Source organism: Nostoc linckia z4, from assembly GCF_002608075.1.
Taxonomy (GTDB): Bacteria; Cyanobacteriota; Cyanobacteriia; order Cyanobacteriales; family Nostocaceae; genus Nostoc; species Nostoc linckia.
Map to the genome: position 1 here is coordinate 1 of NZ_LAHA01000049.1, position 57,671 is coordinate 57,671.

The window sequence follows — 57,671 nt, forward strand, 5'->3', positions numbered from 1 at the left end:
TCCTAATAATACTTGTTGAGCGACTTTCGCTGGTATTGCAAGATATGGTTCTGTAGATTTTAATTGTTTAGCTAAACAATTGTAATCGAGATATTTTTGCTCCCAAATAAAGCTTTGACGGATGTGGAAGTTAGCGTAATTGTAGAGGTTTTTGGCTGCAAAACATAACTGATCTATCTCCTGATAGTGGGGATGATTTTGTTGAATGATATGCCGTTCGACCAACTGCATAGACTAGCTGACCAAAATTACATGATATCTGCTCATATATACTAACTCACATTTCTCCAGACTCCAGTCAATAAATTTATGCTAATTCTCTGAAGTTAGGTGTGCTAATTTCCTATTTATTAGCTGCCTAACAGCTGATGAATGACAATTTATGACTAGATTTGTCTACATATTGGGCGAAGTTTTACAATACCAGATTTTGGACTGGTTGTTTGGTTGAGGTTGAGGTGATGGTCAGAATCGCTGGTGCGCTGGATTGACGCAAGTGAGGTAAAGCATACTTCACCAAGCGGACTGCACTCAGCAAAGTCAAGTTCAGGGAAGTTTCCCAGGTTGCTAAATCGATATCATCAAAAGTACCGGCGGGCGGCCCTCCAGCGTTGGTAACTAGGATATCCAAGCCGCCAAATTTTTCCACTGTGGTATTAATTACCCGTTCAATATCGGCTTGACTGGTAACATCTGCACGTATAGATAGCACTTCGGCATCTGTTTCGCTAGTAATGTCCGCAGCAACTTTGTCAATTAATTCACTACGAGCGCAGATAGCGACCTTTGCACCCTCACGGGCAAATTGCCTTGCTGTAGCTTTACCCAAACCTTTACTAGCAGCTGTTACTAAGGCGACTTTGCCACAAAGTTGCAAATCCATAATTTTGGTGTTTATTGAATAGAACTCAGAAGCCAGAATTCAGAACTCAGAATGAATAATGTACAGATAGCAGATGAATTGGGGTTTAGAATCAGAAAAACTTTCGCTTTCAGCGTCTTCTAGAGAAACAACTTTGTCAAAAAATACATATTCATCTAGAGACTTATTCTAAACTCCTGAATTCTCAATTCTGACTCCTTCTCATAGTAACTTGAAGCCCAGGTTATTGAGAACTTGCCGCAAGCGATCGCGTCCTCTCAATGATTCAACAGTGGCAATGCGTTGGGCTGAATGTTCTGACCAATCACCAGCAACATTCATTTGTTGTTCAGTATAGAACTCTTTGATGATGTTGTTGTAATGGGCGATCGCTTCATCTTGTTCAGCCAATTTATAGGTTTCCCGGTGCAACACCGCCGATTGTGGTAACCGTGGCTTAATTGCAGCATTCACTTCTGGATTCGGATAGCCCACACACAACCCGAACACAGCATACACAGAAGCAGGTAAATTTAGGATTGCTGCTACTTCTTCTGGACGGTTGCGGATTCCACCGATATATACTGTTCCCAAACCCAGAGACTCAGCTGCTATTGTGGCATTTTGCGCCGCCAATGTGGCATCAACCGTTGCCATAACAAACATTTCCAAATATTCCAAACCATCATGGGATATACCGCGACTGTCAGCAACGTAAGCCAGACGCGCTAAATCTGCTAACCACACCAAGAATAAAGGCGCTTGGCGGATGTGTGCTTGACTTCCCGCCAGCTTTGATAACTCATCTTTGCGTTCTTGGCTTTCCACTGCTACCACACTCCAGGTTTGCAGATTTGAGGAAGTAGATGCAGATTGAGCAGCTGCAACTAGCAACTCCAGAGTTCCGGGTGGTAAAGGATCGGATAAATAAGCACGAATCGAACGGTGAGATAGTAGTGATGTCAGAGAATCATTCCATTCAATTTCGGGATTGAAAGGAATTTCACCGTAACGCGATCGCAATAGTTCTGTAGGATTGGTCATAATTAATTTCCGGTTCAAGATTTTAAAAGGCAACAGGTAACAGGCAATAGGCAATGGGCTTGAAAGTCTTTTGGTCTCAGGCTTTTACCATCAGTTTATGTCCTAGCCCAGCCCGCAACTGCTAATAGAAGTTAGATTTTTTCAAAATTCAGAATTCTGACTCCTGACTCCTGAATTCTGACTCCTGAATTCTGACTCCTGAATTCTGACTCCTGAATTCTGAATTCTGACTCCTGAATTCTGACTCCTGACTCCTGAATTCTGACTCCTGAATTCTAGATTATACTTTTGGTGAAAACGCAGCGTATTGTTCTTTTGTTAATACTGCATCTCTAACATTCACCTGTTTGGGAATCAATTTTAGCTGATAATATGTATCAGCTACTTGTTGTTGCAAATTTACCAACTCATCATTAATTGGTACAATCCCAAACGTCCGTCTATTAGTAGCTTTTCTCATGGTTTCTATGTTAATTCCTAACACAGATGACAGAGTTTGTGCTACTTCTTCTCGATTCTGTTTAGCCCATTCTTCTAGTTGTTGAATTTCCTCTAGAACTGCCTTGACAATTTGAGAATTTTCTGTTACAAATTTTCGAGTTGTTAAATAATATCCCCCCTGTTTATTAATTCCTGTGCCATCAATTAGGACTCTAGCTTTAGTTGCTTCTTGGGCAGCTGCATAGAAGGGATCCCAAATTACCCAAGCATCTACACTACCTTTAACAAATGCAGCGCGGGCATCAGCTGGCGGCAAATATTTAGGCTCAATTTCACTATATTTGACTCCATATTTTTCTAAAGCTTGGACTAACAACAAGTGAGCGCTAGAGCCTTTTTGAAAAGCAATTTTTTTGCCTTTGAGGTCAGTGACTTTTTGAATTGCAGAATTCTGGGGAACAAGAATTGCTGAGCCAGCAGGGCTAGCAGCAATACCAGCTATATAAGTTAATGATGCTCCTGCTGCTTGAGCAAATATTGGTGGTGATTCTCCGACATGTCCAAAGTCAATACTACCCACATTCATCGCTTCTAGCATTTGCGGCCCGGCAGGAAATTCAATCCATTCCACAGATATACCATCTGGTGATAACCGCTTTTCTAAGACACCCTTATTTTTCAACAAAATATTCGATTTTTGATATCCAAATCGCACTAATGTTGCTTTGCTAGAAGCAGAATTGGCCACAGATGTAGCACTAGGATTAGGAGAATTAACAGTCGATGTTGACGAACAAGCAGCAAATAGCAAGCTCAAACAAACACCAGTAACAAAAGCCCCCGCTATTGGTAAAAAAGAGAATAATTTATTTTGGTTGCTAAATAAATTCCTGATTGCGATCGAGGACATCCACTTGGCAAATAAGCGGCGAAAGATATGGCTAACCATTAAAATCATTCCTTGGAACTATATTTATACTATATATCTATAGGTTTGCCGTAGTATAAGTCAATGGGTATGGGCAATGGGCAATGGGCATTAGCCATTGGTAATTAGTTTTGTATCAATGACTAATGACTAATGACTAATAACTAATGACTAATGACTAATCCAGGAAATCAGGTTCGTCACGGACAATCCTTTCGTAAAGTGGCTGGAAGCTGAACCACCCACTTTTAGGCGCTCCCACTTGACTATGTGTTAAACGGGCTGTTTCGTGTTTGATGGTGTTAGGTCTACCTGCGGCTTCTGCCAATAGTTGCGCTTGGCACGATCGCTCCAGACTAATGTACCAAAAAGCAGCTTCATCCACTGTATGTCCCACAGTTAAAATGCCGTGGTTACGGAGAATTATCGCTTTAGTTTCACCCAAAGCCTCCGCCAGTCGTTTGCCTTCAGATGTATCTAATACGACACCTGTATAATCTTCAAACAATGCATGGTCTTCGTAAAAAGCACAAGAATCTTGAGTCAAGGGGTCAAGCAGACGACCTAAACTCGACCAAGCTTTGCCATAAATTGAATGGGCGTGTGCAGCTGCAACTATGTCAGGTCGAGCTTCATGGATTTGAGAATGGATGGCGAAAGCAGCTTGATTTACTTGAGCATCTCCTTTGACCACCTCACCGTTTTTATTCACCAAAATCAGGTCAGAAACTCGGATATGACCAAAGTATACTCCTAGTGGATTCACCCAAAAATGGTCTGGAAACTCAGGATCGCGGGCTGTAATATGCCCTGCTATACCTTCGCTGAAGCCAAAGCGACCAAATAGGCGAAAAGCAGCAGCTAGGCGTTGTTTGCGGTGCAGGCGTTCATCTTCTACTCGCTCGAATACAGGGGGTTGCGGTCTTTCAAACTTGGGCATGTTGTTTTTCCTCCTCCTCTTTGCAGGGAGCATTAGAATATCCAGAGCGAAAAGATTTAACGCTGTGAGATTCGGGAATGAATTGGTGACGCCAGATGCAACCAGTATCATTACCTAAAAGATGGATGGATACAGATTCGCTCTCGGATGTGGTTTTGACGGCGTGGATATCACCATCTGGAGGTAGGAGGCGGTAAATATCCCCCCTTTGGAGCGATCGCACTTCAGTTATTTCTAAGTGTGCGTGTTCTGCGGCATTGCCGCTATCTACACGCCGATAGACTGTTTCTTCTTGATTACCTTTATATAAACCAATCAATCCCCAAGCTAAATGGTCGTGGACTGGAGTGGTGGAACCAGGGGGAATCACCAAGCTAAACACTGATAAAGAACGGTCTTTAGCCCGATAAAGTAGCCATTGGCCAATACCACCGCCCATTTTGCTTTCAGGGTTAACTTGGGCAAACTTTTCGGGTAACCATTGCTGTTGGGCAAGTAGCTCTTGAAAATAAGGTTCTAATTTAGCTAGCTGTTGTGTGCGATTTTCACTAGCACTATCAGTTATTTCACGTACTGTTGCTACAAAAGCTCGCAACTCTTGGCTTTCTATAAACCATTGGTCTTCAGGTAATGGTTCTAAAATAGTATCATTCGTCATTTATATTCCTCATTAATCTAAGTAAGTCGGCGTAAATATTCCTCGTAACTTAGTTAATCTTTATTTAAATACTTTCGTTTTATTGTGCCAACCTACTGGCTAAGTTTTTTATCTTTGGCGATCGCACTACTGTAAAACTCCTATTTGATTCAGCAAAAAACCCCATACAATTTAAAAAGGCAGATTCCCTAGTTCCCAGTTTCTATTTCCTTTTTAATTTTGACATCGGGGTGAATTTTGAACCCCAGTTGCTCAAGTTTTAAATGAGAAAACGACTCCTTGAGAATGATAGTAAACGGATATCGCTGGAATACAGTAGCCTTACCTTGTGATAATAGTAACCTAGCACGGCTGATACGTACTGGGTATAACGGTTGTTGATTGGCATCGAGAATTAAAACTTTGCTCATGTATTAAATTCCTGACAAAATTAAACTTGAATCATCTGATTGTGCCAATGGAAATCACAAGGAACTTCAAGAAATAAATTACTGCTTAAAGGGTTGACTGTGAACTGTCAACAGCAAACAACACCAATAGCATATTTTTTACTTGGAAGTTACCAACTGTTGTATGACTCCTTTGATGAAACACAGAATAATCATGAGAGTGTAGAATCAAACCCCAGTACTCTCACGTTTATTGCCCATTCAGCTGTAGTATTACTTTTAAAGTACGGTAATTCGGTCGATTAAGTGTATAATTACTAAAAACAGAAATTATCACATACAAATTCAAAAAGCAAGTCCTCTTTGGATTGGCTAACATAGCGATCGATTATTTTTGTATTTGGAAGTCCCTACTGGGTTGACAAACATCAAGACAAGCTTGCACAAAATTATCAACTACACTGTTTGCAGAATCTCGCCGCCAAGCCACAGCTAACACACTGGGGGTGATATCCCGAACAGGACGAAAAGTTTGTCCAGACAACGCATAAATTTGTGTAGTGGTTTCCGAGACTAGTGCTATTCCTTGACCATTAATCACCGCTTCCATTGCTTCATTGGTGTTGTTTACTTCCGTACCATACACAATTGGATGGCCGTCACGTTCGTTTTTTGCTAGCCAATGATCTCGCCAGATTCCGGCTTCGGTAGGTACTGTAATAAACGGTTCATTAACCAAATCTGCTATCTGCAAAACTTCCTCCTGCGCGAGGGGATGGTCGGATGATAAAGCAACCCATCTTGGTTCAACTAATAGAATTTCAGTGAATAATTTTTCTTGTTTGGGAACCGGTAGACGTAATAAAGCAACATCAGTATTGCCAGAGAGTAGTCCAGCTGTAGGATCTGAGAACTCAAAAAAGCGAATTGCTACCCTCCATCCTGGTTGTAGCTCTTGAAACCGTGAAAGAATGGATTTCGTTAATTCGCTACCAATCCTGCAAATAAAACCAACGCGTAATGTCTGCGTTTCCCTTGCTGCTGCTTCTCGCAGGGTTAACAAAGTAAACTGCCAATCCTCAATCAGTCCTTGAGCCAGAGGCAAAAGTGTTTCACCGGCAGCAGTTAGCTTCACCTCTCGACTATTACGGCGTAGTAATTCAATGCCCAATTCTCGCTCTAGTTGGCGAATTTGTTTAGATAATGCTGGTTGTGAAATATATAACTGCTCAGCAGCACGGGTGAAGTTCAACTCTTGTGCCACCGCAACAAAGTAACGAAGCAAGCGTAAGTCTGCATCCATGCTGTATTAGTAGTTTTTATCTATTCTTTTTGGTTATAGCAGTATATCTTGGACTTTTGAGGCAGTATGCGATAAAAATTTCTAATGGGCATTAAAGATTGGGCATAGGGCATTAGGAGATATGGGGAAGGGAAGGTAGACAAGGGGGACAAGGCAGACAAGGGAGAAAAATTCCTACCTTGTCTCCCCCCTCTCCCTTGTCTCCCTCTCTCCCTTGTCTCTCCCCTCTCCCAATCCCCCATGGCCCATGCCCCATGCCCAACCCTAGCTTATGTTTGTCAATACTTTCATCAGGCGTCCAGTTCTGACGACCGTCTGTACATTCATCATTTTGTTGCTGGGAAGCATTTGTATTCCGATCTTGCCGATTTCTCAGCTACCAGATCTCGCCCCGGTGCAAATCACTGTTAGCTCTAACAACATTGGTGCGGATGCTCAAACAACAGAAAGCACTGTTACTAATATTATTGAGCGCCAAATTAATGGCGTTAAAAATGTATCTTACATCTCTTCTAATACAGGTAATGACGGTTCGAGCAATATAACTGTTTCCTTCCCAACTAGTGTTAATAGCGATATTGCTCAAGTCAACGTTCAAAATAAAGAAGCCCTCTCTGAACCTCAATTGCCGGATACTGTTCAACGAACTGGTGTCACCATTGAAACAGCATCAAGTAGTTTGCTTCTCGTCTATGGATTCTTTGCAGATAATAATGAATATGACAACATTTTTATTAGTAACTATGTTGATTTATTCATTCTCGATCAAATTAAGCGAATCCCTGGTGTAGGAAAAGCTACGATTTTTGGAGAACGCAAATATGCAATGCGTCTGTGGCTCGATCCCAACAAGCTTGCTCAACATCAGCTAACTCCTCAAGATGTGACAACTGCCCTACAAGAACAAAATATTCAGGTGGGTGCAGGGGCAATTGGTAAGGAACCAGCACCAGATAATCAAAGTTTTGAATTTGCTTTACGGGCAACCAGTCGGTTCAAAGATGCGGCTGAATTTGGAGAGATGGTGTTAAAGGTGGCTCAACCTGGCGCTACTAACACCAACACCTTAGTTAAAGTCAAAGATGTCGGCCGAGTCGAACTAGGAGCAGAGAGCTATCTTGCTGATGCCAAATTTACCCTCCCAGGAGATACTCCCAAGCCGGCTGTGGGTTTAGGGATATATCAACTTCCAGGTAGTAATGCCTTACAAGTTGCCCATGCAGTGGAAGACCAAATCGCCACCTTAACCAAGAAATTTCCACCAGGACTCAGAGCGGAGTTAGCATTTGATACCACTCCATTTGTGGAAATTTCCTTAGAAGAGGTGCTACATACTTTGGTTGAGGCGATTGTGCTAGTGGTGTTAGTAATTTTTGTTTTCTTACAAGACTGGCGCACCACAATCATTCCCACCATTGCGATCCCCGTGTCTTTGATTGGGACATGTGCGGCTCTTTTGATTTTGGGATTTCAAATTAATACACTCACCTTATTTGGTTTTGTGCTGGCCATCGGGATTGTGGTGGATGATGCCATCATTGTGGTGGAAGCCGTTGCAGTGAAACTAGAACAGGGCATGAAGCCGCTACAGGCAGCAGTGGAAGCCATGAGGGAGTTGACAGGGGCAATTATCGCCACTTCTCTTGTATTAATGGCGGTATTTATTCCCGTTGCATTTATTCCGGGTACTACTGGTATTGTCTACAAACAATTTGCCTTAACCATTGCTTGCTCCATCGCCATTTCCACTTTTAATGCTTTAAGCTTCTCTCCGAGTATGGCAGCGATCCTTATGCGCCCAGCCCAGACTCCACGCGGGCCTTTGGGGTGGTTTTTTACGCAGTTTAATCGGGGATTTAGCTGGTTCACGCGCCGATACGTCAGATTTGTTAGCTTCCTTACCCATATTAAAGTGGTTGTAATTGGAGTTTTCATTGCTGGTTTATTGGCAACGGGTTTCATGTACACAACAGTGCCTACCGGATTTATTCCAGAGGAAGACCAAGGCTACTTTTTTGTAATTGTCCAGGGGCCTGACGGAGTTTCTTTGAAATACACAGAATCGGTGATGGAAAAGGTTGCCAAGGAAGTTACGGCACTTCCAGAAGTCAGAGCTAGTTTTATGATTAGTGGCTTTGGTTTCGATGGCAATGCTTCTAATTTAGGCATCGCCTTTGCGAACCTGAAACCTTGGAAAGAAAGAACCGAACAATCTCAATCTGTTTATGGCATACTTCAGAGACTGAACAAAAAGCTGGGTGCTATTACCGAAGCTAGAGCGATCGCTGTGAATGCTCCACCTGTGAGAGGCTTAAGTACTACAGGTGGCTTTGAGTTTATCATTCAAGACCGCACAGGCAGTGCGCCGATTGAAAGTCTGGTTGAAACCACTCAAAAGTTCATTGCCGCAGCAAATAAAAAACCAGTTCTGCAACGAGTCTTCACTCAGTTCACCGCAAACACTCCGCAATTTGACATCCAGGTAAACCGCAATCAAGCCAAAGCTCTCAATGTCGAGATTAATGATGTCTTTGGCGCTTTGCAATCTTACTTGGGATCGCAATATGTGAATAACTTCGTCCAGGGACAGCGACAGTACCGAGTATATGTCCAAGCAGATGGGGTTTACCGTGCAAATCCCGATGATATTAACAAGTTGTATGTTCGCTCAACAACTGGGGCGATGATTCCTTTGGGCAGTTTGGTGAAAATTACTCCCTTTGTGGGGCCAAAAACAATCTCCCATTACAACTTATATCGCTCAATCAAAGTTCAAGGCGCTCCCGCTCCTGGTGCGAGTTCCGGACAGGCGATTAAAGCCATGGAAGAAGTCGCAGCAGAGGTGTTACCCCAAGGATTTGGTTACGAGTGGACAGGGACTTATCTGCAAGAGAAGACATCTGGAGGAGCCACTGGGCTGATTTTTGCTTTAGCGATCGTGATTGTCTTTTTGGTGCTGGCGGCTCAATATGAAAGCTACATCGACCCAATTATTATTTTGCTGACAGTTCCTCTAGCGGTTTTGGGAGCAATGACAGCGATTTGGTTGCGATCGAATATTTTTATGGCAGGTAGCCTCTTTCCCAAAGTCGTAGATGATATTTATTGCCAAGTAGGTCTAGTAACTTTGATTGGTCTAGCCGCTAAAAACGCGATTTTAGTCGTGGAATTTGCCAACCAACTGCATGAGCAGGGCATGAGCTACACGCGGGCGGCGGTGAAAGCCGGACAAGAACGTTTGCGACCGATTTTAATGACTTCCTTTGCAGCACTGTTAGGATTTTTGCCCTTGGTGATTTCTGAAGGAGCCGGAGCAAGTAGCCGTTGGTCTTTAGGTACAGCCTTATTCGGAGGGCTGCTGCTTTCAACCTTCTTGAGTTTGTTCTTAGTGCCAATTCTCTACATTCTTGTTAAAACCTTGGCTCAATCTCTATTTTCTCGTCAGCGAGGGGGAGGCTCAAATCCACCTGATTTTCCAAATGAAACCTCAGATGGACACAGAGCATTGTCCATAGGCTCAAGTCAACAGCAAGATGGCAGAGCTGTTTAATGAGTATGTGGGTTATGGGGTAATAGGGTTCGGGGAAAGGGGAAAGGGAAAAGGGGAAAGGGGAAAGGGAAAAGGGAAAAGGGAAAGGGAAAAGGGGAAAGAAAAAACCTTTACCCTTTACCCGGTTGGTGAGCTTGTCGAACCATTAACCTTTTCCCAAAACCAAATTCCGAGTTGAAAATGCACAAAGCGAGCAGTATTGTCTCCCACCTCTTTTTTAAATTTGATAAGTCTGCCTGATTACTTTTTCTATCGAGCCTACACGATGATACTTTTCTATTAGTTCATGGGATTTTGTTTTTCGGTTGGCGAGCTGCTTTTTTAATGGTGTTAAAAAATCAACATCTGGGTCATCTTTTAGTGCGATTTCAGCAGCTTGTAATACTTGTGTTGCGTTGTCGAAGATCTCTTCGTTGTCAAAGCCTTTTTTAGCAGACATTTGGTGCAAAGTTGCATCCGGAATTGTTGCTCTACCCAGTAAGGTTTTATCTAACACCAATCCTTTCAATAAGGCTAGTAAAGCTGCATAAATCGAGAAATCATCACAACTATCACAAGCCTTAAATTCAATACGACCTACTTCTGCGGGGATGCGGGCGATTTTTGTTAAGGAAGGTTTGCTACTAATTAGCTGTTCCTGTTTCTCAACAAAAACTAAGGCTGCGGATCTTTTTCCTGTTCGGATAAATGTTCTGACTGATAGCCCATCCCATAAAGCTCCATTATAAAAAGGCGAGCTATAACTAAAAGGTACTATGTAGGGACTGTAATAAGTTAATTTTCTGCCAATATCAATTAAATCTACAACAGATAAATCTACTAATGAAATATTTAAATCTGGGCCGTATGTCACCATGTGAATATTAGCAGTTTGTTCGTCAGGTTGAACCTCTAAATTTTTGATTTCGTAATCATTTAATGGCGGTTGGGGAACAAAAACGGAATTGTATGGATTAAAACTGACTAAAACTGGCGAAAAACCAAAATTAGCAGCAACCTCACGTAATAACTGAAAACTTTCTGATAATTCAGTGATGGCACCATGAATACTAGGATGTATAGTTGTTCTAATTTCGATACCTTTAGAATGACAGTCTATTACTTCCTCAGAATCGGCAAATCTTTCAAATCCCTCAATATACCATCTCTTTTGTTTAATACCCGCATCACCGACACGCAGCTGAGGATAATCGTTGGGGTATATGGGTAGCTTTTCAATAATTTGATTGAAATCAGCAAATTTGGTATGGGAAAAATCAGCAAACTTTCCTTGTTTGTTCAAGAAAGCGACTTCATGTTCAATGCCAAAAAGAAACATTATGTATACCTTAATTAATAAAAATTAGCCTCGATAAGAAACGCGATTAATTGATGCTGTTCGGTTTGAGGAAAAAACAGTCTTTCGAGAATCAGGTCTGGTAAGTCAATGGCAAATCTTGAATTACACGCGAGTTAACTTTGGTTTGACTCATAGATACTCCATTACACGCATTAACTTGTGCTTGTGAAAATAATTAGAAAATTTTCTCAAGAGGATTCTGAGATAGATTTTATATCAAGTCTGGTGGTTATGTGGCAAAAGAGTGGGGAGTGGGGATATTTTGTTGGAGAGCAACTTAGTATGAGGGCGATCGCTCTGTAATAAATGCCTATTGCAGTAAAATCTAGTGGTTCACCACGCAAATATTGACAGGTTTAGATTGGGGAAAGGGAAAAGGAAAAAGGGGAAGGGTTTAAAGCTTTTACCCTTGACCCCGCCTGTCAAAAAGACTTTGGCAGACTACTAGTAGTTCGCCAAGGCAGCTTGGCGGGGTCAAGGGTAAAGGGAAAAGGGGAAAGGTTTTAAATCCCTTACCCTTTTCCCCTTACCCTTTCCCCCGCCTGTCAAAAAGACTTTGGCAGACTACTAGCCTATTTAGATCCTAAAGTTAAGTTGATTTACAAGCTGCTACTGCACCCACTATCCTCACAGCCACCAGGTAGGGTAGCTTAGTAGTGACTAAGGAAAGCGTGAAAAATGAGTTTATGACAAGTACTGTTCAATCTCCCTACAGCAGCGAACAAGTAGCCGCTTGGTTGCGTGGACTGCTGACTATTGCTTGGGCTGATGGTAATTATGACGAACAAGAACAAGAAATAATTGCCACCATTACTAAAGATGAATTAGCTCCTAAGATTGAATGGCAGGACTCGCCGGAGATTATTTCTCCTGAAGAATTAGCCGCAGTGTTGGGCAAAGGTACGCTGGCGGCGGAAAATTTCTTAAGGACAGCGGTGATGGTGGCGATCGCAGATGGTACTTATTCTCCCAGTGAAGATGACGTTCTGCAACAGTTCTGCCAAGCCTTAGAACAACCACAAAATATACTCGAAGCTCTCCGCCACACCCTAGAACACCCAGAGCAAATTACCCCCGCTATTTCTGCAACTGGATTGACAAAACGTCAAATTGATGCATTACGCCCCCTACGCGAGTGGCTTGATGGATTGGATATCGAAGACCCAAGAGTAGCCCGCTTTTTGTGTAAAATGATTCCCTCACAGTGTCCCTTTGAGCGGGATGTCACCTTATTTGGACACAAAATCGTGCATATTCCACCGATGTGTAAAATTAATCCATTATACGAACAACTAGTGGGCTTACGTTTCCGTGCCCTTTCTTATTTGGCAGATAAATGCGGTGAAGATGTTTCGCCATATATTTAGTCTTGGACATTGAGCATTGGGCATTGGGCATTGGCTAAGATGAGCATATAGCCGTAACCTATTAACAGATCAACAAGTAGACGCACTCAAAGTTATCATTAATGACCTTGCACCCCAACTAAACGCATATCTAAAGTCAATTGGTAATGTTCCAAATGACCAATGACTGATGACTAATGACTAATGACCAATGACTAATGACTAATTATGCAATTTATTGACCAAGCAGAAATTGAAGTTGCGGCTGGCAAAGGTGGCGACGGTATTGTGGCCTTCCGAAGAGAGAAATATGTGCCGGCTGGTGGCCCCTCTGGTGGAAACGGAGGCCGGGGTGGTTCGGTGATTTTCGTTGCCGATTCAAACCTACAAACCTTGCTGGATTTTAGATATAATCATCGCTTTCAAGCCGAAAACGGTGGTCGTGGAGGCCCGAATAATTGCACTGGGGCAAATGGCAAAGATTTGATAATTGAAGTTCCCTGCGGTACAGCTGTTTATGATGCCGAAACTGGGGAATTGTTGGGGGATTTAATTGAGCCTCAGCAGACTTTAGATGTTGCCAAAGGTGGGAAAGGTGGACTGGGAAATCAGCATTTTTTGAGCAACCGTAACCGCGCCCCAGAATACGCTCTCCCAGGATTACCGGGGGAAATCAAGCAGTTGCGCTTGGAGTTGAAACTTTTGGCGGAAGTCGGGATTATTGGCTTACCAAATGCTGGTAAATCCACTTTAATTTCATCTTTATCAGCTGCCCGCCCAAAAATCGCAGACTACCCCTTTACAACTTTGATTCCTAATTTGGGTGTAGTACGGAAACCCACTGGTGATGGTACTGTTTTCGCCGACATTCCTGGATTAATTGAAGGTGCTGCCCAAGGTGCTGGACTAGGACATGATTTTTTGCGTCATATTGAGCGCACACGGGTGCTACTCCACTTAATTGACGCCACTAGTGATGATGTGATTAGAGATTATCAAACGATTCAGCAAGAATTGAAAGCTTATGGCAGAGGTTTAACAGAGCGATCGCAAATTTTGGCGTTAAATAAAATTGATGCAGTGGATAGCGAAACTGTAGATTTGGAAGCATTAGCTACCCAACTAAATCATCTCTCCTACGCCCCAGTTTTTTTGATTTCAGCAGTTACTCGCACTGGCATAGAGCCAATGTTACAGCAAATCTGGGAAATTCTCGACCAAATTAAGCCGGCTGAAGAATTATTTCGATAATTATTAGTCATTAGTCATTAGATTTCTTGTAGAAGTGGGGAAAAGGGTAAGGGGTAATGGTTCGACAAGCTCACCAACCGGGGAAAGGGCAAATAAAAACCCTTTTCCCGGTTGGTGAGCTTGCCTGTCCTGAGCTTTGTCGTTGGCGTTGGCGTTGGCGAAGCCTCTCGTAGAGAAGCCTCTCGTAGAGAAGCCTCTCGTAGAGAAGGGTCGAACCATTAACCTTTTCCCCTTCCCCCCTATGAGCAAAAGTTACTTTTGCAAGAGGTCTATTGCCCTATATTGTGGAGACGATATAGGCTAGCGATCGCATCTATTAATTCCGCTGGCTCTACTGGTTTAGCTATATGCTTGTTGTATCCTGCTGCTAGTACTTGCTTGGCGTTCACTTCTCCAGCGTAGGCGGTAAGTGCGATGGCTGGAATTTGTCCTCCCTGTTGTGGGGTTAGTTTTCTCAACTCTCGCATAAACATACATCCATCTACGTCTGGCATTCCAATGTCGCTTAATAGCACATCTGGTAGAGATTGCTTGAGGGCGGCTAGTGCTTCATTTGCTGATGGCACAGCTGTGACGCTGGCCCCATATTCCTCTAGCAAAAAAACAATGAATTCTCGCGTATCGGCATCATCGTCTACTACTAAAATTGTGACATCATTTAAATTTGAGGATGGCTCGGAGAGGTTAATGTCTTGTTTGCTCTCTGGAGGTTGTTGAATTAGTGGTAGCCTGACAGTAAAAGTTGCACCACAATTCTCACCCGCACTTTGCACCTGCACTGTGCCGCCATGCAATTCTACTAAATGACGCACGATGGCTAATCCTAATCCCAATCCGCCAAATTTTCTAGTGGTGGTGCTGTTTTCTTGGCGAAAATATTCAAAAACATAGGGAAGAAAACTAGGCGCGATGCCTTTCCCTGTGTCGGTGACGGTGATTTGGGCATGGGGCATTGGGCATTGGGCATTGGGGATGGGAAGAGGACAAGGTAGACAAGGTAGCAATCTTTCTCCCCGAAGTTCTGATGGTCGGAAACCTCCGCTCAGACTTCTCTCCTTGTCTCCCTTGTCTCCCCCATCTCCCCCATCTCCCCATCTCCCCATCTCCCCATCTCCCCATCTCCCCATCTCCCCATCTCCCCATCCCCCCATCTCCCCATCTCCCCATCTCTCCACCTTTTCCAGTCGAATATCAACTCGTCCACCCTCTGGTGTAAATTTCACGGCGTTTGAAAGCAGATTCCAAATTACTTGCTGTAATCGACTGGAGTCGCCTAACACTGGTTCTAGATTTGGTTCTAGGTTGATGTGGATTTTAATGGATTTAGCTTCTGCTGACAGGCGTACTGTCTCCATTGCTGCGGAAATTACACCTACTAAATCAACTGGGAGGATATTTAAGCTGAGTTTACCTTGTAAAATTCGGGAAATATCCAACAAGTCTTCGATTAATTGAGCTTGTAATTGAGCGTTGCGTTCGATGGTTTTCAGGGCTTGAGGAATTGTTTTTTCATCTAGTTTTCTGGTTTGGAGTAACTTTGACCATCCGAGAATTGGGTTGAGTGGCGATCGCAATTCATGGGAAAGAACTGCTAAAAATTCGTCTTTGATGCGGTTGGCGTTTTCTGCTGCTTCCCGCGCAGTCTGTTCTATTTCGTATAAACGGGCACGTTCCATTGCTTGAGCGCATTGCTGTGCTAGTGCCAGCATGAAGGCGCGGTCATCTTGGCTCAATTGCTTATTTTCGGCAAAAGCTACGGTCATTCCGCCGATGGCACGTCCTTCAATGGTTAATGGAATGGATATCCAAGCTCCGTAATTATACTGGCTATATTCTTTGGCTAGATGTGAATAACGAGCTGCTCTTTCTGGTGTTGACTCTTGCCAAATAGGTTGTTTTGTGCGTACTGCTTCTGCCAGTGGCGCGGCTGTATTAATTGAGAATCGACGCCATGAGTTGACTAATTCTTCTTTATAACCAACTGCACGGATAATTTCTAGTTCTGTGCCGTTGTTAGTCACTAGTGCTACTAAAGCAGAACTGGCTCCTAAAGCTGCTATACCTTGCTCGACAATTACTTCAGCCACTTGTGCTGATGTTAAAGATTCAGAAAGGGCGGCGGTAATGGCTAACAAACGAGCAGTGCGAGATGCAGCTTGTTCGGCAACTTGTTGAGCTTGCTGTGTTTCTGTGTAAAGTCGGGCGTTATCAACTGCGATCGCTGCCCGCCGAGCTAATTCTTCAGCTAACATTAAGCTCTGACTATCGTAGCGGTGATTGGTACTAGATACTAAACTCAAAGCCCCTAATACTCGTCCCCTGACTACAAGCAACACGCACATTCCAGACTGGGGATTTAGCTGTTGCAAGATTTGGAAATGATTGGCATTTGAAGTTAGTGCTTGTATCTGTTCTGAGGCAATAAAATGAATAATTTGTGATTTGCCAGAGCGAATTACTTCCGCAACACCTTTTGCCTGTGCCAAATTAGGCGGATAATTTTGTAACTCTTCTACTAATTCTTGTTTTGCTGGGTCGGCATGGAAAGCTGCAACCCGACGCATTGATTTGTTTTCACAAATCATATCAATTACGCACCAATCAGCTATTTCAGGTACTACTAAACGCGCTAAGCTTGCTAAGGTTGTCTCATAATCCAATGATGCAGCCAAAATTTCGCTAGCTTCAGCTAAAAAGCGTTGTTTATCTTGCGCTTGTTTGCGTTCGGTGATTTCTTGACAAATTGCACCCACCCAAGTGATTTTGCTTGGTAGTGGAATTGGATAGTAATTTACTGACCAGTAGCGCTGCTTTCCTGGGGCTGCGGGTGTTTCTCCGCTAGTTTCTTGGGAAATAGATTCTCCAGTCTTCACCACATGACGAAAAGCTTCCGTAACTTCCTGGTGGACTCCTGGTAGCAATTCGGCAATTGTCTTACCAATATGCATGTCTTCGGGCAGACCGTTGATTTCAGCTAAAGCATGATTCAAGCGCACAAATCGCAATTTTTCATCCCATACGCCAATACCGATGGGGGCGTTAGTGAACAGCGTATCAAGCAGCACGTTAGCTTCCAGTAACCGATTTTGTTCTATTTCTAGCAGCGCCAGCAGTCGTTCCCGTTCTGTTTGTGCTTGCTTGCCTTCGGTAATGTCTACACACATGCCCACCCATTCAGTGATTTTCCCTGTTTCATTGACTATGGGCACACCACGTATAGCCATGTAACGGTATTCGCCGTCATGGCGTCGGAGGCGATATTCTGCAACAGCAACGCTGCATCCATAAAATGCTTGTCTCCACATTGCAGCCACCGATTTTCGGTCTTCTGGGTGCAATGCATCTACCCAACCCCAACCTTTGTATTGTTCGAGACTTTGACCAGTGAATGCTTGCCAGGTGGGAATTTCGTCAATTACATTACCCCAAGGTGCGGCACTCCAAATAATGGATGCGCTTGCTTGTGCAAGGGAACGATAGCGTGCTTCACTGCGACGCAGATTTTCTTCTACTTGTTGGCGATGGCGCAGTGCGGTTTGTTGTTCGGTCAAACACTGCTCTAAAGTTCCAAGTTGCTCCTCTGTGAAATTACTAGTTAAATTTTTTGTCTGTATAGAATTTGGCTGTGAAATTGCAACATTGGCAGTTTCCACAATTGGGTGATATTTTTCCTCTACTGCTTGCAATAATGATTTAGTTCGCTGCTGTTCCATGAATTGACCGATTTGCAGGGCGATGGCACTCATGGTCTGGAGTAAATCTGAGTCTGGCTGTAAAATTTGGTTGGTGAAGAATTTCATCGCCCCTAAAAGTTTATTACCCAGTACAATGGGCAATTCCATAGCGGCTGCAAACAAATTTTCATCTGAAGTTAGTTCGCAAATCCAAGCTGGTTGACTGGTTAACTTTTCTCCCAATGCCAGATTTGCAGGCTGGTTAAATACTTGGGTAACTTCTATGCTCAAATCAGATGAATGCCAACTACCGATGGGATGCAGAGTATTAATTTCTTCATCGACACTCCAAAAAATTCCCAGTTGCCATCCTAAAGTTTCGCACAGCGATCGCAAAAGCAAAGGAACAGCATTAGCAAGTACAGTAGCCTCAGCTAAAATCTGAGTGATTGTTTGGTGTGCAGACAAGAGCTGTTTGTGACGTTTTTGTTCGGTAATATCTGTAATTAATATTGATACGCCATTTTCCCCTGGATAAACGCAATATTCTAACCAACGATGCCATATCGGGTCTAAATACTCAAAATTTACTGTAATTTGTTGAGCAACAGCCCGATGCATCTCGGTGTAAAGTATGCTATTTACTGCCTGGGGATATAAATCCCAAATACTTTTACCCAAAAAATCTTCTTGATTGATTTGAGCTAGTTGAGCTAACTTATGATTCACATAGGTGTAGCGCCATTCACAATCTAATATGACAAAAGCATCACCGATCCTAGCTAAGATTTCTTCAACATTTTCAGGGATAGTTGCCCGAATTTCAGCAGTCACAGTTTCTGCTCCTCATTTTTGAATGTATTTGGCTAAAAGCACCTCATCAGTTCCTCTCCATCGGTTTATACTGTGAAACGAAACTCATAGCATCGTTATCAGCTTTACCAGTGAAAGTATAACGTTAAATAGATTGTTATATTTATATCAGACATAGGCGACGGGGAACGGGGAACAGGGTTAAGGGAATGGCAAATTAGACAATAAAGAATAAAAAACAGAGAAAGTATTAATAGCTCGCCTGTTGTCTATTCTCTGTTTCCTGTTCCCTAAAAATTATTTTTCCAAATTAAAATTTATTTTTGTATAATTTTGAGTGCCTCTATCTGGGGTTGTAGAGATTATCGAATAATCATAGTCTAATACATCCAGTATAGTCCAAACTATTTGGGCTAATAATAGAGTTATTTGAATGCAAAACATTAAAATATGAGAGTTTGGCTTGCTTGCTTTTTTGTACTGTTTGCGTTAGCGGAGTTTTTTGACTGGCTGCAAAAATTTAACTTGCCATTGCCTATTTATATTTTAGGCGGGGCTTTTTTAGCCGTTGCTTCTAACTATGACAAGATTGTTGGCTCCTATTTCACCGATGCCAGTATGGAAGCATCACTGGAACACCCGCAGTTAGATGCAACCACTTCATCTACTGAGCCTGTTTCCTTTGCTATTCCTAGTGTTGTGGAAAATACTCAATCAACAAAGGTGGATGAATAATTTAATGGGCATTGGGCATGGGGCATGGGGCATTGGGCATGGGGCATTGCAAATAAAAAATAATCAACTATTTATTTGGGGTGGGGGTCTTGCTGTTGGTGTCAAGGTCAGGACAAACAAGATGTCCAACCCACAATATTGGGTATTAGGTCTGGGTAGTGGCTTTTATTTGAGTTGCAATTGAGTTGTCAGGCGATGCAATTGAGTTGTCAGGCGATGCAATTGAGTTGTCAGGCGATGCAATTGAGTTGTCAGGCGATGCAATTGAGTTGTCAGGCGATGCAATTGAGTTGTCAGGCGATGCAATTGAGTTGTCAGGCGATGCAATTGAGTTGCAGCTAATCTGTTCCCTGCACCGCAAGTGGGGAAGGTAACTCCAAAAAATAAATGATTCTGCTTGGGGTCGTTGACCCTTTAACTTTGCTCAGGGTCAAGGCTTCGACTCTGCTCAGCCTTTACTGCTGACACTCAACAGTCAACAGTCTTCTGTGGAATATTTTTTTACTTGGAAGTCCCTAAAAATTTGACAAGCCAATGCCTCGAATTAGCAGGTAAATTGCTAGATTAAATTAGAGGAATCTACCTATTGAGGCTAGCGCCGCAACATTGTGATTAGTGGATTTTTAGAAAAACTCCGTGTACCGTTTGTCAAAGATCGAAATTCGCGTCAAACTTCCTTGGGCAATAGCTGGCTGCAAGTTATTTTGGTTAGCAGTGTAGCAGTCACCGGCTCGATTTGGGGAATTCGTGAACTCAACTGGTTGCAGCCTTGGGAATTAAGAGTGTACGATCAGATGTTGCGATCGCGTCCTCTAGAACCACCAGATGAACGAATTTTACTGGTAACCATCACTGATGCAGATCTCCAACCAGAAAAATGGAATCTGTCAGATACTAAAATTAATCAACTGTTACAAAAAATCAATTCTTATCAACCGCGTATTGTTGGTTTATATCTTTTTCCTCCACTAAATAAAAGTTTAGGCGCAAACAAACAAAATCAAAACAATATTATTAGTACTTGCTTGTTTAGCAGCGTTGGTAGAAATGAAATTCCACCACCGTTGAATTTTCCCATAGATTTTGTTGGCTTTAGCGATGTAGTTCCTGATAATGAAAATGACCAAATTCTGCGCCGGAGTTTGTTATTCGCCCATTCTACAGATGAAAAATGTACGACATCGTTTGCATTTGGGTCGCTACTTGCCATTAAGTATTTGGAACAACAAGGAATTGAATACGAATTCACAGAACAAGGAAATTTTCAGCTAGGTGAAGTTATCTTTCCGCGTCTCCAACCTAATTCTGGTAGTTATCAACATTTAGACGCCAATGGTTATCAAATACTATTAAATTATCGTCACCCAAATTACCTTGCCAAACAGGTGACATTAACAGAAGTTCTTAACAACAGCGTTAATCCCAGTTTATTTAAAAATCGTTTAGTAATTATTGGGACTACCTCAGTTAGCCAAAATTCAAGTAGCTTTTATACACCTTACAGCAGTTTACCAGATCAACCAGCGAGAATGCCTGCTGTATTTATTCACGCACAAATAGCGAGTCAATTAATTAGTACAGTATTGGATGGGCGGCCTTTAATTTGGTATTGGCCTGACTGGATAGAATTAATTTGGCTGTGGGGCTGGGCAGTTTTAGGTAGTACTTTAGCATGGTGGTTGCGAAATCCCTTACTTTTGTTAACAATGGGCGGGATAACCTTAGTTGTATTAGTGGGAATCTGCGTTATTTTGTTTCTTGAAGCCGGATGGATACCGTTAATTCCTTCTGCTTTGGCTTTAACGTTTAGTATTATCTGCGTTATGGCTTATACTAATTATGAAAATCAACGGCAGACTCAAATAATTATTCTGCAAGTTGAAAAACAACAAGAAGCCATCGCCCAATTAAATCTGATTTTAGAAGATAAAACAGCAATTCCAGATTCGCAACTTGATTTTCCTGAGGCCATTGATTCAACACAAAAAAAATCTGGTGATTTGCTGTTGGGTGGACGTTACCAAATTTCCAAAGTCTTGGGTGCAGGTGGATTTGGTCGTACTTATTTAGCCCAAGATACTCAACGACCGGGGAATCCCACTTGTGTTGTGAAAAAATTAATGCCAGCGCGCCAAGATAGCAGATTTTTACAAGTTGCTCGCAGATTATTTAATAGTGAAGCAGAAATTTTAGAAACTTTGGGCAAACATCATCAAATACCAGAATTACTTGCATATTTTGAAGATGACCAAGAATTTTATTTAATTCAAGAATATATTGAAGGACATACTTTAAGTGAAGAATTGCCACCTGCACATCACTTACAAAGCGAATCATTTGTGATTGCCATGCTCAAAGAAATCTTAGAAATTCTGACATTTGTTCATCAACATCGAGTGATTCATCGCGATATTAAACCGACTAATATTATTAGACGGGCTAAAGATAATCAATTAGTCTTAATTGACTTTGGGGCTGTGAAATTAATGCAGCCGCCTAGTAGCGAACAAACAGAATTAGCCACAGTGGCCATCGGAACGCGGGGTTATGCACCTCCAGAACAATTTGCAGGTCATCCCCGCTTGTGCAGTGATATTTATGCTTTGGGAATGATTGCCATTCAAGCCTTAACTGGCATACCACCACAGGAACTACATCCAGATCTAGAAACGGGTAATGTGATGTGGCGACAAACAGCACGAGTCAGCGAAGAATTAGCAGTAATTTTAGATAAAATGGTTTGCTATCATTTTAGCGATCGCTATCAATCAGCCGCCGCAGTTTTACAAGATTTAAAACGAATTTCAATTAATTGAATTGAGATATAGCGATTTACAGTTAAGTGAGGTGAAGATAATATTTTGAAACGCATACCGCCGTTAGGCGTTCCCGCAGGGTAGGGACGCAAAGTAAAGCGCTCCAGGTACGCAGAGATTTGTGCCTCAGTAGACTAGAAAACGCTATATTATTGAAGGTAAACATTATGAATCCAAATGCTACAGCCACGCAATACGATAAAATTGCTCAATGGTGGCAAATTGAGCATCAAGATTCGTTATATGGTATCGCGCAATTGGAGCGGGCTATCAAATTTACTTCTGGGCGACACTCAGCTATTGACATAGGATGTGGAAGCAGTGGACGTTTCATTAACGTCTTCACTAAATATGGATTTCAGGCTGAAGGACTTGATATTTCCACCGAAATGATCGATTTAGCCAAGTCTTTACATCCAGAAATTACATTTTACAATGAAGACATCTGCTATTGGATTCCTGCAAAACTTTACAGCTTCATTTCAGCTTGGGACAGCACTTTTCATTTACCGCTAAATATGCAAGAGCCTGTGATGAAAAAGCTGTGCGATGCTCTAGAACCCAATGGAGTACTTTTGTTCACCTGTGGCGGCGGACATACAAAAAGTGAGATTTCAGGTTCATTTCAAGATTTAAACTTTGACTATAGCACTTTAGGAGTAGATGCTTTCCTACAAATTTTGACCGAGCATCACTGCACATGTCGCCATCTGGAATATGACCAATATCCGGAAAATCATGTTTATATAATTGCTCAAAAGACTTAACATTGTTGCTAATTGAAAGTATGAATTAGTTTTTAGGACTTACGCACAAGTAATGAAATAAGAAACCGCAGAGAAAATTAGTTATGATTCCCACAGTCATTGCACCCCACCCCGAAGTTCGGGGAGGGGAGACAAAGCGTAGCTTTGGCTCTTTGGGGTTTTTTGCGTTTAATAAGTAATCAAGTGGACATGATATCAGGTCAATCTTCGACAGTTGTCTGAAAAATTTTCTACACTTAGAGTAGAAACACATCGTATCCTATTGTTAATCTACTTGTAAGCTATTGAGGAAACAAAGCGATGTTAAAAGTTTTTGCAGACAGGGGTGGTACATTTACAGATATTGTTGCTGTTACCAATAACCAAGCAATTATCGACAGACTTTCAAAACATTCCGGACGTTTTTTAATTGTTCCTCTGCCTCATCAACAATGGATTATAGTTTATAAATTACTTTCAGAAAATCCCGAACAATATCAAGATGCAGCTATTCAAGGCATTCGGGATATTATGGGTCTTTCTAGTAATGAAGCAATTCCTGGCGAAGCAATAGAAGTGATAAAAATGGGGACAACGGTAGCCACAAATGCACTGTTAGAAAGAAAAGGCGATAGAGTTGTGCTGCTAATTACTAAAGGTTTTAAAGATGCCCTGCGAATTGGCTACCAAAATCGTCCTCATATTTTTGCTCGTCATATTGTTTTACCAACCATGCTTTATGAGCAAGTAATAGAAATAGATGAACGCTATGATGCCAAAGGTAATGAATTAATTGCTGTAAATATCGAGCAAGTCAAAGGGGATTTGCAAGCAGTTTATCATACAGGAATTCGTAGTTGTGCCATTGTTTTGATGCATAGCGATCGCTATCCCCAACACGAACAACAAATAGCGACCATTGCCCAAGAAATTGGCTTTACTCAAATCTCTGTATCTCATCAAGTTAGTCCGTTAATGAAATTAGTTAGCAGAGGAGATACAACAGTAGTCGATGCTTATTTAACTCCTATTTTACGTCGCTACGTCAATCAAGTGGCGAGTGAATTGAAAATGGGGCATGGGGCATTGTGCATTGGGGATGGGGCACAAGGTAGCACCTCATCTTTCATCAAACTAATGTTTATGAAATCCGATGGCGGTTTAGTTGCAGCTGAACAATTTCAAGGAAAAGATAGTATTTTAAGCGGCCCAGCCGGGGGTATTGTTGGTGCAGTTCAAACTAGTAAAAGGGCAGGTTTTGAGTTAGTAATTACCTTTGATATGGGAGGAACCAGTACAGATGTTGCTCATTTTAAAGGAGAGTATGAACGAGAATTAGAATCAGAAATTGCTGGCGCACGAATGCGAGTTCCGGTATTAGCAATTAATACTATTGCGGCTGGTGGCGGTTCGATTTTGTTTTTTGATGGTTCTAGTTATCGTGTCGGCCCTAAATCTGCTGGTTCAATTCCCGGCCCTGCTTGTTATCGTCGTGGCGGGCCATTGGCGGTGACTGATGCTAATGTAATGTTAGGTAAAATTCACCCGCAATATTTTCCTTCAGTTTTTGGAATTGATGGGAATTTACCTTTAGATAAAGATATTGTGATTGAGAAATTTACACAATTAACCCAAGAGATTGCAACTACTACAGGAAATCATTGTACACCAGAACAAGTAGCGGCTGGATTTATGGCGATCGCTGTGGAAAATATGGCGAACGCAATTAAAAAAATCAGCCTACAACGTGGTTATGATGTTACGCAATATGTGTTGTGTTGTTTTGGTGGTGCAGGCGGGCAAGTTGCTTGTTTAATTGCCGATACCTTGGGCATGAAAAAGATATTTCTTCACCCTTACGCTGGAGTTCTCTCGGCTTATGGCATGGGATTAGCTGATGTGCGGGCAATTAGAGAAGCAGGAGTCGAACAACCTTTAACTCCAGCATTAATTCCTCAATTACAACACTTAATAGAATATTTAGAAACCCAAGCTAGAAGTGAAATCAATGAAGCACGCACTCAAGTAGAATTAGTGCGAAAAGTTAACTTAAAATATGAAGGCACTAACTCAATTTTAATAGTTAATTTTGCCGATGAAGTGGCAGCAATGCGACAAGAATTTGAAACAGAACATAAATCGCGCTATGGTTTCATTCAATTAGAGAAAACCTTAATTGTCGAATCTGTTTCTGTAGAAGTAATTCAGAAGATGGATACACCAGAAGAACCTTTAATTAATCGTACTCGTTCTTTAGATGAAGCCCCCAAACCTGTTGAAACAGTCCGGATGTTTACTGCTAATAAATGGCACAATACACCGATTTATCGACGAGAAGATTTACAACCAAAAGATAGAATTACTGGAACTGCAATTATTGTCGAAAAAATTAGCACAATTGTAGTTGAACCCAATTGGCAAGCAATCTTAACTGAACGTAATCATTTAATATTGCAACGTGTTGCATAGAAATTTTAATTCAATTTCATCAACCAAACATGGAATTAATAGAAACACACCGATTGAAAGGTGAAAGAATATGCGAATTTCATTGGAACTTAATTACTCAAAATTTTTTGTACTGAAGTAGTCATAGCTATTCGCGTCAGTTAGCATCACAGCATTAATATTTTAGCTGACATCAGGTTGTGAGGGGAAAATAAGACTTAGAATCAGCTTATGTTAGTATTGGTAACAATGAAGTTGATGTCTGCGGTAAAGTTTCCGCAATATCTCATGCTAATTCAAGTTTTGTATGTAGAGAGCCAAGTAGCTCTGCTGAAGGAGGATGGCTGGTGTTAATATTTCCAGCCAGGAACGGTTAGACGTTGAGGCTACGCTAACTGAAATTAAAAGGCTCCAATTTGACCGCGCACATCGTGACGCCTCTGGATTGTTTTACATCGAGGGTGTGCGTAACTTTGTAAAGGTGATTGACAACGGTTTTGATATTGCGGCGATCGCATTTAGTGAGAAACTGCTAACAGCACCTCTAGCAAGGAAGTTAGTTAGGCAATCTCGGCGTTCTGGTATTCCTTGCATTAACCTGACACCCGAACAATTTCGACGTGTTTCCCAAAGCGAACGTGCTTCTGGTGTCGGTGCAATAGTTCGTCAGCGTTGGTTCAAGTTGCGTGATATCTCACCACAACCTGATTTATGCTGGGTGGCTGTTGAAACTGTCCGCTCGCCAGGAAACCTCGGAACCTTGATTCGTACATCAGAAGCTGTTGGTGGTGCTGGGTTTATTTTTATCAAAGAGAGTGTAGATCCCTTTGCTCCTGATGTTGTCCGCGCATCTATGGGTTCGCTTTTTAACCAGAAGTTTGTACGCACAAGCTTCTCTGCACTCGGTCATTGGGTACGCAAACACTCTTGTCCTGTCATTGGTGCTTCACCAGATGGAATGGCTGAATTTCATCAGTTTAACTATCCTAATTCTACTCTTCTTTTCCTCGGCGAAGAGCGCCAAGGCCTAACGCCAGAACAGCGAAACTTATGCCAGCATCTCGTTCGCATTCCGATGGTAGGTGCAGTTGACTCCCTAAATCTTGCTGTAGCAGGTAGCCTCTTAATGTATGAGGTTTATAGGTCAAGAACATAATGTGTTGAGTAAAACCCAACATTAATTCATTTTTTTGTTGGGTTGCACTTTCCTTAATGCAACTTACATCAGCAAATGTTAACTAATTCATTGAATTTAAACAAACAGGAGTCGAAAATGTACGCAACAACTCAACCCGACCCAGTTCGTCTAGAAATATTCAAAAATCTTTATCAATTTATTGCCGAACAAATGGGAATTGTTCTGCAAAACACAGCAACATCTGTGAATATCAAAGAAAGATTAGATTTCTCCTGCGCTATCTTTGACTCTTCTGGATTATTAGTAGCAAATGCCCCCCATATTCCCGTACATTTAGGGTCAATGAGTGAAAGTGTCCGCAGTTTAATTAACGATAAAGGCGACACTATAAAACCAGGAAATGTCTATTTATCTAATAACCCATATAACGGCGGTACACATCTTCCTGATGTAACTGCAATTACCCCTGTATTTTTGGGGAGTGAGGGAGACAAGGGAGAGGAGGGAGCTTTTGAGGCAGGGGTAACCAATGCCCAATGCCCCATGCCCAATGCCCCATGCCCAATGCCCATTTTTTTTGTTGCTTCTCGCGGACACCAAGCTGATATTGGCGGAATTACTCCCGGTTCTATGCCTCCCCATAGTACTACAGTGGAAGAAGAAGGAATTCTTTTTGATAATTTTCTTTTAGTTGAAGAGGGAAATTTTCAAGAAATTGCTCTGAGACATCACCTTTTAAATCATACTTATCCGGCTCGTAACCCCGACCAAAATTTAGCTGATTTTAAAGCCCAAATTGCAGCAAATGAAAGGGGAGTTCAAGAACTACGGAAAATGGTTTGGCAATATGGACTTGATATTGTTCAAGCTTATATGAAATTTGTGCAAGCTAATGCAGAGGAGGCGGTGAGAAGGGCGATCGCTGTTCTCAAGGATGGTTCCTTTGTTTATAAAATGGACAATGGCGCACAAATTCAAGTGCAAGTGACAATTCACCCAGAAAGCCGCAGGGCTACTATTGATTTTACTGGAACTTCTCGGCAATTAAATAGTAATTTCAATGCTCCAAAAGCTGTAACTCAAGCAGCAGTTTTATATGTTTTTCGGACTTTAGTTGATGATAATATTCCCCTCAATGCTGGGTGTCTGAATCCTCTAGAAATTATTATTCCAGAGGGCTGTATGCTCAACCCCACTTATCCAGCTGCGGTGGTTGCAGGTAATGTAGAAACTTCTCAAACCATTGTTGATGCTTTATATGGTGCTTTGGGTGTAATGGCAGCTTCTCAAGGAACGATGAATAATTTTACTTTTGGTAACGAAAAATATCAATATTATGAAACTATTTGCGGTGGTTCTGGTGCAGGAATTAATTTTGATGGAACTGATGGCGTTCATTCCCACATGACTAACTCACGCTTGACCGATCCAGAAGTTTTAGAAACGCGTTATCCTGTACTTTTAGAAAGTTTTAGTATTCGTGCTGATAGTGGTGGAAAAGGCCAATATTCTGGGGGAAATGGAGTTGTTCGTCGCATCAGATTTTTAGAACCAATGACGGCGAATATTCTCTCTGGACATCGACTGGTTGCAACCTTTGGATTAAATGGCGCAGAAGCAGGAAAAGTTGGACACAATTGGATACAACGTCAAGATGGAAGTGAAGAAACTTTAGATAGTACTGCAACGGTGGAAATGAATGTCGGAGATGTTTTTGTAATAGAAACTCCTGGGGGAGGTGGATTTGGTCACCCACAGGCGCAGAAAGGAATATGAGTTGGGCAGTTGCGAGTATGAACTTCCCTTGTGCCCTGGGAAAAGGTTAAGGTATAAAGAGTAAAGGATGTATTTAAAACCTTTCCCCCTTCCCCCTTCCCCTTTCCCCCTTCCCCCTTCCCCTTTCCCCCTTCCCCTTATTACATTAAGGGCTGGGGTGCAAGCTTATCAATCAAGCAGCTGCACTCAAAACTGCGTTGTCGGTTAATTTACCGTCTTCCATTTTGACAATGCGATCGGCAACGTCTAAAATTCGATTGTCGTGGGTGACGAGTAGAATTGTGCAACCTTGTTCTTTGGCTAATGTCTGCATTAGGTTGACTACATCTCGCCCAGATTTGCTATCTAAGGCTGCGGTTGGTTCGTCGGCTAAAACGATTTTAGGACGGTTCACTAGGGCACGAGCGATCGCCACTCTTTGTTTCTGTCCACCTGACAAGTCATCGGGATAATAGTTAAGACGATGCCCTAAACCAACGTGTTCTAACATTTGGGCAGAACGTTCTTGCATTTCTTTTAATGATAAATGCTTGTGTAGTTCTAAACCCATCTTAACGTTTTGTAAAGCAGTTAAACTGTTATGTAAATTGTGTGCTTGAAAAATATAACCATTGTTGCGTCGTGCTATGGTTAATTCTTCTGCACTTGCACCACAAAGTTCTCTTTCTAAGACTTTCAAACTACCAGATTGAGCAGAACGCAGTCCACCAATCAAAGTCAATAACGTGGTTTTACCAGAACCAGAAGGCCCGGTCATAATGACAATTTCACCAGAATTTATTTCTAGGTTAATGTCAAATAAAACTTGTTTTTTTAATTGCCCCTGACCAAAATAGTGGTTGAGATTATTGATACAAATTACTGGTTTATGATTCATAAAATTCCCCTTTACAATGTGCTATTTACTAATGCCCAATGCCCAAATTTCAAAACATATCAGCAGGGTCAGCAGATTGCAGCTTGCGAGTGGCGATCGCTCCCGAAATTCCACACATAATAATCGTTAAAATTAGAACGAGTGTTGCTCTTGATGCTGTCATTAAAATAGGTAGCGCAGTGGCTTTTGCTGCTAAATTATAAAGTCCAATTGGTAAAATGAAACCAGGAATAAAACCAAAAAGCGCCAAAATGATTGCTTCTTCAAACACTACCGCCAGTAGGTATTGATTCCGGTATCCCATTGCTTTAAAAGTTGCATATTCTTTGAGGTGAGTGTTGACATCAGTTGAAAGTACCTGATAAACAATGACAACACCCACTACAAATGCCATCGCTGTTCCTAATCCAAAAATGAATCCAATGGGGCTTTCTTTTTGCCAGTAGCTCTGCTCAAATTCGATGTATTCTTGTTTAGTAAGTACTCTGACATCATTGGGCAGATGAGAATCTAAGGCAGTAGCAACTTGCTTAGGATCGTAACCTGGTTGGAGAGTAATTAATCCCAAGTTGATGCTAGCAGCTTCTCGTCGAGGAAAGAAATGTAAGAAAGTTTGGTCGCTACCAATCAAAATTCCATCCGCACCAAAGGATGCTCCCAATGTAAATAATCCACTTATAGTAACGGTACGGCGCTCAATTTCAGTGCTAACAATTTTTCCTTGTTCAACTTGAGCAATGGCATCTTTATAACTTCCTCTAGAATTGCGATCGAATAATACCCGATCTGGCAATTTGATTTTGTTTAATTGCTGATTGACTTCTGGTAAATTTAAAGCTGGTTGTTCCGGCTCAAATCCAATCACTTGCATAGATGTATCTTTGCGAGTTTCGGGATGCTTCCAAGTAATAGTATTGGAATAAAACGCTTGTGCTGATTTAACTCCCGAAATATCCTTGGCTTGATACAAACGTCGCCGTGAAAACGTGCCTAAATTTTGTGTGTTCCGCGCTTGGGGACTAACTAATACAATATCTGCATTGAGAGTGCGGCTCAGTTTGGTGTTGCTATCATACAATGCACTTTGGAAACCAAGCTGCATAAACATCAAGACATCAGCAAAGGCAATGCCTGATAATGCTACTAAAAGGCGGCCTTTTTCTTTACTTAGTTGCAGCCATCCAAGGGATGTTCGGCGTTGGAGTTGATGTATAAATCCAATCATAATAATTCGTAATGGGCTAATGCCCCGCTCCGCTAACGTAATTCGTAATTAAGATAGATTTTGGGAGTTGCTGAATCGGAGTCTAGATTTTGTATTTTTTTAAGGAACCGCAGAGGCGCAGAGAACACAGAGAGAAGAGAGAAATGCTTAACTCAACTGTATTGGATAAAAAATATTATTTTTCAATTTCTGCTGTAATTTGCAAATTGGTAAACTTAGCAGCTTTTTGACTTGATGCCGCATCTAAAGCCACATGCACCTCAATTACTCTGGCATCAATATTGGTACTAGGATCGGTATTAACAATGGTTTGGCGTTTCACCTGAGAACCAATACGTTCAACTTTTCCCAGCAATTCCCCAGGAATCGAATCGCTAGTTACTCGCACCTTTTGTCCAATTTTTACGTCACTAATGTCGCTTTGATAAACCTCGGCAACTGCATACATGCGTTGAGTCTGACCAATTTCCACAATCCCATCATTACCAACGACTTCTCCGGCGCGGGTATGAATTTCTAGAATTTCACCATTAATGGGCGATCGCACTGAGGCTTGATTAAGTTCCGCCTCGGCTTGTTTCATGGCTGCAATGGCGCGATCGATTTCTACTTGGTTCTGTTTTACATCCACTGGGCGCACCTCTGCAATCCGGTCTAGATTGGCTTTGGCTTGATTGAGTTGCGCTGGACTGGTGGATTGAATCCGCGCTAATACTGCTTTGGCTTCTTGCAAATTCTTTTGGGCAGTTTCTAGAGTTAACTGTCTGGTATCTCTATCGGCTGCGGAGATTGCACCCTCTTGATACAACGATTGATAGCGGTTGTATTGTGTCTGTGCATTTGTCAATTCTGATGTTAACCGAGCTACTGTTGCCACTTGAGCATCAATGTCTCCTTGTCGTTGTGCTTCTAAACGCTCAATTTCGGCACGTTGAGCGTTGATTTCTCCGGTTTTAGCTCCAGCTTTGGTAATCGCAAGTTTCCCTTGGGCAACTTTTACATCTTCCTGCGCTTGCTGATATGCTGCTAAAAGACGATCGCGGTTATCTAAAATTGCAATTACTTGCCCTGCCTTGACGCGATCGCCTTCCTTGACTAACAATTTTTCCACTCTATTACCGTTGTTAGCTGTAGGTGCTGATAAGTTAATTGTTTCTCCTTGAGGTTCCAATCGCCCTAATGCTGTTACTGTGGTGATTTCCGGTGAAGCAATGGCTGGACTGGGATTTTGTACCTGTTGATTTGATGGCGATCGCGACAGTACGTAAGCAGAAGTTCCACCCACAATAATTAACGCAGCAGCAATTCCAAACCATTGACGAGATTTTGCAGAGGTGACGCTACCCGGTAAGTTTTGCAGCATGAGCAAGCTCCTAGTTAGATTTGATAGCTAGACAAAACCGTTTCGTTTCGTGTACATTCTCAAACTAAACGAAACTGTTTCGTCTTGTCAAGTGTATGCTGGAAATATATGTGAATGAGTTCGCTAGTTTATTTATAAAATCAAGATATGAGCAAATCTAAGAGTATTGAGCGGGATTTATCTCCCGAAAAGACTGAAATGATTCTGGATGGGGCAATGCAAGAGTTCCTAGAAAACGGCTATGCAGCTGCCAGAATAGATAAAATTGCAGTAGCGGCGGGTGTTTCCAAAGCAACTATATACAGGCGTTATCCCGATAAAGAAAGCTTGTTTACAGCATTAATGCAGCAATTAGCTTGCAAAAAAGAACTTTTTAATTCAGCACAAATCCAATCTGCCCAAGGCGATCCCGCTTCTTTGCTGAGATCCTTTGCCAATAGGATGTTGGAGCATATTGCAGACGATCCACAAGCTTTGACATTTTTTAGGATTATTATTGGTGAGTCAGGGAGATTTCCAGAATTAGCGCGAGCATTTGTCAAGAACATTGAAAAACCGATGCTAGAATCACTTACGCAATATCTAGCTTCTTACCCAGAACTAGGGCTTCCCGATGCTGAAGTTACAGCGCGGGCTTTTGTTGGCACACTCGTTCATTTTGTGCTTTTGCGAGATATTATGCAAAGTGGCGATATCGTGCCGATGGAACGCGATCGCCTGTTGGATAATTTGGTTAAATTAATTATTAGATGAGGAATCAGAATTGAGAATTCAGAATTCAGAATTCAGAATTCAGAATTTAGAAGACTTTGATACGAAACCGATATTCCCAGCAGCCCCTTCTACTGGCTTAAATGAGTAATTTAATTATGTAGACAACATGCCTGGATTTTGGAATCCGTAATGTCTTCAAACATAATTGTCCTACTCCCTGCTTTGCCTAAGTTCCTATTCCTGAATTCTAAATTCTGATTCCTGAATTCTAAATTCTGATTCCTGAATTCTGAATTCTGATTCCTGAATTCTGAATTCTGAATTCTGATTCCTAAATTCTGATTCCTGAATTCTTTGAATTTGCTTCGGAGCTTTAATTTCAGTAAATAACTGAATTGCTTGATGAAAACTCATGTAACTTTCATCAGGCTTTGTCATTTTTTGATAAGTTAAACCCAATTGAAAATAAGCTTCAGCCAAGTCACATTTAGCACCGATTTTTTCCAAAAGTTCGATTGCTTCTGTATGATTAGCAAGAGCTAAATCAAAATCTGCTTGGTGTCGGTGGATTTCTGCTAAACCATTAAGTGTTTTGGCTTTTACCTGCATATAGTGGCTTTCTTCAGCAAAAGTCAAAGCTTGGTTAAACATTTGATTTGCTTGGTCAAATTCTCCTAAATTAACGTAGGTTTGACCTAAAATTTGGATGAAATAAGCAAACCTTCCAGTCTGTTCTACTAATTTGGTATTTGTGAGATTTTGATAAGCTACATCTGCTAACTGATATGAACCATCGCGCAAACCTAAATAAGAATATACCAAAGCTAAGCACACCGAAGCTTTTTCTGCCCAGCGATGATGCTTGGTATTTTGGGCGAGGTAAATTACTTGTTGAAATAACTTTGTTGCTGCTTCTAATTCCCACAAATCTATTTGATAAAGACCAATACTTAACAAAGAATCTACCTCCAGCATCCTGAGATAGTAAACTGTGTGTTTATTTTCTACTTGAGGCACTAGTGATTTGAGTGCTTGAGTTGCCAAAGTAATGGTCTTTTCTTGACAGGCGATCGCTTGACTAATTTTACCTGTTATCCAGTAGAAATCGCCTAATATATTATAAAGTTCGCTGAGATTTTGGTGATTTTCCAAATTGTTAACAACTTGATTGATGGCCGTTAGTATAGGTTGAATTAAACCCATCCGATACAGGGTACTACCAAGAGGTAAAAACTGCTGCCATTGATTATTTCGGCTTTTGAGAATTATTTTCCCTGCCAACTCAAATTCTTGAATTTCGATGTAGTGATAATATGCTTCTAAAGCTTGCAGAGCATCTTTAAAACTTTCAATTTTTTTAACGCTAGCCGTCCAAAATTCAGCAGCTTTGTGATTAGCGATTTCCCATTCATCGCTGGGGCGCAAACGAGCGATCGCTTCTTGGCGAATCACTGGATGCAGCCAATATTTACCTTTATCGCACTCTATTAAAGACCGATTTCTTAAGGAAGTAATAATTTGACGATGTTGTTCTGGTGGAACATCCCAAAGTAAACAAAATAAACCTGGAGATGGAATACTGGGTATATCTTGATAGCGATAACAGCCCAAACGACAAAGCAAGTGATAAGCTTGGGGATCGAGATTTTGTAAACGATTAATTTGACTAACTGCTAAATTTTTTAAATCGGTGGCAGCGAGGGGATCGGCGTGATTTTCTTGCCAATAAACAGCCATATCGCCATCAAAATCCTCTTGAATTGAACCACAGAGAATTCCCATTGCTTTGGCGTTTCCGCCATAGGTACGATGCATGATTTCTAAAGTTGGCGAGTCGCTGACTAATCCACGGCTGCTAAAAAATTGTTGCCATGTGCTTTTATCCAAACCGGGAAGCCTGTAGTGATTTACATTTAGTCCAGGTTCGCAAAAGCGATCGCGGCTAGTAATTAGAGTTACAGATTGCACCCTAACATCCGCCAAAACCCGCAATAACTCTACATAGTTACGGTGGGAAGCAATCAAGCCTCCTTGTCGATCTAATGCAGGTTCGAGATTGTCAATTAACACCCCAATCCGCCGATTATGAAGTTGGCGCTTGAGTCGTGTTAAAGTTACCCCAAATTCTACCCCAGGTTCTTCAGCAAAATCTTGTTTGAGCCATTCCTCCACAACTCGTTCGGCGGGAGTGATGTTTTGCGTTTCCTTAGCCATCAGCAATTCTAAAACCAACTCAAAATTCTGAGTTTGGAGATATTGCTGCGCCAGAGTAGTTTTGCCTAAACCGCCTTCACCTTGAATGACAATAACTTTAGCGCCTTGATTTACCAAAGCATTCAGGTGAGCGATCGCTTCTGTTCGTCCAATAAAATTGCTATTCTCTATTATTTTTGGGGCGGCATGTGGCACTCTAGTACTCTGCAAACCCGAAAATGGTGGGTGAGGGCTGGGGAAAGGGCAAGGGGTAAAGGGTAAGGGATTTAAAACCTTTTCCCTTTCCCCTTTCCCCTTTCCCCCGCTCAGTCCATTTGGCGGACTACTAGTACTCTGCAAACCCGAAAATACTGGGTGAGGGCTGGGGAAAGGGCAAGGGGAAAAGGGTAAGGGATTTAAAACCTTTTCCCTTTCCCCTTTCCCCTTTCCCCCGCTCAGTCCATTTGGCGGACTACCAGAGCAATCAATTAAATTGGATATTGTATTACTTTTTCTCAGAACCCGTTCTAAAGCAGCACGACAATTACTTTTAGTAATTTTCTGGCACAGTACCAAAGATAGCAACTTCCATAACTTAGAACCAGCATCCTTAGCATGTCCTTCCGTACAACCGTAAGAACGAGCGATATCTAAGTATTTCCTACCCAACCAAACTTGCCCAAGAATTACTTTTTGCAAATCACTCAACTGTTCCCCGGTTTGAGCAGGAACTATGGTGTCTAACCATGCTAATGCTGCTTGGGCGTCCATTTGTAACAACTAGGATAGTTCAGACTTTGTATAGACAACTATAAATTACTCTACAGTTATGCTTTTCAAATTTCGGATAAGATTTGGTAAATCCGACTTTTTTCCCGACTTGCTACTCCCTACTCCCTTGGTAAATCAAAAACACACTCAATAAACTCACAACTGCACTGATGATAAACGTGATGGTGTACCCGGTTTGTTGAGCAATAATTCCACTAAGAACTGTGGCAGTAATGCCACCTAAAAACATGACTGAAACTTGAATAGTATAATCAGTTGCCGCAGTTGAGCGATCGCTTTTATCCATCATGGCACTAAGCAAGGCTGTATAGGCCATACTTTGAGTACCGCTCACTAGAATGCACACCACATACAGCACGGGCAAACTGGCAACCCCCATTGCTGGTATGATGTACAACAGCGTAGCCAAAGCTGCTACAATTCCAAACAAAATTAAAGAATACCTCCGTCCCAGGCGTGTAATCATCAATCCAGCAACCAACGCTAGAACAATGCGGGCGCTGTAACTAACTATACCCAATAACCAACCAATATCTGATAAAGACAAACCTCTATCCACCAAAAGCGGACGAATCATGGTAGTCGTTATACTTTCCCCCGCCATATACAAGAGAACAACGAAAAGCCACGGTAGTATTTTTGGGCGGGAGAAAAAGCTAACAAATGTTTGGAAATAAGATTTATTCAATTTTGATTTGGCGATCGCTTGTTCTTGATGAAGCAAAGTTGGTATTAAATTGAGCAGCATCAAAACCGACATCGCAATTAAACTATACCGCCATCCCACTTTTTCCAAGAGAATTAGCGCCCCACCACCACCAATAATTGCTCCGAAAAAATTTCCCCCTGCTTGAATTGCATTACCTAATCCTCGTTCTTGAGGTTCCAGTAAATTTATTGCCAATGCATCGGTGGCAATATCTTGGCTAGCAGAAAACAAACAAGCCAAAAACATGCAAATGAGCAAAGCAACCAAGTTATTTTGAATATCAATAAAAGCGCTGAATAATATAATTGCTACTAATAACAATTGAAAACAAATAATCCAACCGCGATAATGTCCTAAATTACCTATGCGATAACGGTCAATTAATGGCGACCAAAGAAACTTTAACCCGGAAGGAAGAATTAAAAAACCCAAAAATCCAATAACATCAAGCGACATATTTTGTTGTCGCATAAAAACAGGTAATGCCTGAAGAAAAAATGTTGTCGGTATAAACTGAGAGGTATAAAGACTAGCTAGCAAAATCAGTTTATCAAGCATAGCTTACTAAAGAAAGGCAGGGAGCAGAAAGCAGAAGGTAGAAGGCTGGAAGTATGAATAAAAACTTCGGTCGTGGGTGTCAAGCGTCCACAGCCAAAGTCAAACATTTTTAAGCGTGGGTTTCTTTCTACCTTCATGAATTATAAGATTCAGTCAGAAAACTGATAACTGTTAAAGACTTGTACGAAATTGCACGCCATAAGTTACCGGATCGCCAAATCCTGCTGTCACATTTGGTGGTGGGAAAAAGAATCCAGAGGTAATATAGCGAGTATCAAACAAGTTATTTGCATATAAATAAATGCCGTAATTAGACCCTTCATAACCAATACGAGCATTTACCAATGCAAAGGGGTCTTGCCTAATTTCATTAGCATCATCAAAATAATTTGTACCGTAGCCGCGTAATTCTAAACGAGCAAAAATGCCACCAGAACTACGATATTGAACTGCTAAATTGTAGGTAAATTCTGGTGAGAGGGGAACGCGATTGTCACTAAAATTTACATCAGTAAATGGATTTCTATAATTTTGGAATCTACTGTCTACATAGCCAACCGAGCTAATTAAATCTAGTCCTTTCACAGGAGTGGCTTTCAGTTCAAATTCTACTCCGCTAATGTTGACATCAGCATTGGCGACGTTGCGGAAAAACCCGAAGTCATCAGTTAGTAAAACTTGATAACCATCGACATTGGTATGAAATACCGACAAATTTGCTGTCAATCGATTGTCTAGCCAGGAAGATTTTAAACCGACTTCGTAAGTCCAAGACTTTTCCTCTCCATATCGGCGTGTGTCTTCTGTGTCGGCGCGGTAGTTGAATCCGCTTGGTCGATAACCTTTAGAGATTGTGCCATAGGCCATTAAATTTGGGTTGAATTGATACTGCAATCCAAATCGAGGAATCCATTCATCGCTTTTGAGACCGGCTCCCCGCAGTTCGGGACTGCTAGGAAGCACTGCGCCATTGGGAATTTCAAAGACGCGCTGGCGGTCTAGGGAGATATTAGAAGCTTCATAGCGCAAACCGGCAAATAGGGTCAACGGTTCAATTAGTTTGTAATCTACCTGTCCAAAAATCGCGTAGGTATTACGAAATTGTTCTGCAATCACGCGATCGCGTCCTGGGGAAGATAAGCCAAAAGCTGCGGCTCCGGTTTCTGTGTATTCTAACGTATCATTGATGGCATTAAATTCACGAGATTCATAGTATCCACCTAAAAGCCAGCGTAAGCGGTTAGCACTTTCTGGGGACTGAAACCGGATTTCCTGCGACCAGACTGTGGAATTAATATCGATAATCTGCCGCAAAAAGTCCCGTCGAGGGACGTTATCTCCTAAAAAGTTATCTTGATTAGTAAAGCGCCGTGCTGTAATTGAAGTAAGTTGGAAACCTGCACCGTCATAGTTAACTTTTAGAGCTTGGGTATCGCTGCTAACTCGCGCATAACCATCTACTGTTTGTTCGCTTTTAAAGGGATCTTCACTGTTGCGGGGAACAAAGCTAGGATTACCGCTATCGGTGTAATTAGCATAGGTATTAAAGGATACTTTTAATTCTGGTGTTGGTGTCCACAGGACTTGGCCTCGTCCGACTAGTTGCGATCGCTCTCCAACTGTGCGATCGAGAAACACATTATCTACTAAACCATCTCGTCCACTGTAGACTCCAGCAAAGCGAAACCCAAGTTTATCAGGAATCACCGCATTGCTAAGTGATAGTTGCACTTCCCGGCTATTATAGTTGCCATAACCAGCAGCAAATAGCATTTCCGGGGAATTGGTTGGCTGACGAGAAATAACATTCACCACCCCACTGGGACTGCTTCTACCATAAAGGGTACTTTGTGGCCCTCGTAGTACTTCTACTCTTTGTAAATCAATCAAACCCAAGTCCAAAAAGCCGCCGTAATCAAAAGGAACGTCATCGATATAAAAGGCGACGCTATCTTGACTAGCGAGAAAGTTAAAGTTGCTTAAACCCCGCAGACTGTAGTAGTTAAATTCCGCAGCGCCAGAAGATGTGGGAAAAAAACTAAAGTTGGGTGTATTGTTGGCGATATCACTGAAAGAATTAATTTGAGCGTCTTCGAGTTCTTGCTGAGGAATTACTGTCAGACTCAGTGGTATACCCTGTGCGTCTTCTGAGCGTTTTTGCGCGGTTACCAGCAGTTCAATATCTGGTTCATTAGGTTTTTGGCTATCAACTGATGCTTGAGTTTCAGGTGTTGTTGCTGTCACCCCTAAAACTAAACCTTCATCGCTATCAAATAATTCGACTTTTGGGGTCTGAGTTGTACCTACTACAGTAATTTGGATGCTATTTGCATCTTGGTTGACCGCCAATACTTCCGTAATTCCCGCAACTGGCTTTTCTTGACGGAAGCTATTACCACTCGCTAAACGCAGTTGTGCATTGGGAATATTTACAACAAAGTTATTACCTTGAATTTGAGTTGTGATTTGCAACTTGTCAGATGCAGCTGTTTCTAAAATCACTTCCAACCCAGTAGCCGTTTGATTCAACTTTATCCCTGTTACTAGAACAGTAGACTGCTCTTGTTGAGCTAACCATTCCTTTACACTTGTATGAGGAAGTTGAATATCTGAAAGCTGGAGAATTTTACCATCTTCTTTTGTTGAAGCTAAAGCTTGTTGATTTATAAATATGACTAGTATGACAGCTAGTCCAAAATTTTCTCGTAAATACAGTTTCTTCATTCAATCCTCACACCAAAAAACGAACTCAAATTGTCAACGGTTCGACTTCGCTCACCGTTGACCCTGAGCGAAGCCAAAGGGTCAATATAATTTGACAAAATTTAAGCCATTAGTAGTAAATCTATTCCAGCGTTTATCTATTAGATTGTTTGGCTTTGTGGTTACAGTGTCAAACGACAAACTGTCAAACTTCCTAAATTGCGTTCTAACTTAAAAAATAGTTTTAGGGAACTCCAAAAAATAAATTATTCGGGTTCGGCTCATTGACTGTCAACAGTTAATAGTGTTCTCAAGTTGCCTTTTGATAATAATTTTTATTAATTTAGTTTTTGATTAGTTCTTCTTATATTTAAAACCGATTGATTGATGTACTTTAAAAACTCTGAATAAACAAGCCTTTAAGATTTATTTGACTTGTTGTCAAACATCGAAAAAATTTTTTAATCAAATAAAAAGATATAAAATTAATCATCAATCAACATACTTAAAAAAATAAGTGCCAATTAAAACTGCTAATTTAATTTTGATATCTATTAAGCCTTGAATACTGTTAATATGTTAATTAAATATCTTTATTGAAAAGTATATTTTTTAACTTTCAATTTATTCAAACGAAAAAAATAAATAGCAAAACCTTATATGTATTATTTTATACGCAATGTTATTGACAGACTTTAGATTAACAATGCTCTAAAATCTGTATTAACTTAGGCTTTCTGTTTTGCAGAACTTATACTAGTTTTGGATGAAAGGATTTTAGATTTTGGATTAAAAACCTTTTATAAGGGAACCTAGTTAAATTGTTGACTGTTCACAGTTAACAGTCTTCTATAGAATCTTTTTGTGCCAATTTCGTATTAGTTGAATATCTGAATAAAATCAAGCAAAATCTTAATGTTTGGTGGCTGCTAGTAATAAATTCAGATAGCTTGTTAGGACTGCACAAAAGAACCCGAACAATTTTTCTGAGAAATATCGATGATATATAACAGTGAAATCACAACGTTGGCAGATTTACCGCGCGTGCAAGCACGTCTGTTTTCAGACACTAAAGCATTGATATTTAAGGATAAATCACTTACTTATTCACAATTAGAACAAAGAAGTAATCAGGTTGCAAATTCATTATTAAGCCAAGGGATTAAACCAGGTGCGCGAATAGCGATTTTAGCGAAGGATTCACTGAAGACTTATGAAATTTTATTTGCTTGTTGTAAAATTAAAGCTGTTTTTGTACCAATTAATTGGCGTTTAGCTGCTGCTGAGATTAGCTATATTCTCAGGGATGCTAATGTGGAAATTCTGTTTGTTGGGGCGGAATTTTATCAGTTAGTAGCAGCGATTAGAAATGAGATTGATGGTGTGAAAACCATTATTACCTTAGAAGAAATTGACGGCGATTGTCTGAGTTATGATATTTGGTCTGAGGAACATAGTGATGAGCCACCAAATATCGCTGTTGCAGCCAATGATGTAGCCGTACAAATGTATACTAGCGGCACTACTGGAAGACCCAAAGGTGTGCAATTAGGACATTATAGTTTTTTTGCGATCGCCAAAGAATTTGCTCAACGAAAACAAACTTGGATCAATTGGAACGCAACTGATAAAAGTTTGCTGACTTTATCTTTATTCCATATCGGTAGTTTATGGTGGGCGATTCGTGGTTTAGCAGCTGGAGCCGAAAATATTGTCTTAGACAATTTTATCGGTGATGAGGTTCTCGAAGCAATTGAAAAGTACCGCATCACTAAGACATTTATGGTTCCAGCAATGATTCAAGTTTTGTTGAACGAACCATTATGCCAAAAAACAGATTTTTCATCACTAGAATACATTATTTATGGCGGTTCCCCCATAGCTGAATCATCATTGAAAAATGCGATCGCCACATTTAATTGTAATTTTGTGCAAATATATGGAATGACGGAAACTGGCAATTGTGCCGTCTCTTTACCTGCACAAGACCATACATCTGCAAATAAAAACATCCTCAAAGCTGCGGGTAAACCCTTTCCTGGGGTATCGATAGCCATCGTTAATAGTGAAGGTAAAGAACTATCTTGCTTTGAAGTGGGTGAAGTTTGTATCAAATCTCCTGCAAATATGATTGGCTATTGGAAATTACCAGAAGCTACAGCAAAAACTTTAGTGGATGGCTGGATTCATACTGGTGATGCTGGTTACTTTGATGAAGAAGGTTACATTTACATTTGCGATCGCTTTAAAGACATGATTCTTTATGGTGGCGAAAATGTCTATCCAGCAGAAATTGAAAATATTTTATACGAACATCCAGCCATCAGAGAGGTAGCAGTAATTGGCGTTCCAGATGAAGATTTTGGAGAAGCAATCAAAGCGATCGTGGTTTTAAAAACAGGCATGAAAGCAAGCGCATTAGATATTATCAATTTTGTTCGGGGTAAAATTGCTGATTTTAAGTTACCGAGAAGCGTTGAGTTTACTGAATCTTTGCCAAGAACGCCTAGTGGTAAATTACAAAAGGCTAAGATTCGAGAGAAATATTGGCAAGGCTATGAACGTCGTGTGAATTAAAGGGAGTATTGCAAATGTTTAGGTTTATTTTTAAACGCAAAGGAGCGCAAAGGTAAACGCAGAGGAGCGCAAAGCAGGGGAGTAGAGGAAGAAATGACCAATGACAAATGACTAATGACAAATGACTAATGACTAATTCTAAAATTCCGCTTTGGAAACCGCTAACTGTACGCAACTTTTTACTTTTGTACATTGGTGAAACTGTTTCGCTTTTAGGTGACCAGTTTTATATCGTTGCATTGCCTTGGTTAACAATACAGTTAACTAACTCTGGGATCGTGTTGGGTACTATGTTAATGAGTGCAGCAGTTCCCCGTGCTGTTTTGATGCTGGTTGGTGGTGTGGTGAGCGATCGCTTTTCACCGCGATTAGTAATGTTTGTTGCTAATGCTTTGCGTGGTTTACTAGTCGTTTTATTTGCAACAATCGTTGCGCTTAAAATGACTCAACTATGGCATATTTACTTTTTTGCTGCTAGCTTCGGCATATTTGATGGCTTTTTTATACCTGCATCTAAATCGATTATTCCTAGTCTGGTATCAAAGGAACAGTTAATAGCAAGTAATACTTTAAGCCAAGGAACTTCCCAACTGATTTTGCTAATTGGGCCAGCTTTGGGTGGTTTGCTGATTGCAACTGCTGGTATTGAAGTAGCATTTGTAATTGATGGGATAACTTTTGCTATCACAACTATCACGCTTTTGCTGATGAAGGAAACAACAGCAAAAGCAACAGCATTGCATGGGGAATTAAATCAAAATTCTGCTTCAACTAAAAAAACTATGAGTTTGATTGCTGGTATGCGTGAGGGATTTTACTACGCATGGCGCAATCAGCCTTTGAGAATCTTTTTGCTGGTAATGGTAATTCTCAATTTTCTATTTATTGGGCCATTACAAGTTGGGATGACTTCACTAGCTCATAGTCGCTTTCCAGGTGGTGCAGTAGCTTTAGGAATTATGCAATCAGCTTGGGGTGGTGGTGGGTTAATAGGAACACTCACACCTCAATTTGTGCCAAATCTTCCTAACATCGGAGTTTTACTGTTAACTATTGCCAGTGTTCAAGGCTTTGGTTTATTTTTACTTGGCTTTATTGGCAATATAACACTAGCTAGTATGACAATTGCAGTGCTGGGATTTTGCAGTTGTATTTTTACTGTGGTGGGAATTACTTGGATTCAGAAACAAACTAAACCCGAAATGTTAGGAAGAGTGATGAGCTTGGGAATGTTTTCTGCTTTTGGTATTGCTCCTATTTCCTTTGCTTTGGCTGGTATTTTAGTGAATTTAAATCTGACAATTATGTTTACTGTTGCGGGTAGCATTATGTTGATTACAAGTCTTTCTTTGGCGGCGAATTCATCAGTTCGTAAGATTAGTTAATACCAATTCTGTATGAAGATGCATTTTATTTTTTTAACGAACCGCCAAGTACGCCAAGTACGCCAAGGTAAGAGTTTGAGAGAGTTTAGCGCAGCTTTATCAAGAAACGGTATTAGGGGGATCTTCAATAATAAATATTCAAGCCGACCTACTTATAGCAAGCGAGAAAACTATGAAAGTTCAATATCAAGACAATCAGCGAATGGGAGTTGTTGTTTATGAATTTAATCATAAAACTGCTTCAGAGCAAGATATTGAGGATTTGAAGCAACTGATATATGAATACAAAATTGTTGTACTCAAAGAGCAAGATTTATCACCTGATGAGTATTGTGATTTTGGATATCGTCTTGGGGAGGTAGAGAAATACTATCAACCAATGTATCACCATCCCGAAAGGGAAGAGATTTTTGTTTCCTCTAATGTTGCTGAAAATGGTCAGCAAGTTGGAGTTCCGAAGACTGGTAAATTTTGGCACGCTGATTATGCATTTATGCCGAGGCCATTTGCGTTTTCAATGGTATATCCTCAGATTCTTCCTAGTAAGGAGCGTGGCACTTACTTTATTAATATGTCCAAAGTATATCAAAGTTTACCAGATGACCTGAAAGCGATCGCCAATCAATCGAGTTCTTATCACAGTGTCAGACGTTTTTTTAAAATTCGTCCCGAAGATGTTTATCGTCCAATTTCAGAAATCTTGGACGAAATTGAACGAGTTACTCCTCCCGTAAAACATCCAACAACCTTTATTCATCCCATTACAGGAGAACCCATCCTCTACATTAGCGAAGGGTTCACTTATCGCATAGATGATTTAGAGGGAAAACCCCAAGATATAAATATTCTCCAAAAATTGTTGACTCATTCCGGCCAATTAGACAAAACTTTTCAATATCCATTAATCGAACATCATGAATTTGAATTAGGAGATGTGCGGATTTGGGATAATCGCTCTTTAGTTCATTGCGCTCACTATGCTGCAAATTCTGAACCAGCCGTCACATTTCGATTAACCCTACACGATAGCTATCCATTTTATCAAATATAGAACAATTGCATTCTCACTGCTCAATTTAGCCCTCATTTTCTCATTCTTCTTTGCGCCTACCCTTCGGGAACGTTTTCAACGAATGCGCCTTTGCGTCAGCTTTTAAAACGAATACTCAACAACGCCAAAATATTTGCAAAAAGTCTAATCTAGAGGTTTATAACCTGCTCATAATTATTGGTCATTTAATCAGGATAAAATATCATGTTAAAATTTCAAGATTCAAGTCAACAAAGCGTCAAACAAAATAGCATCCACATCAATAATGATGATATCTTACTAACACAAGTCCTCAAACCTTATAAAGCTAATTGTCACTATCTCAAATCTGCTGAAGTAATTAAAGAGGGAGATCCTCAGCATGGGGGACGTGTAATCGGACGATGTGAGTTCTCGATTCCAGAATCATGTTATATCGATGACACTGGTCATTTTAATTCAGTGGAATTCAATATTTGCTATAACCAAATGATGTATTATGTCATAGCTAAATCTGTGAAAGAAAGACTGATGGCATCATTTCAGTCTTGGACTATGACAGATTATTGGAATAAACAGTTACCAGATATTTATATTGTAAATTTTGAAAGTTCTTTTCGCCGTGCTATGCAGTCTTCTCAGTTTTGGGGTGAAATTGAGTTTACTAATATTCGGCTCAGGTCGGGGATGATGTATATAGTTACTAACTGTCGTTATTGGGATGATAAAGGTGGTAATTGCAGTGGTAGTGTGAAGTTGGTGATTGTGAATTCTCCGGGATAGATTTTTTCACGCAGAGGCGCAAAGAAGAGAACGCAATATTTTGCTGGGATAGTATGTCTAAAATTGCATTTTTTACAGCTTATATTCAAGAAGAAATAGCTCAGGTAATTGGGATAGAGACATCTGATTTGGATGTGAAAATGTCTTTAAATTATTTGGGATTGGATTCATTAATTGCTGTCAAACTGAGAAATAAGTTTAGAAAAGAGTTGTCAGTAGATGTTCCAGCAGTCAAGTTTTTAGAGGATACTAATGTTGCAAGTTTGGCAATATTAGTCAATGAATTGAGTGCAAATGCTGAATCAAAAATAGATGACGATGAGTGGTTGGAAGGAGAATTATGAATTTAGTTGAGTTTCTCACACAACTCTCGCAACAGAATATAGAATTGTGGGTTGAAGATGATAAACTGCGTTATCGCGGTCGCAAAGAAGGATTAACTTCTACAGTTTTAAATCAAATTAAGCAGCATAAAACAGAAATTATCGATTTGCTGCGCCAAGGTTTTCATATTTCTAAATCTTATCCTCTGACTTATGGTCAGCAAGGTTTATGGTTTTTGTATAAACTTGCACCCACAAGTGCAGCTTATAATGTGGCTTTTACGGCTCGTATTTGCTCTCATTTAAATATTCCGGCTTTACAACAAGCGTTTCAACAGTTAGTAAATCGTCATCCGACTCTCCGCACAACATTTGCACAAAAGGATGGCGAACCTTTTCAAGAGGTTCATGAATACCAAGAAGTTGATTTTGAAAATATTGACGCTTCAGCTAAAAATGAAGATGAGTTGATAAGCCAAGTCATAGCAGCATATCAGCGTCCCTTTGATTTGGAAAAAGGTAATTTATTGCGGGTAAATTTATTTACTTGTTCTGAAGAGAATTATCTAATATTACTAACCATACATCACATTGTGATTGATGGTTTTTCCTTGGGAATTATTCTTGATGAGTTGCGTTTGCTCTACGAAGCAGAAAATACAGGTCGAGTTATATCGTTACCTGCTATTAAGTACCAATATCAAGACTTTGTACAGTGGCAAAGAAATATTTTAGCAAGTTCTGTGGGGGATGAATTATGGAATTACTGGCGCGAACAATTAGCGGGTGAGTTACCCATTTTAAAATTACCAACAGACCGACCGCGACCACCAATTCAAAGCTATCGGGGAGCTTCTCATACTTTTGAAATAAATCAAGAGTTGACTTCTCAACTACGAGAAATGGCGAAAGCTCAAGGCGCAACTCTTTATATGACTTTGTTAACCGCCTTTCAAGTGTTGCTTTACCGCTTGTCTGGTCAGGAAGATATCATCGTGGGTGCGCCTATTGAGGGGAGAAGTCAGCCGCAATTTGCGGAAACTGTGGGTTTTTTCGTTAATATGCTGGCTTTGCGGGTGAATTTGGCTGGTAATCCCACATTTTCTCAGCTTTTAACTCAAGTCCGCCAGACTGTATTAGATGCGATCGCTCATCAAGATTATCCCTCTACTTTACTAATTGAGCGATGCCTTCGGCGTTCGCGTAGCGTCTCGAAGAGAGCGCAGCTATCGCAACTCAACCGCGATCCGAGTCTTCCTGGTTTGTTTCGCGTTTCTTTTAATTTGTTAAAGCTCAGTGAAATTGCGAAAGATTACGAACTATCTATATCTGATAAAACTAAAGCCAGAGAAAATTGGGGCGGGTTAACTTTAGAACCTTTTGTGATTCCCCAGCAAGAAGGACAGAATGATTTAGTCTTCGATATGATGGAGACGATTGAATCATTAATTGGTATTTTAAGATACAACACCGATTTATTTGATGCCACGACAATTAGCAGGATAGCGAATCATTTTCAAACTTTACTCGCAGGGATTATTGCTAATCCCCAACAACAAATTGCTTTTTTACCTCTGCTAACGGAAGCTGAAGCAAATCATTTGTTGTGTAAGTGGAACAACAACCAAGTCGAGTATCCCCAAGATATAGTTATTCATCAGTTGTTTGAGAACTGTGTGAAGCAGCAACCAAACGCGGTTGCGGTGGTATTTCCAAATGTAGAGACGTTTCATGAAACGTCTCTACAATTAACGTATCAACAATTAAACAGCAAAGCGAACCAACTAGCACACTACCTGCGTTCATTGGGTATAGGTGAAAATCAACTGGTGGGAATTTGTGTTGAACGTTCCCTAGAAATGATTGTTGCATTATTGGGAGTTCTGAAAGCAGGTGGAGCTTATTTACCTTTAGATCCTGCGTATCCCGAAGAACGCTTGAATTTTATGCTGCGTGATTCCCAAGTATCGATATTGCTGACGCAACAAAAATTAGTAGCAAGTTTACCAATAGAGGATTTAACTGTAGTTTGTTTAGATAAAGATTGGCAAGATATTTCCCAGGAAAGTGAAGAAAATTTAGTAGTTAATACTACATTTAAAGATTTAGCCTACGTGATTTACACATCAGGTTCTACAGGTAAATCTAAAGGAGTGGCGATCGCTCATCGTAGTTTGGTAAATGCGTTTTATGCTTGGGAAAAAGCTTATCAAATCCCATCTCTGACTAGTCATTTGCAAATGGCGAGTTTTGCTTTTGATGTGTTTTCAGGAGATGTAATTCGCACTCTTTGTAGTGGTGCTAAGTTGGTTTTATGTCCGCGTGAGTGGCTCTTAGAACCTGACAAATTGTATAAATTAATGTTGGTGGAGAAGATTGATAGCGCGGAGTTTGTTCCTGCTGTGTTGAGAAACTTGGTTGAGTATTTGCAAAGAACTCAGCAAAATCTCCACTTTATGAAATTGTTGGTAGTCGGTTCCGATAGTTTGTATGTGCAAGAATATCAAGAATTTCAGCGTTTTTGTGGCGAACAGACACGTTTAATTAATTCCTATGGGGTAACGGAAGCTTGTATTGATAGCACATATTTTGAGTTGGGGATGGGTAAATTAGGAAGTGGGTTGGTTCCTATTGGTCGTCCATTTGCGAACACGCAAGTTTATATTTTAGATAGATATTTACAATTAGTTCCCATTGGGGTTGCGGGTGAATTATATATTGGTGGTGCTGGTTTGGCTCAAGGTTATTTCAATCGTCCTGATTTAACCAAAGAAAAATTTATCTCCTATTCTCCCCACAACTTTATTTTGTACAAAACGGGAGATTTAGCGCGTTATCTTCCTGACGGTAATATTGAATTACTCGGTCGCATGGACGATCAAGTGAAGATTCGGGGTTTTAGAATTGAACTAGGGGAAATTGAAGCGGTTTTGAGTAGCCATCCCCAAGTTCAAGCAGCAGTAGTGATAATTCGAGAACTGCAAACCGAGAATAAATCTATAGTTGGATATGTTGTTTCTCACCAACAGTCATTAACAACTAAGGAATTGCGTAACTTTCTCAAACAGAAGTTACCCGATTATATGATTCCCAGTGCGATCGCCATTCTGGAAACTTTACCTTTAACACCCAACGGTAAAATAGATCGGCGTGCTTTACCAATTCCAGATATGGAACAGCATCGAGAAATAGATTTTGTTCCACCGCGCACCGCAACGGAAGAAGCGATCGCTAATATTATCGCCTCTGTTTTGAAACTCAAACAAGTAGGCATTCACGATAACTTTTTTGAATTGGGGGGACATTCTCTACTAGCGACTCAAGTAATTGCGCGATTACAACAAACCTTAAATATTGAGTTACCGTTACGCTCTTTGTTAGCATCTCCTACGGTGGCTGGATTGAGTGAAGCAGTGACATCTTCAACAAAGACAGAATCTTCAGTTAATTTACCAACAATTGTCCCCAATCCACAACAGTTATATCAACCTTTTCCCCTCACCGACATTCAACAAGCTTATTGGTTAGGACGTAATGAAGCTTTTGAATTAGGAAATATTGCTGCTCATGGTTATTTAGAATTAGATTGCCATCATTTAGATTTAACAAGATTAAATCAAGCTTGGCAAAAACTTATTTTGCGTCACGATATGCTGCGTGCTGTTATTTTACCAGATGGTCAACAGCAAATTCTCTCAACAGTTCCGGCTTATGAAATCGAAGTTTTGGATTTGCAAGATTTAGAGGTGATGCGCGAGCAAATGTCCCATGAAGTTTTACCTGCGGAACAATGGCCTTTATTTAGAATTCGAGCTACACCTATAGATGAACAGCGTACCAGACTCCACCTCAGTTTTGATGCTTTGATTGCTGATGCTTGGAGTGTGTTTTTGCTGATGCGGGAGTGGTTACATCTATATAATAATTCTGAATTTGTATTACCATCCTTACAACTTTCCTTCCGCGATTATGTGCTTGGAGAATCAACTTTAAAAAATACACCCCAATATCAACGTTCTCAAGAATATTGGTTTAATCGATTAGATAGCTTACCACCAGCACCCGAATTACCTTTAGCAAAAAATCCCAATGGAGTTGCTAATCCTCGGTTTCAACGTCGCAGTTCTCAACTCTCGCCAGAACAATGGCGCAAATTACAACATCGCGCACAGCAATTTAACTTAACTACTTCGGGAGTTTTGTTAGCTGCTTTTGCAGAAATCCTCAGTCAATGGAGCAGAAATCCCAAATTTACGATTAATCTCACATTATTTAAGCGTTTACCTTTACATCCCCAAGTAAATGAGATTGTGGGGGACTTTACTTCTTTGACACTTTTAGAAGTCGATTTTTCAATTCCTCAAAGCTTTAGCAACCACGCTCAACAATTACAGCAACAACTGTGGCAAGATTTAGATAACGGTTATATGAGTGGTTTGCAAGTACAGCGAGAACTTAGCCGTCAACGCCAAAGTTACCAATTTATGCCGGTGGTATTTACTAGTACTCTAGGTTTAGAATCACTCGGTCAGGATACATCAATATTAAGTCAGTTAGGGGAGATTGTTTATAGTATCAGTCAAACCCCGCAAGTTTGGTTAGATAATCAAATCAGAGAGCAAAATGGAACTTTAATATTTAATTGGGATGCGGTGGAAGAACTTTTTCCCGCAGGTTTACTGGATGAGATGTTTGCTGCTTACTGCGATTTGCTTCAACGATTAATTACCTCAGATACAATTTGGAGTGCAAGTCAGGGAGAATTAGTACAACGCACAATTGCAAATTATCCCACCGCAGATATTTATGAGGAAACTTTGCACAGTTTGTTTATCAAGCAAGTGCAAATTCAAGCTGATTCCCCAGCAGTCATTACCCCAGAGCGTACCTTAACTTATCAGGAATTATACCAACGCGCTCTGCAATTAGCATCTCAACTGCGAGAATTGGGAGCAAGCACCGACAATGCAATCGCTATTATCATGGAAAAAGGTTGGGAGCAAGTTGTCGCTGTACTAGGAATTTTAATCGCCGGTGCGGCTTATCTTCCCATAGATCCCGAATTACCAGCAGAACGACAATGGTATTTACTCACCCAAGGACAAGTTAAATTAATTGTCACTCAACCTCATCTTCAGCTATCTTTGCCATCAGGTGTTCAACAAGTATGTGTGGAAAGTCAACTCACACAAGATGAGAAAGATATCAAACTAGTCCAAAATCCCGATGATTTAGCTTACATTATCTACACTTCCGGTTCTACGGGTTTACCCAAAGGCGTAGCGATCAATCATCGGGGTGCGGTAAATACCATTTTGGATATTAATCGACGTTTTGGGGTTAAATCGAGCGATCGCATCTTAGCTTTATCAGCATTAAACTTCGACCTTTCAGTTTACGACATCTTCGGTATGTTAGCGGCGGGAGGAACGATAGTTATTCCCTCAGCAGATCAAACCAAAGATCCCGCACACTGGTTAGAGTTAATAGTATCTCAACAAATTACCTTGTGGAACTCAGTTCCAGCTTTGATGCAAATGTTGGTAGAATATCTCGCCAATCAACCGCAACCATCATCTCTACGTTTAGCTTTGTTGAGTGGAGATTGGCTACCTCTCAATTTACCAAATCAAATCCAAAAATTGTGGACAAATATCCAAGTCGTGAGTTTAGGAGGAGCAACAGAAGCCTCAATTTGGTCAATTTACTATCCAATTAACCAAGTAGATCCTAACTGGAAAAGTATTCCTTACGGCAAACCACTCGCTAATCAACAAGTATATGTATTAAATCATAATTTGCAGCAAACTCCTGTTTGGGTAACGGGACAACTATATATTGGCGGTATCGGTTTAGCAAAAGGTTACTGGAAAGACGCAGAAAAAACAAATGCTAGTTTCATTATTCATCCAGTTACCAAAGAAAAATTATATAAAACAGGCGACTTGGGACGTTATTTACCCGATGGGAATATAGAATTTTTAGGAAGAGAAGATTTTCAAGTCAAAATCAACGGTTATAGAATTGAACTTGGTGAAATCGAAGCCATATTAAAACAACATCCCACCGTCAAAGAAGCAGTAGTCACCACAGTCGAACAAACACAACAATTAGTTGCTTATATTATTAGCGATATACCAACTCCCAATTTAGCAGAAGCTTACCAACCATCTCAACAAGCAGGAGTATTAAGCGATGCTGGAGAACGCATCGAATTTAAACTCCAGCAACCAGGAATCCGCAAATCAGAATCATCGCCAATTACTATTCACTTACCCAAATCTGAACTTGAGCAAACAGCTTATCTCCAACGCCAAAGTTACAGACAATTTGTACCGCAACAGATATCCTTAGAACAATTTAGCAAATTTCTCAACTGTCTCCAGCAAATGCAATTTGGTGATTATCCCCTCCCCAAATATCGCTATCCTTCTGCTGGGAGTCTTTATCCCGTACAAACTTACTTATTCATCAAACCCAACAGTATCGAAACCCTTCCAGGAGGAATATATTATTATCATCCCAGCGACCACAATTTAATCTTACTCCACAACACCAACGAAATAGATAGCAGCATTTACCGTGAGAATCAAGTACTTTTTGAACAATCCGCTTTTGCGATATATTTGATTGGGAAACTAAGTGCGATCGCACCGATGTATGGAGAACTCGCTAGAGACTTCTGTCTTTTAGAAGCAGGACACATCGGACAATTACTCATGAACAGCGCACCAACTCAAGAAATTGGTCTTTGTCCCCTTGGCTATTTAGAATTTACCCAAATTCAAGACTTATTTCAACTAGAAACTAATCAAATTCTCCTTTATAACTTTGTTGGTGGAAAAATAGATCCAAAAGATTCTCAGCAATGGTCAATACTTAAAAATACCAAATCAAATACTACCCAATTTCGAGAATATTTACAGCAGAAACTTCCACAATACATGATACCTGCTGAATATATTTTCATTGACACCTTACCCCTAACCCCCAACGGAAAAATAGATAGAAAAGCCTTACCAACTCCCAATCTCGCAACAGCCAAATCAGCAACCTTAGTCCCTCCGCAAACCCAAACCGAAAAAACAATCGCCGAATTCATCCAACAACTGCTGCAAATCGAAACAGTAGGAATACACCAAAACTTTTTTGAATTAGGAATAGACTCACTCAAACTCGTGCAGTTGAAAAATCACTTACAAACTCAACTCCAAGTCAACATTCCCATGCGCCAATTATTAGTGGAAACAACAAATATTCAACAACTAGCATTAGCCATTGATGAGCAATTAATTATCGCTAAAATTACACACAACCCCCTATCCACAGAACAAGACGACGATAAAGAAATCATCCAAATTTAAATGTAGTATTTATAGCAATTCCCACTTACAACAGTTTTCATATATTTATACTACAGTCTTATTTCTTCCTTTGCGTGAGATAAAAACAGTGTGGTTCATTTACCTGAAAATTCCTGTAAATAAAGTACAAATTTTTGAAACGCAAAGTAAAGCGCAGAGTTACGCAGAGATTTCTTAGGAGACTAGGAAATGCTATAAACGAACCACAAAGTACGCAAAGTACGCAAAGTTAAGATAATTAAAAAGGGTTTTTGCATCATCAAGTGAATATTATTATCCGTGCTATCGCTGTTCGTTAATTAAAAATGAAGAAAAACATTATGAACAAAAACCAACTTTTAATCGAACTCGAAAAACGAGGAATCAAACTCTGGCTAGAAAACAACCTATTAAACATCGAAGCACCAAAAGGAACATTAACACCAGAACTACGCGATTCCCTCAAAGAACATAAACCAGAACTTATCAAACTCCTAAATCTCAACAACATCAAAACAACCTCCCTACCAATCATCAAACCCAATCCTCAGCAACTTCACCAACCATTTCCCCTCACCGACATCCAACAGGCGCACTGGTTGGGACGCAATCAAGTATTTGAATTAAGCCATGTCAGCAACCATGTTTACATAGAATTTGAAACTAATAATTTAGACATATCACGCCTTACAGCAGCTTGGCAAAAACTCATTCAGCGTCATGATATGCTAAGGGCGATAGTATTACCCACAGGAGAACAACAAATCTTAGAAAAAGTTCCCGATTATCAAATTACCATCTTAGACTTGCGAGAATTACAACCCCCACAAATCGAAACTGAATTAATAGCAATCCGCGAAAAACTATCTCAACAAAATTTACCATCACACCAATGGCCTTGGTTTGATATTCGAGCCACTTATTTAAATCAACAACAAATTAGGCTGCATCTGAGCATGGATTTATTACTCATAGATGCTGCAAGTATTCGGATTTTATTTCACGAATGGCATCAAATTTATCAAAATCCCGAATTATCATTACCACCATTAGAATTATCATTTCGAGATTACGTCATTGCTAAAAATTCTCTCGAAGACTCAGAATTAATCAAGCGATCGCAAACTTATTGGTTCAATCGTTTAGATACTCTCCCACCAGCACCGGAACTACCCCTAGCTTGTTTTCCTAGTGAATTAAAAGAGTATACATTCAAACGCTATGCTGGAAAACTAGAACCCCATATATGGCAAAAATTAAAACATCGGGGTCAAAAAGCGGGTTTAACTCCTTCTATCATTTTACTAACTGCTTTTGCAGAAGTTTTAACTTTGTGGAGTAAAAATCCTTCATTTACTCTCAATTTAACTGTCCTGGAACGTCTACCCCTCCATGCCCAAATCAATCAAATCATTGGCGATTTTACCAATACAAATCTTTTAGCAATAGATAATTCATCACCAAATACATTTACAAATCTAGCTCTAAAAATCCAGCAACAATTACTCCAAGATTTAGATTATATTTATATTAGTGGAGTAGAAGTACTGCGGAAATTGCTCAGTCAAAAGCAAACAGAATTGACCGCAGCTATGCCTATAGTATTTAGTAGTGTTTTAGGTTTGGGTAATTTTGCTCAGGGAGATTTAGAATATAACTTTTTGGGAGAAGTGGTGTATGGTATTAGCCAAACGCCGCAAGTTTCCTTAGAACATCAAGTTGCAGAACATAATGGAAGCTTAATTTTTAATTGGGATGCAGTAGAAGCACTTTTCCCTATGGGGATGTTGGATGAAATGTTTACAGTTTACTGCAATTTGCTGGAGCGTTTAGCCCAAGAAGATGAATTGTGGACACAACCCATAGAATTATTACCACCAATCCCAATTCATCCTCATCCACCAATCCCACAAACAGCTTTACTCCACACTTTATTTTTTGAACAAGTATCTCAACGTCCACAACAACAAGCTGTAATTAGTAGCGATCGCATTCTCACCTATCAAGAGTTAAGCGATCGCGTCACTGAATTAGCACAACAATTAGGCGATCGTTCTCAGGTGGCGATCGCCATAATTATGGAAAAAGGTTGGAAACAGGTTGTTGCTGCTTTGGCTATCCTTGCTGCTGGTGGTATCTATGTCCCCATCGATCCCGGATTACCACAGGAACGTATATGGTATTGTTTACAACAAGCACAAGTCAAACTGGTACTGACTGAAACTAGCCTTGTTCATAGTCTGGAATATCCACAGAACATCCCGACTTTGTGTATAGATTCATTACCAACTCCAGCATCACACCAGCCATACCAGCAAAGCCCAAAACCCACAGACTTAGCCTATATCATCTACACCTCTGGTTCTACAGGAACACCCAAAGGCGTGATGATTACCCATGAAAGTGCAGTCAACACGATTTTAGATATTAACGAACGCTTTCGGATCGATTCAGGCGATCGCATCTTAGCTATTTCTGCTTTCAGCTTTGACCTCTCAGTTTACGACATCTTCGGCACTTTAGCAGCAGGAGGAACAATAGTCATTCCTGATGCTGCAAATAGTAAAGATCCATCTCATTGGAGTGAATTAATTACCAAACACCAAATCACAATTTGGAACTCAGTTCCGGCTTTCATGCAGATGTTAATTGAGTATAATTTAAATCATCCTCAAGTTATATTTAATACTCTCAGGTTAGTTTTATTGAGTGGTGATTGGATACCCTTAAATTTACCTGCTCAAATCCAAGCATTATCTCCACAAGCCGAAATCATTAGTTTAGGAGGAGCAACAGAAGCCTCTATCTGGTCAATTTATTATCCAATTACCCAAGTTCACCCCAACTGGAAAAGTATTCCCTACGGAAAACCACTTAAAAATCAATATATTTATGTTTTAAATACATCTATAAAAAAATGTCCTGTTTGGGTGACAGGAGAATTATATATTGGCGGTATCGGATTAGCAAAAGGTTATTGGCAAGACGAAGAAAAAACAAATGCTAGTTTTATTATTCATCCAGTTACCAAAGAAAAATTATATAAAACAGGCGACTTGGGACGCTATTTACCCGATGGAAATATTGAATTTTTAGGTAGAGAAGATTTTCAAGTTAAAATCAACGGTTATCGCATTGAACTTGGTGAAATTGAAGCAACATTAAAACAGCATCCCACCGTTAAAGAAGTTGTAGTTACAACATTACAGAAAACACAACAAATAATCGCTTACATTGTTCCCAAACCAGAGTCAAACATCACCACGCAAGAAATACGTTCTTTTCTCCAAACCAAATTACCAGCTTACATGATTCCCTCTACTTTCATGTTGTTACCATCCTTCCCACTCACAGCAAACGGTAAAATAAATCGTCAAGTGCTACCTATTCCTGAAGGTACGCAACCAGAATTAACAAAAACTTTTACCCCGCCTCGTAACCAAGTAGAAGAACTATTAATTACAACTTGGACGGAATTATTTAAACTTCCGCAAATCAGCATTTATGATAACTTTTTTGCATTAGGCGGACACTCATTTTTAGCACTACAATTAATCTCCAAAATCAACCAAAAATTTCACACAAATATACCTCTCAGTACACTGTTTCACTATCCAACGGTAGCCGAATTAGGAAATTTTCTCATCCAAAATCATCACGCATCCCCAACACCTATATCTTTAGTCTCCATTCAACCACAGGGAACTCAACCACCATTATTTTGTATTCATCCCACAGGGGGACAAGTCATGGTGTATCAGCATCTTGCCAACTGTTTAGGAACGAATCAGCCTGTATACGCTCTCCAGTCCCGCGCTCTTAACAACTCACTGGATGAGCATAATAGCATTGAAAATATGGCTGTCGAATACGCCAAAATCATTCGCCAACATCAACCTGATGGTGCTTATCATCTTATGGGTTGGTCTATGGGTGGAGTCATTGCCGTTAGTATTACTAAAGAATTAGAACAACAAGGATGTCAAGTTGATTTTCTGGGACTTGTAGATGCGTTTTTATTTCCAGATAATACACCAACTTTAACACCCGATCCTTTATATGAATTAACATTAGTATTTGGTGGGACTTTTGTTGATGCTTTGATGAGCCTAGATGATTTTCAACAGCAAGAACTACGAGAACAACTCGTGAATTTAACTGCTATTGAACGTCTGCAATTAATCATGAATTGGGGAAAATCACAAAATTTACTTTCAACAGAACTATCAGAAGTATCAATGGAAATATTTCAAAAACAACTAGAACTAACGGAAATCCACCAAAAACTGTTAAAAAACCATCAACCACCTCAAATTAAAGCTCAAATCTGCATCTGGTGGGCTGCACAACAACTCACACCTCAATTACCCCGCACCGACTGGAGTCAATATACTACAAACACAACTCACACACAAATCTTACACGGCAACCACTTTACCATCATGCATCCCCCCTACGTGACAACACTAAGCCAGGATTTACAATCTAAAACGTAATTTTTACTGTAAACAGATAGGGAGGTAGGGGAGACAAGGGAGATGGGGCCAGGGCGAACGCATCTCAATGTAGTACATGCTTACTAAAAAAGCTTGGTCGCGTGTGTCATTAAGAGAAGATGATTGTAGAATTAAAAAAGACAATGCACCACAGAATTTTGCAGTTATAAGGCACATTGCGGTCAACCTTTTAGGTCAAGAGAAGCGTGTAAAACGAGGAATCAAAAATAAACTCAATTGGGAGAACAAACCTTGACTGCCAAATTACCCCACAGGTATACATCCGATCGTCTCTCTCCTGATGGAATGATTAAACTGGCATTCAATCCTACAGATGCACATTTTGTGTAGTAGATAAAAACTTATGTAATAGTAGCAGGATATTGGTAGGGTATCTATTGTT

Annotated in this window: 33 protein-coding genes and 2 pseudogenes; 18 read left to right on the forward strand and 17 right to left on the reverse strand. The window is 40.5% G+C overall.

From position 1 onward, the window contains the following. The 8 genes and pseudogenes from VF06_RS28500 to VF06_RS28535 form a co-directional block, all read right to left on the reverse strand. Positions 1-231: pseudogene (locus VF06_RS28500) on the reverse strand (RNA-guided endonuclease TnpB family protein); the annotation flags it as partial. A gap of 184 nt (positions 232-415) precedes the next feature. After that, complete coding sequence (locus tag VF06_RS28505) at positions 416-883, reverse strand: SDR family NAD(P)-dependent oxidoreductase (protein ID WP_244918230.1); 468 nt, start codon at positions 881-883, stop codon at positions 416-418. A 201-nt stretch (positions 884-1,084) separates the two neighbouring features. Beyond that, positions 1,085-1,906, reverse strand: coding sequence for an NADPH-dependent oxidoreductase (locus VF06_RS28510; RefSeq protein WP_099070075.1), 822 nt, complete (start codon positions 1,904-1,906; stop codon positions 1,085-1,087). Positions 1,907-2,186: 280 nt separating this feature from the next. Then, positions 2,187-3,296, reverse strand: a complete 1,110-nt coding sequence (locus tag VF06_RS28515; protein WP_099070076.1) for a sulfonate ABC transporter substrate-binding protein — start codon at positions 3,294-3,296, stop codon at positions 2,187-2,189. 157 nt (positions 3,297-3,453) lie between these two features. Then, entirely contained in the window at positions 3,454-4,215 is a 762-nt protein-coding gene (locus VF06_RS28520; protein WP_099070077.1) for a class II aldolase/adducin family protein, read from the reverse strand. Then, positions 4,202-4,873, reverse strand: coding sequence for a cysteine dioxygenase family protein (locus VF06_RS28525; protein WP_099070078.1), 672 nt, complete (start codon positions 4,871-4,873; stop codon positions 4,202-4,204). The genes VF06_RS28520 and VF06_RS28525 overlap by 14 nt, the downstream gene beginning before the upstream one ends. A 188-nt stretch (positions 4,874-5,061) precedes the next feature. Further along, positions 5,062-5,283: an RRXRR domain-containing protein gene (locus VF06_RS28530; RefSeq protein WP_099070079.1), complete on the reverse strand. Its 222-nt coding sequence runs from the start codon at positions 5,281-5,283 to the stop codon at positions 5,062-5,064. A 367-nt stretch (positions 5,284-5,650) separates the two neighbouring features. Beyond that, complete coding sequence (locus tag VF06_RS28535) at positions 5,651-6,565, reverse strand: LysR family transcriptional regulator (RefSeq protein ID WP_099070080.1); 915 nt, start codon at positions 6,563-6,565, stop codon at positions 5,651-5,653. A gap of 271 nt (positions 6,566-6,836) precedes the next feature. Here VF06_RS28535 and VF06_RS28540 point away from each other — a divergent pair, with 271 nt between their 5' ends. Beyond that, positions 6,837-10,115 (forward strand): efflux RND transporter permease subunit, encoded by a 3,279-nt coding sequence (locus VF06_RS28540; RefSeq protein WP_099070081.1) that lies wholly within the window; start codon positions 6,837-6,839, stop codon positions 10,113-10,115. Positions 10,116-10,332: 217 nt separating this feature from the next. Here VF06_RS28540 and VF06_RS28550 read toward each other — a convergent pair whose 3' ends face one another. Then, positions 10,333-11,433 carry a glutamate-cysteine ligase family protein gene (locus VF06_RS28550; RefSeq protein WP_180267631.1) on the reverse strand — a complete coding sequence of 367 codons (1,101 nt, stop codon included), beginning with the start codon at positions 11,431-11,433 and terminating at the stop codon, positions 10,333-10,335. A 707-nt stretch (positions 11,434-12,140) separates the two neighbouring features. On the opposite strand from VF06_RS28550, the gene VF06_RS28555 reads away from it, so the two are divergent. Together VF06_RS28555 and obgE are read left to right on the forward strand one after the other, a co-directional pair. Further along, positions 12,141-12,821: a Mo-dependent nitrogenase C-terminal domain-containing protein gene (locus VF06_RS28555; RefSeq protein ID WP_099070084.1), complete on the forward strand. Its 681-nt coding sequence runs from the start codon at positions 12,141-12,143 to the stop codon at positions 12,819-12,821. A gap of 207 nt (positions 12,822-13,028) precedes the next feature. Further along, positions 13,029-14,051 carry a GTPase ObgE gene (gene obgE / locus VF06_RS28560; protein ID WP_099070085.1) on the forward strand — a complete coding sequence of 341 codons (1,023 nt, stop codon included), beginning with the start codon at positions 13,029-13,031 and terminating at the stop codon, positions 14,049-14,051. A gap of 269 nt (positions 14,052-14,320) precedes the next feature. On the opposite strand, the gene VF06_RS28570 is transcribed toward obgE, so the two are convergent. After that, a complete protein-coding gene (locus tag VF06_RS28570; RefSeq protein WP_099076700.1) occupies positions 14,321-18,559 on the reverse strand; it encodes a PAS domain-containing protein in 4,239 nt (1,412 codons plus the stop codon). A 429-nt stretch (positions 18,560-18,988) separates the two neighbouring features. Here VF06_RS28570 and VF06_RS28575 point away from each other — a divergent pair, with 429 nt between their 5' ends. Next, a complete protein-coding gene (locus VF06_RS28575; RefSeq protein ID WP_099072454.1) occupies positions 18,989-19,273 on the forward strand; it encodes a hypothetical protein in 285 nt (94 codons plus the stop codon). A 165-nt stretch (positions 19,274-19,438) separates the two neighbouring features. Here VF06_RS28575 and VF06_RS41385 read toward each other — a convergent pair whose 3' ends face one another. Beyond that, positions 19,439-19,600, reverse strand: coding sequence for a hypothetical protein (locus tag VF06_RS41385; protein ID WP_180267642.1), 162 nt, complete (start codon positions 19,598-19,600; stop codon positions 19,439-19,441). Between the two features lie 281 nt (positions 19,601-19,881). Between VF06_RS41385 and VF06_RS28590 the strand changes: the two genes are divergently transcribed. The 5 genes from VF06_RS28590 (at position 19,882) to VF06_RS28610 (ending at position 28,197) form a co-directional block, all read left to right on the forward strand. Further along, positions 19,882-22,089 (forward strand): CHASE2 domain-containing protein, encoded by a 2,208-nt coding sequence (locus VF06_RS28590; RefSeq protein ID WP_099072451.1) that lies wholly within the window; start codon positions 19,882-19,884, stop codon positions 22,087-22,089. A 167-nt stretch (positions 22,090-22,256) separates the two neighbouring features. After that, a complete protein-coding gene (locus VF06_RS28595; protein WP_099072450.1) occupies positions 22,257-22,856 on the forward strand; it encodes a class I SAM-dependent methyltransferase in 600 nt (199 codons plus the stop codon). 300 nt (positions 22,857-23,156) lie between these two features. After that, positions 23,157-25,304, forward strand: coding sequence for a hydantoinase/oxoprolinase family protein (locus VF06_RS28600; protein WP_099072449.1), 2,148 nt, complete (start codon positions 23,157-23,159; stop codon positions 25,302-25,304). Positions 25,305-25,623: 319 nt separating this feature from the next. After that, entirely contained in the window at positions 25,624-26,439 is an 816-nt protein-coding gene (locus tag VF06_RS28605; protein ID WP_099072448.1) for a TrmH family RNA methyltransferase, read from the forward strand. Between the two features lie 117 nt (positions 26,440-26,556). After that, entirely contained in the window at positions 26,557-28,197 is a 1,641-nt protein-coding gene (locus tag VF06_RS28610; protein ID WP_099072447.1) for a hydantoinase B/oxoprolinase family protein, read from the forward strand. A 172-nt stretch (positions 28,198-28,369) separates the two neighbouring features. Here VF06_RS28610 and VF06_RS28615 read toward each other — a convergent pair whose 3' ends face one another. The 3 genes from VF06_RS28615 to VF06_RS28625 form a co-directional block, all read right to left on the reverse strand. Beyond that, positions 28,370-29,074: a DevA family ABC transporter ATP-binding protein gene (locus tag VF06_RS28615; RefSeq protein WP_099071350.1), complete on the reverse strand. Its 705-nt coding sequence runs from the start codon at positions 29,072-29,074 to the stop codon at positions 28,370-28,372. Positions 29,075-29,123: 49 nt separating this feature from the next. Further along, a complete protein-coding gene (gene devC, locus VF06_RS28620) occupies positions 29,124-30,299 on the reverse strand; it encodes an ABC transporter permease DevC (protein WP_099071351.1) in 1,176 nt (391 codons plus the stop codon). 175 nt (positions 30,300-30,474) lie between these two features. Next, on the reverse strand, positions 30,475-31,662 hold the full coding sequence (locus VF06_RS28625) for an ABC exporter membrane fusion protein (protein WP_099071352.1): 1,188 nt from the start codon (positions 31,660-31,662) through the stop codon (positions 30,475-30,477). Between the two features lie 147 nt (positions 31,663-31,809). Here VF06_RS28625 and VF06_RS28630 point away from each other — a divergent pair, with 147 nt between their 5' ends. Beyond that, on the forward strand, positions 31,810-32,415 hold the full coding sequence (locus VF06_RS28630) for a TetR/AcrR family transcriptional regulator (protein ID WP_099071353.1): 606 nt from the start codon (positions 31,810-31,812) through the stop codon (positions 32,413-32,415). A 195-nt stretch (positions 32,416-32,610) separates the two neighbouring features. On the opposite strand, the gene VF06_RS28635 is transcribed toward VF06_RS28630, so the two are convergent. The 3 genes from VF06_RS28635 to VF06_RS28645 form a co-directional block, all read right to left on the reverse strand. Beyond that, entirely contained in the window at positions 32,611-35,340 is a 2,730-nt protein-coding gene (locus tag VF06_RS28635) for a tetratricopeptide repeat protein (RefSeq protein ID WP_244918221.1), read from the reverse strand. 112 nt (positions 35,341-35,452) lie between these two features. After that, positions 35,453-36,628, reverse strand: coding sequence for a schizokinen exporter SchE (gene schE, locus VF06_RS28640; RefSeq protein ID WP_099071354.1), 1,176 nt, complete (start codon positions 36,626-36,628; stop codon positions 35,453-35,455). A gap of 171 nt (positions 36,629-36,799) precedes the next feature. Beyond that, entirely contained in the window at positions 36,800-39,352 is a 2,553-nt protein-coding gene (locus VF06_RS28645; RefSeq protein ID WP_099071355.1) for a TonB-dependent receptor domain-containing protein, read from the reverse strand. A gap of 978 nt (positions 39,353-40,330) precedes the next feature. Here VF06_RS28645 and VF06_RS28650 point away from each other — a divergent pair. The 8 genes and pseudogenes from VF06_RS28650 to VF06_RS28685 form a co-directional block, all read left to right on the forward strand. Further along, positions 40,331-41,908: a fatty acid--CoA ligase gene (locus VF06_RS28650; RefSeq protein WP_099071356.1), complete on the forward strand. Its 1,578-nt coding sequence runs from the start codon at positions 40,331-40,333 to the stop codon at positions 41,906-41,908. A 128-nt stretch (positions 41,909-42,036) separates the two neighbouring features. Next, the gene (locus tag VF06_RS28655; protein ID WP_099071357.1) at positions 42,037-43,293 is read left to right on the forward strand and encodes an MFS transporter; all 1,257 of its coding nucleotides are present in this window, start codon (positions 42,037-42,039) and stop codon (positions 43,291-43,293) included. A gap of 172 nt (positions 43,294-43,465) precedes the next feature. After that, positions 43,466-44,344, forward strand: coding sequence for a (3R)-3-[(carboxymethyl)amino]fatty acid oxygenase/decarboxylase (gene scoE / locus VF06_RS28660; RefSeq protein ID WP_180267553.1), 879 nt, complete (start codon positions 43,466-43,468; stop codon positions 44,342-44,344). 204 nt (positions 44,345-44,548) lie between these two features. Beyond that, positions 44,549-45,106, forward strand: a complete 558-nt coding sequence (locus VF06_RS28665; RefSeq protein ID WP_099071358.1) for an FcoT family thioesterase — start codon at positions 44,549-44,551, stop codon at positions 45,104-45,106. A 53-nt stretch (positions 45,107-45,159) separates the two neighbouring features. Further along, positions 45,160-45,450: an acyl carrier protein gene (locus VF06_RS28670; RefSeq protein WP_099071359.1), complete on the forward strand. Its 291-nt coding sequence runs from the start codon at positions 45,160-45,162 to the stop codon at positions 45,448-45,450. Next, on the forward strand, positions 45,447-52,793 hold the full coding sequence (locus tag VF06_RS28675; RefSeq protein WP_099071360.1) for a non-ribosomal peptide synthetase: 7,347 nt from the start codon (positions 45,447-45,449) through the stop codon (positions 52,791-52,793). Before VF06_RS28670 ends, VF06_RS28675 begins: the two co-directional genes overlap by 4 nt. A gap of 320 nt (positions 52,794-53,113) precedes the next feature. Further along, complete coding sequence (locus VF06_RS28680) at positions 53,114-57,268, forward strand: non-ribosomal peptide synthetase (protein WP_099071361.1); 4,155 nt, start codon at positions 53,114-53,116, stop codon at positions 57,266-57,268. Between the two features lie 103 nt (positions 57,269-57,371). Then, positions 57,372-57,524: pseudogene (locus VF06_RS28685) on the forward strand (ISAs1 family transposase); the annotation flags it as partial. Positions 57,525-57,671: the final 147 nt, after the last annotated feature.

What these genes read in the sequence shown, in the direction of transcription:
- VF06_RS28555 (WP_099070084.1), top strand. Translation starts at nt 12,141, where the DNA reads ATGACAAGTACTGTTCAATCTCCCTACAGCAGCGAACAAGTAGCCGCT.
- VF06_RS28630 (WP_099071353.1), top strand. Translation starts at nt 31,810, where the DNA reads ATGAGCAAATCTAAGAGTATTGAGCGGGATTTATCTCCCGAAAAGACT.
- VF06_RS28605 (WP_099072448.1), top strand. Translation starts at nt 25,624, where the DNA reads ATGGCTGGTGTTAATATTTCCAGCCAGGAACGGTTAGACGTTGAGGCT.
- VF06_RS28680 (WP_099071361.1), top strand. Translation starts at nt 53,114, where the DNA reads ATGAACAAAAACCAACTTTTAATCGAACTCGAAAAACGAGGAATCAAA.
- VF06_RS28615 (WP_099071350.1), bottom strand. Translation starts at nt 29,074, where the DNA reads ATGAATCATAAACCAGTAATTTGTATCAATAATCTCAACCACTATTTT.
- VF06_RS28550 (WP_180267631.1), bottom strand. Translation starts at nt 11,433, where the DNA reads ATGTTTCTTTTTGGCATTGAACATGAAGTCGCTTTCTTGAACAAACAA.
- VF06_RS28505 (WP_244918230.1), bottom strand. Translation starts at nt 883, where the DNA reads ATGGATTTGCAACTTTGTGGCAAAGTCGCCTTAGTAACAGCTGCTAGT.
- obgE (WP_099070085.1), top strand. Translation starts at nt 13,029, where the DNA reads ATGCAATTTATTGACCAAGCAGAAATTGAAGTTGCGGCTGGCAAAGGT.
- VF06_RS28670 (WP_099071359.1), top strand. Translation starts at nt 45,160, where the DNA reads ATGTCTAAAATTGCATTTTTTACAGCTTATATTCAAGAAGAAATAGCT.
- VF06_RS28595 (WP_099072450.1), top strand. Translation starts at nt 22,257, where the DNA reads ATGAATCCAAATGCTACAGCCACGCAATACGATAAAATTGCTCAATGG.
- schE (WP_099071354.1), bottom strand. Translation starts at nt 36,628, where the DNA reads ATGCTTGATAAACTGATTTTGCTAGCTAGTCTTTATACCTCTCAGTTT.
- VF06_RS28665 (WP_099071358.1), top strand. Translation starts at nt 44,549, where the DNA reads ATGTTAAAATTTCAAGATTCAAGTCAACAAAGCGTCAAACAAAATAGC.
- devC (WP_099071351.1), bottom strand. Translation starts at nt 30,299, where the DNA reads ATGATTGGATTTATACATCAACTCCAACGCCGAACATCCCTTGGATGG.
- VF06_RS28655 (WP_099071357.1), top strand. Translation starts at nt 42,037, where the DNA reads ATGACTAATTCTAAAATTCCGCTTTGGAAACCGCTAACTGTACGCAAC.
- VF06_RS28520 (WP_099070077.1), bottom strand. Translation starts at nt 4,215, where the DNA reads ATGCCCAAGTTTGAAAGACCGCAACCCCCTGTATTCGAGCGAGTAGAA.
- VF06_RS28610 (WP_099072447.1), top strand. Translation starts at nt 26,557, where the DNA reads ATGTACGCAACAACTCAACCCGACCCAGTTCGTCTAGAAATATTCAAA.
- VF06_RS28540 (WP_099070081.1), top strand. Translation starts at nt 6,837, where the DNA reads ATGTTTGTCAATACTTTCATCAGGCGTCCAGTTCTGACGACCGTCTGT.
- VF06_RS28650 (WP_099071356.1), top strand. Translation starts at nt 40,331, where the DNA reads ATGATATATAACAGTGAAATCACAACGTTGGCAGATTTACCGCGCGTG.
- VF06_RS28600 (WP_099072449.1), top strand. Translation starts at nt 23,157, where the DNA reads ATGTTAAAAGTTTTTGCAGACAGGGGTGGTACATTTACAGATATTGTT.
- VF06_RS28515 (WP_099070076.1), bottom strand. Translation starts at nt 3,296, where the DNA reads ATGGTTAGCCATATCTTTCGCCGCTTATTTGCCAAGTGGATGTCCTCG.
- VF06_RS28510 (WP_099070075.1), bottom strand. Translation starts at nt 1,906, where the DNA reads ATGACCAATCCTACAGAACTATTGCGATCGCGTTACGGTGAAATTCCT.
- VF06_RS28575 (WP_099072454.1), top strand. Translation starts at nt 18,989, where the DNA reads ATGAGAGTTTGGCTTGCTTGCTTTTTTGTACTGTTTGCGTTAGCGGAG.
- VF06_RS28635 (WP_244918221.1), bottom strand. Translation starts at nt 35,340, where the DNA reads ATGGACGCCCAAGCAGCATTAGCATGGTTAGACACCATAGTTCCTGCT.
- VF06_RS28645 (WP_099071355.1), bottom strand. Translation starts at nt 39,352, where the DNA reads ATGAAGAAACTGTATTTACGAGAAAATTTTGGACTAGCTGTCATACTA.
- scoE (WP_180267553.1), top strand. Translation starts at nt 43,466, where the DNA reads ATGAAAGTTCAATATCAAGACAATCAGCGAATGGGAGTTGTTGTTTAT.
- VF06_RS28675 (WP_099071360.1), top strand. Translation starts at nt 45,447, where the DNA reads ATGAATTTAGTTGAGTTTCTCACACAACTCTCGCAACAGAATATAGAA.
- VF06_RS28525 (WP_099070078.1), bottom strand. Translation starts at nt 4,873, where the DNA reads ATGACGAATGATACTATTTTAGAACCATTACCTGAAGACCAATGGTTT.
- VF06_RS28625 (WP_099071352.1), bottom strand. Translation starts at nt 31,662, where the DNA reads ATGCTGCAAAACTTACCGGGTAGCGTCACCTCTGCAAAATCTCGTCAA.
- VF06_RS28535 (WP_099070080.1), bottom strand. Translation starts at nt 6,565, where the DNA reads ATGGATGCAGACTTACGCTTGCTTCGTTACTTTGTTGCGGTGGCACAA.
- VF06_RS28530 (WP_099070079.1), bottom strand. Translation starts at nt 5,283, where the DNA reads ATGAGCAAAGTTTTAATTCTCGATGCCAATCAACAACCGTTATACCCA.